This window comes from Synechococcus sp. ATX 2A4 (assembly GCF_024346375.1).
GTDB lineage: Bacteria > Cyanobacteriota > Cyanobacteriia > PCC-6307 > Cyanobiaceae > MW101C3.
In genome coordinates this window covers 1-56,284 of sequence record NZ_JAGQCV010000004.1, presented here as the reverse complement: position 1 = coordinate 56,284, position 56,284 = coordinate 1, and the positions used below count along the sequence as shown (strand labels likewise).

The 56,284-nt window shown below is 65.1% G+C and carries 56 protein-coding genes and 1 pseudogene (1 of these 57 cut by a window edge); 28 read left to right on the top strand and 29 right to left on the bottom strand.

Annotated elements, in window-relative coordinates:
• The 4 genes in view from KBY97_RS04785 to KBY97_RS04770 are tightly spaced (at most 21 nt apart) and all read right to left on the bottom strand, a layout consistent with a single transcriptional unit that may run on beyond the window.
• A protein-coding gene (locus KBY97_RS04785; RefSeq protein WP_255145549.1) for a DUF3370 domain-containing protein crosses the window boundary here: on the bottom strand, nt 1-973 show its 5' portion. Its footprint begins 584 nt before the window's first position; the window shows 973 of its 1,557 coding nt (coding positions 1-973); it begins with the start codon at nt 971-973; its stop codon lies off the left edge, out of view.
• Nucleotides 970-2,061 (bottom strand): serine hydrolase, encoded by a 1,092-nt coding sequence (locus KBY97_RS04780; RefSeq protein ID WP_255145548.1) that lies wholly within the window; start codon nt 2,059-2,061, stop codon nt 970-972. The genes KBY97_RS04785 and KBY97_RS04780 overlap by 4 nt, the downstream gene beginning before the upstream one ends.
• 21 nt (nt 2,062-2,082) lie before the next feature.
• Nucleotides 2,083-2,946, bottom strand: coding sequence for an RNA methyltransferase (locus tag KBY97_RS04775; protein WP_399217291.1), 864 nt, complete (start codon nt 2,944-2,946; stop codon nt 2,083-2,085).
• Nucleotides 2,943-3,350, bottom strand: coding sequence for a c-type cytochrome (locus KBY97_RS04770; RefSeq protein ID WP_399217290.1), 408 nt, complete (start codon nt 3,348-3,350; stop codon nt 2,943-2,945). The genes KBY97_RS04775 and KBY97_RS04770 overlap by 4 nt, the downstream gene beginning before the upstream one ends.
• A gap of 74 nt (nt 3,351-3,424) precedes the next feature.
• On the opposite strand from KBY97_RS04770, the gene petG reads away from it, so the two are divergent.
• Nucleotides 3,425-3,538, top strand: a complete 114-nt coding sequence (gene petG, locus KBY97_RS04765; protein ID WP_006041770.1) for a cytochrome b6-f complex subunit V — start codon at nt 3,425-3,427, stop codon at nt 3,536-3,538.
• Nucleotides 3,539-3,578: 40 nt separating this feature from the next.
• Here petG and rsmD read toward each other — a convergent pair whose 3' ends face one another.
• From rsmD to KBY97_RS04730, 7 genes are all read right to left on the bottom strand, one after another.
• Nucleotides 3,579-4,163 (bottom strand): 16S rRNA (guanine(966)-N(2))-methyltransferase RsmD, encoded by a 585-nt coding sequence (gene rsmD / locus KBY97_RS04760; RefSeq protein ID WP_255145547.1) that lies wholly within the window; start codon nt 4,161-4,163, stop codon nt 3,579-3,581.
• A gap of 10 nt (nt 4,164-4,173) precedes the next feature.
• On the bottom strand, nt 4,174-4,803 hold the full coding sequence (gene hisH, locus KBY97_RS04755; protein ID WP_255145546.1) for an imidazole glycerol phosphate synthase subunit HisH: 630 nt from the start codon (nt 4,801-4,803) through the stop codon (nt 4,174-4,176).
• Nucleotides 4,800-5,867 (bottom strand): LOG family protein, encoded by a 1,068-nt coding sequence (locus tag KBY97_RS04750; RefSeq protein ID WP_255145545.1) that lies wholly within the window; start codon nt 5,865-5,867, stop codon nt 4,800-4,802. The genes hisH and KBY97_RS04750 overlap by 4 nt, the downstream gene beginning before the upstream one ends.
• Nucleotides 5,868-6,013: 146 nt before the next feature.
• Nucleotides 6,014-6,337, bottom strand: coding sequence for a thioredoxin (trxA, locus tag KBY97_RS04745; protein ID WP_094510265.1), 324 nt, complete (start codon nt 6,335-6,337; stop codon nt 6,014-6,016).
• Nucleotides 6,338-6,572: 235 nt separating this feature from the next.
• Nucleotides 6,573-7,736, bottom strand: coding sequence for a GuaB3 family IMP dehydrogenase-related protein (locus tag KBY97_RS04740; protein ID WP_255145544.1), 1,164 nt, complete (start codon nt 7,734-7,736; stop codon nt 6,573-6,575).
• A gap of 85 nt (nt 7,737-7,821) precedes the next feature.
• Nucleotides 7,822-8,691, bottom strand: a complete 870-nt coding sequence (locus KBY97_RS04735; RefSeq protein ID WP_255145543.1) for a CAAD domain-containing protein — start codon at nt 8,689-8,691, stop codon at nt 7,822-7,824.
• Between the two features lie 109 nt (nt 8,692-8,800).
• Nucleotides 8,801-9,955 (bottom strand): homocysteine biosynthesis protein, encoded by a 1,155-nt coding sequence (locus KBY97_RS04730; RefSeq protein WP_255145542.1) that lies wholly within the window; start codon nt 9,953-9,955, stop codon nt 8,801-8,803.
• 97 nt (nt 9,956-10,052) lie between these two features.
• Here KBY97_RS04730 and gyrA point away from each other — a divergent pair, with 97 nt between their 5' ends.
• Both gyrA and crtL read left to right on the top strand, forming a co-directional pair.
• Nucleotides 10,053-12,722: a DNA gyrase subunit A gene (gene gyrA, locus KBY97_RS04725; protein ID WP_255145541.1), complete on the top strand. Its 2,670-nt coding sequence runs from the start codon at nt 10,053-10,055 to the stop codon at nt 12,720-12,722.
• The gene (crtL, locus tag KBY97_RS04720; protein WP_255145714.1) at nt 12,719-13,948 is read left to right on the top strand and encodes a lycopene beta cyclase; all 1,230 of its coding nucleotides are present in this window, start codon (nt 12,719-12,721) and stop codon (nt 13,946-13,948) included. The genes gyrA and crtL overlap by 4 nt, the downstream gene beginning before the upstream one ends.
• 11 nt (nt 13,949-13,959) lie before the next feature.
• Here the strand turns inward: crtL and KBY97_RS04715 are convergent, their stop codons facing one another.
• Entirely contained in the window at nt 13,960-14,406 is a 447-nt protein-coding gene (locus KBY97_RS04715) for a universal stress protein (protein WP_255145540.1), read from the bottom strand.
• 62 nt (nt 14,407-14,468) lie between these two features.
• Nucleotides 14,469-16,040: a 1,4-alpha-glucan branching protein domain-containing protein gene (locus KBY97_RS04710; protein ID WP_255145713.1), complete on the bottom strand. Its 1,572-nt coding sequence runs from the start codon at nt 16,038-16,040 to the stop codon at nt 14,469-14,471.
• A gap of 202 nt (nt 16,041-16,242) precedes the next feature.
• Between KBY97_RS04710 and KBY97_RS04705 the strand changes: the two genes are divergently transcribed.
• From KBY97_RS04705 to KBY97_RS04690, 4 genes are all read left to right on the top strand, one after another.
• Nucleotides 16,243-16,878, top strand: coding sequence for an NYN domain-containing protein (locus KBY97_RS04705; protein WP_315857141.1), 636 nt, complete (start codon nt 16,243-16,245; stop codon nt 16,876-16,878).
• A 39-nt stretch (nt 16,879-16,917) separates the two neighbouring features.
• Entirely contained in the window at nt 16,918-18,540 is a 1,623-nt protein-coding gene (locus KBY97_RS04700; protein WP_255145539.1) for a 2-isopropylmalate synthase, read from the top strand.
• Nucleotides 18,541-18,581: 41 nt separating this feature from the next.
• A complete protein-coding gene (locus tag KBY97_RS04695; protein WP_255145712.1) occupies nt 18,582-19,400 on the top strand; it encodes a carbohydrate ABC transporter permease in 819 nt (272 codons plus the stop codon).
• Between the two features lie 110 nt (nt 19,401-19,510).
• The gene (locus KBY97_RS04690) at nt 19,511-20,518 is read left to right on the top strand and encodes a sodium-dependent bicarbonate transport family permease (RefSeq protein WP_255145538.1); all 1,008 of its coding nucleotides are present in this window, start codon (nt 19,511-19,513) and stop codon (nt 20,516-20,518) included.
• A 34-nt stretch (nt 20,519-20,552) separates the two neighbouring features.
• Here the strand turns inward: KBY97_RS04690 and KBY97_RS04685 are convergent, their stop codons facing one another.
• Both KBY97_RS04685 and KBY97_RS04680 read right to left on the bottom strand, forming a co-directional pair.
• Complete coding sequence (locus KBY97_RS04685; RefSeq protein ID WP_255145711.1) at nt 20,553-20,900, bottom strand: DUF6464 family protein; 348 nt, start codon at nt 20,898-20,900, stop codon at nt 20,553-20,555.
• A gap of 5 nt (nt 20,901-20,905) precedes the next feature.
• Nucleotides 20,906-21,661, bottom strand: a complete 756-nt coding sequence (locus KBY97_RS04680; RefSeq protein WP_255145537.1) for a TerC family protein — start codon at nt 21,659-21,661, stop codon at nt 20,906-20,908.
• A 59-nt stretch (nt 21,662-21,720) separates the two neighbouring features.
• On the opposite strand from KBY97_RS04680, the gene KBY97_RS04675 reads away from it, so the two are divergent.
• Nucleotides 21,721-22,494, top strand: coding sequence for a hypothetical protein (locus KBY97_RS04675; protein WP_255145536.1), 774 nt, complete (start codon nt 21,721-21,723; stop codon nt 22,492-22,494).
• On the opposite strand, the gene KBY97_RS04670 is transcribed toward KBY97_RS04675, so the two are convergent.
• Nucleotides 22,495-23,292 (bottom strand): hypothetical protein, encoded by a 798-nt coding sequence (locus KBY97_RS04670; RefSeq protein WP_255145535.1) that lies wholly within the window; start codon nt 23,290-23,292, stop codon nt 22,495-22,497.
• A 139-nt stretch (nt 23,293-23,431) separates the two neighbouring features.
• Between KBY97_RS04670 and mfd the strand changes: the two genes are divergently transcribed.
• Both mfd and KBY97_RS04660 read left to right on the top strand, forming a co-directional pair.
• Nucleotides 23,432-27,025 carry a transcription-repair coupling factor gene (gene mfd / locus KBY97_RS04665; RefSeq protein ID WP_255145534.1) on the top strand — a complete coding sequence of 1,198 codons (3,594 nt, stop codon included), beginning with the start codon at nt 23,432-23,434 and terminating at the stop codon, nt 27,023-27,025.
• Between the two features lie 97 nt (nt 27,026-27,122).
• Nucleotides 27,123-27,302 (top strand): hypothetical protein, encoded by a 180-nt coding sequence (locus KBY97_RS04660; protein ID WP_255145533.1) that lies wholly within the window; start codon nt 27,123-27,125, stop codon nt 27,300-27,302.
• 145 nt (nt 27,303-27,447) lie between these two features.
• Here KBY97_RS04660 and KBY97_RS04655 read toward each other — a convergent pair whose 3' ends face one another.
• The 3 genes from KBY97_RS04655 to KBY97_RS04645 form a co-directional block, all read right to left on the bottom strand.
• Nucleotides 27,448-28,785 (bottom strand): S41 family peptidase, encoded by a 1,338-nt coding sequence (locus KBY97_RS04655; RefSeq protein WP_255145532.1) that lies wholly within the window; start codon nt 28,783-28,785, stop codon nt 27,448-27,450.
• A 129-nt stretch (nt 28,786-28,914) separates the two neighbouring features.
• Nucleotides 28,915-30,159: a (E)-4-hydroxy-3-methylbut-2-enyl-diphosphate synthase gene (gene ispG / locus KBY97_RS04650; RefSeq protein ID WP_255145531.1), complete on the bottom strand. Its 1,245-nt coding sequence runs from the start codon at nt 30,157-30,159 to the stop codon at nt 28,915-28,917.
• Nucleotides 30,160-30,221: 62 nt separating this feature from the next.
• A complete protein-coding gene (locus tag KBY97_RS04645; protein ID WP_255145530.1) occupies nt 30,222-31,001 on the bottom strand; it encodes a uracil-DNA glycosylase in 780 nt (259 codons plus the stop codon).
• 186 nt (nt 31,002-31,187) lie between these two features.
• Here KBY97_RS04645 and KBY97_RS04640 point away from each other — a divergent pair, with 186 nt between their 5' ends.
• From KBY97_RS04640 to KBY97_RS04630, 3 genes are all read left to right on the top strand, one after another.
• Nucleotides 31,188-32,366, top strand: a complete 1,179-nt coding sequence (locus KBY97_RS04640; protein WP_255145529.1) for a pyridoxal phosphate-dependent aminotransferase — start codon at nt 31,188-31,190, stop codon at nt 32,364-32,366.
• Between the two features lie 50 nt (nt 32,367-32,416).
• Nucleotides 32,417-33,061: a GDSL-type esterase/lipase family protein gene (locus KBY97_RS04635; protein WP_255145528.1), complete on the top strand. Its 645-nt coding sequence runs from the start codon at nt 32,417-32,419 to the stop codon at nt 33,059-33,061.
• 155 nt (nt 33,062-33,216) lie between these two features.
• On the top strand, nt 33,217-34,032 hold the full coding sequence (locus tag KBY97_RS04630) for a sigma-70 family RNA polymerase sigma factor (protein WP_255145527.1): 816 nt from the start codon (nt 33,217-33,219) through the stop codon (nt 34,030-34,032).
• 16 nt (nt 34,033-34,048) lie between these two features.
• Here the strand turns inward: KBY97_RS04630 and KBY97_RS04625 are convergent, their stop codons facing one another.
• Nucleotides 34,049-34,822: a DUF92 domain-containing protein gene (locus tag KBY97_RS04625; RefSeq protein ID WP_255145710.1), complete on the bottom strand. Its 774-nt coding sequence runs from the start codon at nt 34,820-34,822 to the stop codon at nt 34,049-34,051.
• A gap of 202 nt (nt 34,823-35,024) precedes the next feature.
• Here KBY97_RS04625 and KBY97_RS04620 point away from each other — a divergent pair, with 202 nt between their 5' ends.
• Entirely contained in the window at nt 35,025-35,414 is a 390-nt protein-coding gene (locus tag KBY97_RS04620) for a hypothetical protein (RefSeq protein WP_255145526.1), read from the top strand.
• Nucleotides 35,415-35,471: 57 nt separating this feature from the next.
• On the opposite strand, the gene KBY97_RS04615 is transcribed toward KBY97_RS04620, so the two are convergent.
• Both KBY97_RS04615 and KBY97_RS04610 read right to left on the bottom strand, forming a co-directional pair.
• Nucleotides 35,472-36,410 carry a 16S rRNA (uracil(1498)-N(3))-methyltransferase gene (locus tag KBY97_RS04615; RefSeq protein WP_255145525.1) on the bottom strand — a complete coding sequence of 313 codons (939 nt, stop codon included), beginning with the start codon at nt 36,408-36,410 and terminating at the stop codon, nt 35,472-35,474.
• A gap of 7 nt (nt 36,411-36,417) precedes the next feature.
• Nucleotides 36,418-36,870, bottom strand: a complete 453-nt coding sequence (locus tag KBY97_RS04610) for a DUF3531 family protein (RefSeq protein ID WP_255145524.1) — start codon at nt 36,868-36,870, stop codon at nt 36,418-36,420.
• A gap of 67 nt (nt 36,871-36,937) precedes the next feature.
• Between KBY97_RS04610 and KBY97_RS04605 the strand changes: the two genes are divergently transcribed.
• Together KBY97_RS04605 and hslO are read left to right on the top strand one after the other, a co-directional pair.
• The gene (locus KBY97_RS04605) at nt 36,938-37,585 is read left to right on the top strand and encodes an ABC transporter ATP-binding protein (protein WP_255145523.1); all 648 of its coding nucleotides are present in this window, start codon (nt 36,938-36,940) and stop codon (nt 37,583-37,585) included.
• Nucleotides 37,586-37,599: 14 nt separating this feature from the next.
• Nucleotides 37,600-38,514 carry an Hsp33 family molecular chaperone HslO gene (hslO, locus tag KBY97_RS04600; RefSeq protein WP_255145522.1) on the top strand — a complete coding sequence of 305 codons (915 nt, stop codon included), beginning with the start codon at nt 37,600-37,602 and terminating at the stop codon, nt 38,512-38,514.
• A 43-nt stretch (nt 38,515-38,557) separates the two neighbouring features.
• Here hslO and KBY97_RS04595 read toward each other — a convergent pair whose 3' ends face one another.
• The 5 genes from KBY97_RS04595 to KBY97_RS04575 all read right to left on the bottom strand — a co-directional run bounded on the left by KBY97_RS04595 (nt 38,558) and on the right by KBY97_RS04575 (nt 42,985).
• Entirely contained in the window at nt 38,558-39,271 is a 714-nt protein-coding gene (locus tag KBY97_RS04595) for a CPP1-like family protein (RefSeq protein ID WP_255145521.1), read from the bottom strand.
• An 87-nt stretch (nt 39,272-39,358) separates the two neighbouring features.
• Nucleotides 39,359-39,583, bottom strand: a complete 225-nt coding sequence (locus KBY97_RS04590) for a hypothetical protein (RefSeq protein WP_255145520.1) — start codon at nt 39,581-39,583, stop codon at nt 39,359-39,361.
• 71 nt (nt 39,584-39,654) lie between these two features.
• Entirely contained in the window at nt 39,655-41,352 is a 1,698-nt protein-coding gene (locus KBY97_RS04585) for a peptide chain release factor 3 (protein WP_255145519.1), read from the bottom strand.
• Nucleotides 41,353-41,356: 4 nt separating this feature from the next.
• A complete protein-coding gene (locus KBY97_RS04580; RefSeq protein ID WP_255145518.1) occupies nt 41,357-42,199 on the bottom strand; it encodes a hypothetical protein in 843 nt (280 codons plus the stop codon).
• 63 nt (nt 42,200-42,262) lie between these two features.
• Entirely contained in the window at nt 42,263-42,985 is a 723-nt protein-coding gene (locus tag KBY97_RS04575; RefSeq protein WP_315857140.1) for a class I SAM-dependent methyltransferase, read from the bottom strand.
• Nucleotides 42,986-43,095: 110 nt separating this feature from the next.
• Here KBY97_RS04575 and nrdJ point away from each other — a divergent pair, with 110 nt between their 5' ends.
• The 12 genes from nrdJ (at nt 43,096) to KBY97_RS04520 (ending at nt 55,433) form a co-directional block, all read left to right on the top strand.
• Entirely contained in the window at nt 43,096-45,390 is a 2,295-nt protein-coding gene (gene nrdJ / locus KBY97_RS04570) for a ribonucleoside-triphosphate reductase, adenosylcobalamin-dependent (protein ID WP_255145708.1), read from the top strand.
• Nucleotides 45,391-45,548: 158 nt separating this feature from the next.
• The gene (locus KBY97_RS14730) at nt 45,549-45,932 is read left to right on the top strand and encodes an inositol monophosphatase family protein (protein ID WP_315857139.1); all 384 of its coding nucleotides are present in this window, start codon (nt 45,549-45,551) and stop codon (nt 45,930-45,932) included.
• A 74-nt stretch (nt 45,933-46,006) separates the two neighbouring features.
• Nucleotides 46,007-46,330, top strand: coding sequence for an inositol monophosphatase family protein (locus tag KBY97_RS14725; RefSeq protein ID WP_315857138.1), 324 nt, complete (start codon nt 46,007-46,009; stop codon nt 46,328-46,330).
• A gap of 42 nt (nt 46,331-46,372) precedes the next feature.
• On the top strand, nt 46,373-47,023 hold the full coding sequence (gene cysC / locus KBY97_RS04560) for an adenylyl-sulfate kinase (RefSeq protein ID WP_399217273.1): 651 nt from the start codon (nt 46,373-46,375) through the stop codon (nt 47,021-47,023).
• 218 nt (nt 47,024-47,241) lie between these two features.
• On the top strand, nt 47,242-48,174 hold the full coding sequence (gene rfbA, locus KBY97_RS04555) for a glucose-1-phosphate thymidylyltransferase RfbA (protein ID WP_255145515.1): 933 nt from the start codon (nt 47,242-47,244) through the stop codon (nt 48,172-48,174).
• Nucleotides 48,171-48,746 (top strand): dTDP-4-dehydrorhamnose 3,5-epimerase, encoded by a 576-nt coding sequence (gene rfbC, locus KBY97_RS04550; RefSeq protein WP_255145514.1) that lies wholly within the window; start codon nt 48,171-48,173, stop codon nt 48,744-48,746. Before rfbA ends, rfbC begins: the two co-directional genes overlap by 4 nt.
• A gap of 71 nt (nt 48,747-48,817) precedes the next feature.
• A complete protein-coding gene (locus KBY97_RS04545) occupies nt 48,818-49,267 on the top strand; it encodes a hypothetical protein (RefSeq protein ID WP_255145513.1) in 450 nt (149 codons plus the stop codon).
• A complete protein-coding gene (gene rfbD / locus KBY97_RS04540; protein WP_255145512.1) occupies nt 49,264-50,181 on the top strand; it encodes a dTDP-4-dehydrorhamnose reductase in 918 nt (305 codons plus the stop codon). The genes KBY97_RS04545 and rfbD overlap by 4 nt, the downstream gene beginning before the upstream one ends.
• Nucleotides 50,178-50,600: a hypothetical protein gene (locus KBY97_RS04535; RefSeq protein ID WP_255145511.1), complete on the top strand. Its 423-nt coding sequence runs from the start codon at nt 50,178-50,180 to the stop codon at nt 50,598-50,600. Before rfbD ends, KBY97_RS04535 begins: the two co-directional genes overlap by 4 nt.
• A gap of 166 nt (nt 50,601-50,766) precedes the next feature.
• Nucleotides 50,767-51,927 (top strand): dTDP-glucose 4,6-dehydratase, encoded by a 1,161-nt coding sequence (rfbB, locus tag KBY97_RS04530; RefSeq protein WP_255145510.1) that lies wholly within the window; start codon nt 50,767-50,769, stop codon nt 51,925-51,927.
• 93 nt (nt 51,928-52,020) lie between these two features.
• Nucleotides 52,021-53,001, top strand: coding sequence for an NAD(P)-dependent oxidoreductase (locus tag KBY97_RS04525; protein ID WP_255145509.1), 981 nt, complete (start codon nt 52,021-52,023; stop codon nt 52,999-53,001).
• Between the two features lie 17 nt (nt 53,002-53,018).
• Nucleotides 53,019-55,433: a rhamnan synthesis F family protein gene (locus KBY97_RS04520; protein WP_255145508.1), complete on the top strand. Its 2,415-nt coding sequence runs from the start codon at nt 53,019-53,021 to the stop codon at nt 55,431-55,433.
• Between the two features lie 505 nt (nt 55,434-55,938).
• On the opposite strand, the pseudogene KBY97_RS04515 reads toward KBY97_RS04520, so the two are convergent.
• Together KBY97_RS04515 and KBY97_RS04510 are read right to left on the bottom strand one after the other, a co-directional pair.
• Nucleotides 55,939-56,091, bottom strand: a pseudogene (locus KBY97_RS04515) (transposase); the annotation flags it as partial.
• 13 nt (nt 56,092-56,104) lie between these two features.
• On the bottom strand, nt 56,105-56,248 hold the full coding sequence (locus tag KBY97_RS04510) for a transposase (RefSeq protein WP_255145707.1): 144 nt from the start codon (nt 56,246-56,248) through the stop codon (nt 56,105-56,107).
• Between the last annotated feature and the right edge of the window lie 36 nt (nt 56,249-56,284).

Sequence of the window (56,284 nt, the reverse complement as noted above, 5' to 3'; positions counted from 1 at the left end):
CGGTCCAGCGGCTGCCCAGCTGCACGCCGCTGACCCGCGAATAGATCATCCGCCCCTTGGTGCCGCGGGGGGTGGGCTGGTGCTCCTTGGGACTGAGCCCGCCCCGCAACAGTTCCAGCCATGTGGCGTCCGACGGGGCCTGGTCACCGCCAAAGGCGGCCAGGGTGGCGACCTGCACCGGCCCGTCGCTCACCAGCCGCAGCTGCAGGTTGCGGCCATTGAGCAGGGGGTCGAGACCACGCACTGGGATCGGCACCGCCAGCAGGGTGGTGAGCTCTCCGGCAGGCAGCTGCCATTGGGCGGGAATCTCAGGGCTGCGGCGCTGCTGCAGCAATTCAGCGGCCACCCGGCTGCCCGGCCCGGAAAACGCAGAGGTGCCGTCGTGGGGCACCAGCGCCGGCAGGGGCAGGAAGGGGGCGTCCGCCTGCTTTGGGTCGGTGGCCTGCGACAGCGCCGTGGAGCCGCTGATCAACTGCAGGCGCACCGGCCGCGGGCCGCTGGGCGCCGCCACCACAGCCAGCCAGAGGGTGGAATCCACGGTTTCGGGCCGTCCCGCGTACACGTGATGGCTGAACAGGTCGAAGCGTCCCTTCAGCGGGCGGTTGAGATGGGCTGCCGGGACACCGAGGGGTTGCCCGCCCACCGTGGCGGCCCCATCAAAGGTGGAGAGCAGGATGCCGGGCGCCGTGATCAGCTCGGGGTTGTTGTCGTTGATCACCGGCACCTGATCAAGCTTCCCTGGGAGCGGCCTCACCTGCTGGCGCCGCAGCACGGTGGTGGGAGCGGAAGCGGGGGCCTGAGCCGTCGCGGGGGCTGCAGCAGCAGGGTTGGCCACGGGATTTGCCACCGGATTGGTCCCTGGATCGGCTGCGGCTCTGCCGCCGGCGCTTAGCACCAGGGCGACACCGGCAAGAGCTGGCAGCAAAGGGCTCAGCCGCCGAAGGCGGCGGTTGCGGGGAGCTTGCAGAGTCATCTCGGGGTGGGGGCAGGGGAACGGCCGATCAGGGTTTCACTCAGGGCTGCGGCCATCGCCCGGATCAGATCGGTGGAACGGGGATCGTTGAAGGGGCCCTTGACCATGAACGCCGCCACGGCCCGCTGGCCATTGGGCAGCTCGATCAGTCCGGCATCGGCGTAGGCAATGCCGATGTCACCGGTCTTGTTGAGCACGGTGATGCCGCGGGCCAGCAGCTCGCTGTCGGGATCGCTGGAGTCGCCGCCGATGCCCCTGAGCACCCCCGCAGGGAGGAGGGTGTTGGTGCGCGAGGTGCCCATGATCGTGCGGAAGTGATCCCGTGCCCGTGGACTCAGCTTGGCGCCGGTGTCCACCAGGGCGATGGAGCGGGCGAGGTCGTGGGGGCTGGTGGTGTTGGTGCCCTCCAGATCGGGCAGCCAGTTGTTCAACACGGTGGCAGGCAAGCCCAGCGCCTGGAAGCGGGCATTGATGGCCAGCTTGCCGCCCACCCGCTTGATCACCAGGTTGGTGGCGCTGTTATCGCTGACGCGGATCATTTCGGTGGCCGCTTCGTAGAAGGGGAAGCGGGTGCCGACCGGACGGCTGGCCATCCAGCCGGCGCCACCGCCCACCACCTCTTTGGTGAGCGGCAGGGGTTCGCCCCAGCGCAACTTGCCACGATCGAGATCCTCAAGCGCCACCAGCAGGATCGGCGTCTTGATCGAGCTGGCGGCAGGCAGCGGCGTGTCGGAATTCAGCTGGGCGAAGCGGCCGTCATCGAGCACCAGCAGGAAGCCGCCCACCTTGAGGTCTTTCTGGGCCGCCGCCAGGGCCTTCCAGCGGGCGCTGAGGGCCGTGAGCTCTTCGCGGGGCTCGAAGCTGCCCAGCGGGATGCCCTGCTGAAGCGGCGCCACCGGGGTCGTGCCAGCTCCGATGCGCGGCGTGTCCATGGCGCCCTGGGCCATCCGGGGGGCGAGCTGTTTCAGCACCGTGCCGGTGATCACACCCAGACCAACGCCCAACACCAGCAATCGCAGCACCAGGGCCAGGGGCTGGAACCAGCCGGTGGATCCGGATCGGGGGGGACGGCCCGAGCGCACAGACATGCAAGAAGGATTGGCAGGACGTTAAGGGGTCCGGCGATCGGTGGCCCAGCGCAGTTGCCGGACCATGCCACGCACCAGGGCCACTTCATCGGCATCGATCTGGGCCCGTTGCAGCAGGCCGCGCACCTTGACCATGCGGGCATGGGCTGTGTGCGGCAACAGAAAACCCACCTCCAGCAGCAAGGCCTGGGCATCGGCCAGCGCCGCTTCCAGGTCGGCGCGTCGCACCGGTGTGGGCAGCGCCGTGGTGGGACCAGGGCCTGGACCAGGCGAGCGGGCGTGGAACCGGTGCCATTCATGCAACACGATGGCCAACGCGTGGGAAAGGTTTAGCGAGGTGTAGGCGGGATCGGCGGCGATGCGCAGCACCCGTCCAGCCTGCAGCAGTTCGTCGTTGCTCAGCCCCCGGTCTTCCCGGCCGAACACGAGGGCGGCCGCACCCGGCACCGCCACGCCCGGCACCGCCACGGCCGGCGCAGCCGCTGGGCCAGGGCTGTGATCGGGACCATCACCAAGGGCGCGGCCCATCCCAGCGGCCCCCTCCCCATCTCCACCTCCAGCCGCCAGCCAGGCAAAGGCCTCGGGCGGATCCACCACGGCCACCGGTGCTGCCTCCGGCCGGCCACTGGCGGCCACGACGCGGCGGCAATCGGCGATAGCGTCGGCCAGGCCGGGGAACACCAAGGCCCGCTCCAGCAGCGGCTGGGCGTGTACGGCCATACGGCGGGCTTCATCGCCGAGGTGATCGCAGCGGGGCGCCACCAGGCGCAGCTCGCTGATGCCGAAATTGGCGCAGAGCCGGGCAGCACTGCCCACATTGAGCGGGCCGGCAGGTTCTACCAGCACCACCACCAGTGGCAAGAAAACGGGCGCCGGCGCCGTCACGCCAGAGCGTGGAGATGGGCGATCAGATCAGCCATGGCCTGGGGATCAGGCTGGAAACGGGGCATGGGCGGGGTGCGGCCGCTCACAACCTGCTGCACGAGCTGGCGATCGTTCTTGCGCTGGGTGACGCCATGCAGGCTCGGGCCCACGAGCCCCTGCCCGGCGATGCCGTGGCAGCCGGCGCAGTTGATCAGGAACAGTCTGCTGCCGCGATCGGCCGAACCAGACAGATCGAGGGTCTGGCGGGTGTAGGGGTCGCCACCGATGGAGGGCAGCAGCCCCAAGGCCAGCAGCGCACAGGCGGCAGCAGCCATCAGCACCATCGCTGTGATCAGACCCTGACGGCGGAAGGGGGCCTCCGCTCCCCCCCCAGGAGCCGTTGCCGGGATCAGATCACCTGTCAAGGAACGCCACGCTGCTCACTCCAGACTGCCGCAGACGTGAAACAATTGCGTCACTTCTGTGTGGCTGGCTCTCCATGATCGAACCCCTGCTGTGTGGCATCGTGCTGGGTCTGATTCCCGTCACCCTGTTGGGGTTGTTCGTGGCGGCCTGGAACCAATACCGCCGTGGCAGCGCCCTCGGCGGCTGATCCGGCGCTCCTCGCCTTCAGCCTTCACTTCACGCAGCGGCTATGGCGGTTCTTCTGGCGTCTGTAGGGGCGTCAGCAGCACCACTTCCGAGCTGCCGTAGCGGCGCTGCTGACTCAGTTCCCAACCGGCAGGCGGTTCGGGTACCCGGCGGCTGCCGCATTCCCAGACCAACAGCCCACCAGCGGCCACCCAGCCGTGCTGCAACGCCGCTGCGGCGATCGGCTGGTGCAATCCAGCGTCGTAAGGCGGATCCACATAGATGAGATCGAACGGCCCACCAGCGGTGCGGCAGGCGCCGCCACCCTCAAGCCAGCGTGGCAGGGGCCGGCAGAGCACCTCCACGGTCACCGGCCGCCTGAGCCCGGAGCGCACCGTTTCGAGATTGGTCCGCGCCGTGACTGCCATCGCCCGGTCCTGATCCACCGCCACCACGGCCGCCACGCCGCGCTGCAGCGCCTCGCAGCCCATCACCCCACTGCCGCAGCAGAGATCGAGCCAACGCGCTCCCTCCAGATGTGCGCTGAGCAGATTCATCACCGCCAGCCGCACCCGCGAGGTGGTGGGCCTGGCCGCCGAACCCGCTGGGCTGACCAGGCGGCGGCCACCACTGATCCGCAGTGTCATATCAGATACGTCATGCGGCGGCGCTCTCTACCCAGCGCAGCCAGCGGCGCAACATCTGTTGACCCACCGGGCCTGATTTCTCCGGATGGAACTGGCAGGCCGCCACGTTCTGCTGCCAGACCGCAGCCGTGACCCGGGCATCGCCGTAGACCACCTGGGCGGTGACGCAGGCGGAATCGATGGGATCGGCGGCGAAGGAATGCACGAAGTAGACCCAGGCGGGTGGGTGATCCGGCGGCAGCAGCGGCGATGGCGTGCCCGGCAGCAGCGGCGCCCAACCCATGTGAGGGATCGGATGATCAGGCGTGCGCGGCAGGGCCCGCACCCGGCCCGCCAACAGGCTCAGGCCCTCGCGCTGGCCTTCCTCACTGCCCTGGAACAGCAACTGCAGCCCCAGGCAGATCCCCAGCAGACGCCCACCCGAGCCGCACCAGTCGCGCAGGGGTTCAATCAGCTCCGCCTGCTCCAGTCGCTGCATGGCGGGGTCGAAGGCGCCCACGCCAGGGAGGATCAACGCCTTGCAGGCCTGCATTGCAGCGGCTTCCTGCACGGGCACCACCTCTGCTCCGAGGCGCTCAATCGCGCGGCGCACGGAATGGAGATTGCCCATGCCGTAATCGATCAGTCCGATCCGGGTCATGGCAGGCCGTGCTCCGATGAGGGCGGAAAGGCGCAGCGGCGTTGCTCTGGGTGGTGCGGTTCCGGTGCACCTTGAAGATCGAGCCCGTTGAGATGCTCAATCAACTGATAAAGCCGGCCCACCTTGCGGTCGTTGAAATCGAAGCGCAGCGATGGCCGGAGCTGGTCAGAAAGATCGCAGACTTCATCGAGCTCAATCTGGCCGCTGTCCAGTAGGTCGGCGAAGTGCTGGTTCAGCACCTTGAGCTGTGTGGGCGTGAGGGGGGCGTGCAGCAGCAGCTCAAGGCGGTCATTCACCAGCCTGGCGGTATGAAACACGCGGTAGAAGCGGCAGATCTGCGCCATGGCTTCGGCGGCGCTGCTGGCTTTGCAGAAGAGGGCCGCATCCGCCTCACTCACGAGCCCACGATCGATCAAGTCGTGGCGGAGCGTGTGCTGCCAGTTGGTCCAGAAGGGATCACCGGGGGGGGCCAACAGCACCACGGGAATCGGGGCAATGCGGCCGGTCTGGATGAGCGTAAGCGACTCAAACAATTCATCGAGCGTGCCGAAGCCCCCCGGCAGTACCACCAGCGCATCGCATTCGCGCAGGAAGAAAAGTTTGCGGGTGAAGAAATAACGGAAGTCGACCAGGCGGTCGCTGCGACCGGCGATGTAGGGGTTGGGCTGTTGCTCGAACGGCAGCTGCACATTGAGGCCGAAGCCGTGATCGCTACCGGCACCCCGATTCGCCGCCTCCATCACGCCAGCACCCGCGCCGGTGATCACATCAAAGCCTGCCGCGATGGCACAACTGGCCAGCTCTTCGCTGAGCGTGTAGCAGGGGCTGTCCGGGGTGGTGCGGGCCGAGCCGAACACCGTGACCTTGCGGGTGCGGCGGTGCTGCTCGAACATCTGCAGCGCCTGTTGGATGTCTTGAAGGGTGCCGCTGATCAGCCCCCAATCCTCGCCGTCGGCACCGCTTCCGGCGATGCGCATCAAGGTGGCGATCGATCGATCGATCAACAATCGCTGGGGGTGGTTGCTGAGTTCAGGGGCAGGGTGCCCGTTGGCCCCGCCTTCCAAGGACAAAAGTCCCTGAGGCGAATCCGCCTTTGAGGGTGAGGAGGGGCCAGTGCCCGCTTCCGCCCGAGCAGAGAGCGAAGCGAATGGATCCGGCGGGGTGGCGGAGGCTGGCTGCGACAACACGCCGGAAGGGGCGAGAGGAGAACTCAGAGGTATTTGGTGATAGTGCCGGACAGGGTGTTCTTGGGCACGGCGCCAACGACGGTGTCGACTTTTACGCCACCTTTGAACACCATCAGAGTGGGAATGCTGCGAATGCCGTACTGGCTGGCAACGTTGGGGTTTTCGTCGGTGTTGAGCTTGAAGACCTTGATGCGGCCCTCAAATTCCTTGGCGATTTCATCGACGATCGGAGCGACCATGCGGCAGGGACCACACCAGGGAGCCCAGAAATCCACCAGCACGGGCACATCACTCTTGAGCACATCCAGCTCAAAGGAGGCGTCGGTGACGGCAGTGGCGCTGGACATTCGAGGGAGTGACAAGGTTTTGCCAATGTAGCAACGGCATTGGCAACATTCCCGGGACCGCCACCGAACGTTGGAAGAGAAAATGCCCGGACGCGCCGGGCGGGGTGGTGTGAGGAGTGTGCGAGCCGTAGCCCCCACAGCACGAGACTAGCCCCCGTCTCGGCCTGTCCAGTGGCGTCTCATTGCTGGAAAGCCGCCTGAAATGGCGCGCCGATTCAGGGGTTGACCAGGAGCCTCACTTGCCCATGCCCAGTTGCTGAGCCTTCTGGTACACCTTGCCTTCCGTGAGCAGGGAGGGGGCCACCACCACCTCCACCTGCTGCATGTCGCGAAGGGTGCGGGCACCCAAGGTGCCCATCGATGTCTTAAGGGCTCCCAGCAGGTTCTGGGTGCCGTCATCGAGGCTGGCGGGGCCGCGCAGAATCTTCTCGAGGCTGCCGGTGGTGCCGACGCTGATGCGGGTGCCCCGCGGTAGCACCGGGCTTGGCGTGGCCATGCCCCAATGGAAGCCGCGGCCGGGTGCTTCGGCCGCCCGCGCGATCGGCGAGCCGATCATCACGGCATCGGCCCCGCAGGCGATGCATTTGCAGATGTCGCCGCCTGTGACGATGCCGCCATCGGCGATCACCGGCACGCGGCGCCCGGTTTCCCGCTCATGGTCGTCGCGGGCAGCGGCGCAGTCGGCGACTGCGGTGGCCTGGGGGATGCCCACCCCGAGCACCCCGCGGGAGGTGCAGGCGGCGCCAGGGCCGATGCCCACCAGCACCCCGGCGGCACCGGCGCGCATCAGCTCCAGGGCCACGTTGTAGGTGACGCAGTTGCCGATCACCACCGGCACGCCCATCTCGCGGCAGAGGGTGGCCAGATCGAGCCGCTCGCGGCCCTCCGGTCCGATGTGCTCGGTGGACACCACCGTGGCCTGCACGAAGAAGAGATCAGCTCCGGCTTCCGCTACCGCCTTGCCAAAGCGCAACGCGGCGGCGGGGGTGGCACTGACGGCGGCGATGCCGCCCTGCTCACGGATTTCAGCAATGCGCCTGCGGATCAGCACTTCCTGCACAGGCTGGCTGTACAGCTCCTGCATCAAGGGGACGAAATCGTGCTTGCCCACCGCGGCGATGCGGTCGAGTGCCGGGTTGGGGTCCTCGTAGCGGGTCTGGACACCCTCAAGATTGAGAACCCCGAGCGCGCCGAGGCGGCAGAGCTCGACGGCCATCGACACATCCACCACCCCATCCATCGCGCTGGCGATGATTGGAATTTCGCGGTCGATGCCTCCGATGCTCCAGCGGGTGTCGGTGACATCCGGATCGACCGTGCGGCCTCCAGGAACCAGAGCGATTTCATCAATTCCGTAGGCACGACGGACGGTGCGCTTTCCTCCTAACTGAATGGTCACCGGTGGATGGACGTCGCAGTCGGGCCAAGCTATCAACAGGCCTGTCTGCCTTCCGGTCGATCACCGCCCAGCCCAACGGGCGGCCTCAGTCGTTGCCGCGAAACGCCCGCCAACGCTGCTCCAGCGAAGCGATCAACTGCTGGCGATCACTGCTGCGCACCAGGCGAGAAGCAGCAAAGCGGCTGAGCCAGATCACCCCGGCCAGCTCCAGCAGCCCCGGCAGCAGGGGCAAGCTGTCAATGGCGCCGATCACGGCGCCGTAAAGGCGCAGCACCAGCACCAGAGCAAGCAACAGGGCGACCGCGCGCAGTGGTGCCTGGTACTGCACAAGCATGTCCTGCAGGCGGCCGCTGCCGATCCACTCGCGCAGTTTGGTCACGAGCAAATCCCATTCGCCACCGCCCTCGGCGGTGGCCGGGGCGGCCGGCACGTGGACGGTGGCCGCCACAGCAGGTTCAGCGGTGGGCTGAGCGGTGGGCTTGGGAGCGGCGGGAGGCTCTTCAGCTGGGGCTTCGCTGCCTGAAGCAGCGGCAGCGACAGGGGCAGCGGCCGATGCCGCGACCGTGGCGGCAACCGGCGTGGAGAGCGGCGCCTCACCTGGAGCAGCCTGGGACCCAGCCTCCGAATTCGCGGGCGCGCTCATGAGCGGAAGGGGGAAGCGCTCCGAGTCCCCAATCGACTCAGGCTGCACCACCGGCTCCAGCTGCACCGTCGGTTCCGGCACCGACTGCCAGGTCGGTGCCGGACCAGCGTCGGCAGCAAGCGCGGCGGGGGCTTCAGCAGGCGGTTCATCAGCGGTCGGCTGATCGGCCGCGGCCGCAGCAGAGAAGACGTCAGCAGCGCCCTGCTCCCCGCCGGAGATTTCGGGAGCAGCGACCTCTCCGGCGGGCTCAGGCGCCGGCGGTTGCTCCCCGGGAAGGAACGGCGAGTTGGAGGAAGCGGAAGGCTCGGTCATCGACTGCCACAAAAACCGCAACGGGAGCCTACGGCGCATCCGGCAACCGGGAGCCTCCCTTCGGCAGACCGTTGCAGCAGGCCAGCACAGCTGCCTCTGACAGGGCCGATCAACCCTCCAGGGGGATCAGGCCCTGGCGCGCTGACAGGGGCTCCAGCGGCCCACGCAGCGGGAAGCGGCCCTTTTGCAGCTGCTCGATCAGGCAGGCGCCGATCTCCCGGGCCAGGCGGGGGCTGTGGGCCGGCGCGCAGGGGATGCGGCGGCCGTCCACCTGGATCACTCCGGCCAGCAGCTGGCTGTAGGGCACGAAACCGAACCCAGGGCGGATCCGGCGCGGGATCGAGAAATCGAGCACGGGCGCTTCCAACTGGTCGTCGCCGATCGAGGCCTGACGGGCCACTGCGAGATCGAGCAGGGGCACGGGAACGGCGATCGGCACCATCAGGGCACTGCCATGTCCTTCGAAGAAACAGGCGCGTATCCAGTCGGGCCGCAGCCCGTGCAGATCGACGCTCACGGCCACGACCGCCCCGGGGGTGCGCGCGTGGCCGCTGGGCAGCCGCCGCGTGCGGGGCTGGTGCCCATGGCCTGCCCCGATCACCCAGCCCAACGCCCCCGCCACCAGCACGGGCGATCCCGGACCGAGCCAGGCCAGCGAGGGCATGGTGAGACCGATGCTGCTGCTGCCGGCTCCGCTGTAAAGGGCGTTGCCGTAGGGACCGAGCAGGGGGCCGTAAGGGCTGCGCACCACTCCCTCTGCGCTGCTCACCGCCACCACCCCGTTTTCAGCGATGGCGCGGTGCAGCAGCAGGCGAGCACCACCCAGGCGCTCCAGCGACAGCCGGCCCCGGTACTCCCGGCGCGGGTGGGAGGCGGTGGCCTCGCCCGTGAGCGTGAGTTCCACCTCCTGGCTGGCCAGCAGGGTTTCCAGCACCTGGGCGCCCCCCCGGCGCAGCGGTTCGCCCAGCCCACCACCGATCGAGAGACACAGGCCCGCGGTGCCGCCCGCCCCCTGGGCCAGAACCCCGTCGAGCCGAGCCCCACGGATGCGCAGGGGCGGGTCCACCGGCCCGAGACTGAGCTGCAGCGTGGCCTGGTCGGTGAACTCCGCATTGGCGGCCACCACCACGTCGGTGGCGGCGTAGGCCGCTTCCAGCCCGCCGGCCGCCACCAACGCCCGAAAATCAGCGGCAGCGAGCACGCGCAGAGTGCCGCTGCGCTGGCGCTGCTGGAGTTCGGCTTCGCTGCGGGGGGCCAGGGACATCGGCGGCCGGATCAAGGCTGAGGAGGGCGTCGGGGACCTGGACCGAACGGGGCGGCTGAGCCTCGATTAAAGTGGCTCACGGATAAAGTGGTGAGAGATGGCGGACCCAACAGGACCCGGCGAGTCCGACGGGCGGATCATCCAAACCGACCTGCGAAACGAAATGTCGCGCTCCTACCTGGAGTATGCGATGAGCGTGATCGTGGGCCGGGCGTTGCCCGACGCCCGCGATGGCCTCAAGCCGGTGCATCGGCGCATCCTCTATGCGATGTACGAGCTCGGCCTCACCAGCGACAGGCCTTACCGGAAATGCGCCCGTGTGGTGGGCGAAGTGCTCGGCAAATACCACCCCCACGGCGACACCGCCGTGTACGACGCCCTGGTCCGCATGGCCCAGGACTTCTCCATGCGCATGCCCCTGATTGATGGGCACGGCAATTTCGGTTCGGTCGACAACGACCCGCCGGCGGCCATGCGGTACACGGAATCGCGGCTGCAGGCCCTCACCACCGACAGCCTGCTGGAAGACATCGAGGCAGAAACGGTCGATTTCATCGACAACTTCGATGGATCGCAGCAGGAACCCACCGTGATGCCGGCGCGGGTGCCACACCTGCTCCTGAATGGGTCTTCAGGGATCGCGGTGGGCATGGCCACCAACATTCCGCCCCACAACCTCACCGAATTGATCGACGGTCTACTGACCCTGATCGACAATCCTGAGGTGGATGATCGAGCGCTGATGGCGATCATTCCCGGCCCGGATTTCCCCACCGGCGGCCAGATTCTCGGCCGCAGCGGCATCCGTGAAACCTATCTCACGGGCAGAGGATCGATCACCATGCGTGGTGTGGCATCGATCGAAACGCTCGAAGTGACCGGTCGGCCAGATCGGGATGCGGTGATCATCACCGAGCTTCCTTATCAAACCAACAAGGCGGCGATGATCGAGCGCATCGCCGAGATGGTGAACGACAAAAAGCTGGAGGGAATTTCCGACATCCGCGACGAAAGCGACCGCGATGGCATGCGCATCGTGATTGAACTTCGGCGCGATGCCTACCCGCAGGTGGTGCTGAACAACCTGTTCAAGCTCACGCCATTGCAGTGCAATTTCTCTGCCCACATGCTGGCGTTGGTGAATGGGGAGCCGATCCTGCTCACCCTGCGCCGGATGTTGCAGGTGTTCCTCGATTTCCGCATCGTAACGATCGAGCGGCGCACCCGTTATCTGCTGCGCAAGGCTGAAGAGCGCGACCACATCCTGCTGGGCCTGCTGCTGGCGCTTGAGCAGCTCGATCCCATCATCGCCTTGATCCGCGCCGCCGCCGACACCGCCACGGCCCGGCACCAGCTGCAGGAGCGCCACGGCCTCAGCGAGATCCAGGCCGACGCCATCCTGCAGATGCAGCTGCGCCGCCTCACCGCCCTGGAGGCCGACAAGATCCGGCTCGAGCATGAGGATCTGGTGGCCAAGATCGCCGACTACAAAGACATCCTCGGCCGGCGTGAGCGGGTGCTGGGCCTGATCCGCGAGGAAATTGCCAAAATCCGCGCCCGCTACGACTCCCCCCGCCGCACCGAGATCCTTGATCTGGAAGGCGGCCTTGAAGACATCGACCTGATCGCCAATGAGCGCTCGGTGGTGTTGCTCACTGAAAACGGCTATCTCAAGCGCATGCCGGTGAGCGAATTCGAGGCCACCAGCCGCGGCACCCGCGGCAAGGCCGGCACCCGCAGCCAGGGGGAAGAAGCGGTGCGGCTGTTCATCAGCTGCAACGACCACGACACCCTGCTGCTGTTCAGCGACCGGGGCGTGGTGTATGCCGTGCCCGCCTATCGCATCCCGGTGGGCAGCCGCACCGCCAAGGGAACCCCGGTGGTGCAGTTGCTGCCGATTCCGCGGGAGGAGCAGATCACCACGTTGCTGGCTGTCAGCGCGTTCGAAGACAACGTGCAGCTGCTGATGCTCACCAGTGGTGGCTACATCAAGCGCACCCGTCTCTCGGCCTTCGCCAACATCCGCTCGAACGGCCTGATCGCGATCGGGCTGGAGGAAGGCGATGCCCTGCGCTGGGTCCGGTTGGCCCTGCCGGGCGACAGCGTGCTGATCGGTTCGCTCAAGGGCATGACCATCCACTTCCGCCTCACCGATGGGGAGTTGCGCCCCCTGGGCCGCACCGCCCGCGGCGTGCGGGCGATGGCACTGCGCGCCGGCGACCAACTGGTGAGCATGGACGTGCTTCCTGCCGAACTGGCCGATCGCATCGCCAGCAGCACCGAGGAGGACGGCGACGAACCCGATGGGGATGCCGACATCGAGGTGGCGGTGAGTGAGGGCCCCTGGGTGCTGGTGGCTTCCGCCAGTGGCCTGGGCAAACGGGTGCCGGTGAACCAGTTCCGCCTGCAGCGCCGCGCCGGTCTGGGCCTGCGCGCGATCAAGTTCCGCCGCGCTGGGGACGTGCTGGTGGGCCTCAAGGTGCTCGGCTCCGGCGAGGAGCTGATGCTGGTCAGCGAGAAAGGGGTGATCGTGCGGATGCCTTCCGACGCCATTCCCCAGCAATCGCGGGCGGCCACGGGGGTGAAGCTGCAGCGGCTCGATACCGGCGACCGGCTCACCGAAGTGGTGCTGATTCCGCCGGCCGCCGCCGAAGATGAGGACGGCACTGAAACGCCGGAGCTCGACAGCGAAACCATGGCGCTCCCGGCCGCAACAGCGGAACCTGCCAGCGAAGCGGCTGACCTCACCAGCGAGGAAGACAGCTGAGCGCCGATGTCCTGCTGATCGGCGCCGGACCGGCCGCTCTGGCCATCGGTTCTGAACTGTGCCGCCAGGGTCTGCAGGTGGAGGCCTTGGCCGCCACCGATCCCCTCAGCCCCTGGCAGAACACCTTCGGCATCTGGGGCGGTGAACTCGACGCGCTCGGCCTCGGCGATCTGCTCGGCCATCGCTGGTCGGATTGTGTGGCCGATTTCGGCGCTGGCCCGCTGGCCCTGAACCACGACTACGGCCTGTTCGATCGCCAGCGGCTGCAGCAGCACTGGCTCGATGGCTGCGCCGGGGAGCTCCGCTGGCATCGCGGCCAGGCGACGGCCATCCGCCACAACTCCCACGACTCGGTGGTCACCACCGGCGAAGGCACCAGCCTGACGGCGCGACTGGTGGTGGATGCCAGTGGCCATGCCCCGGTGTTCATCCGCCGCCCCGAGCACGGCCCGATCGCCCAGCAGGCCGCCTTCGGCCTCGTGGGCCGCTTCTCCGCCGCGCCCGTGGCGGAAGGTCAGTTTGTGCTGATGGACTACAGCAACGACCACCTCAGCGCCGACGAACGGTTGGAGCCCCCCACCTTCCTCTACGCGATGGATCTGGGGCAGGGGGAATTCTTCGTGGAGGAAACCTCCCTCGCCCTCGCCCCGCCGCTCTCGTTCGGCCTGCTGGAGAGGCGTCTGCACCAACGGCTGGCCCACCGGGGCATCCGCGTCGAGCAGGTGCGGGAAACGGAGCATTGCCTGTTCCCGATGACCCTGCCGCTGCCGGATCTGACCCAGCAGGTGGTGGGCTTCGGTGGCGCCGCCAGCATGGTGCACCCCGCCTCGGGCTACATGGTGGGCGGGTTGCTGCGCCGCGCCCCGGGCCTGGCGGCGGCGATTGCCGCCGGCCTGGCCAGCGCGAACACCACTTCACCGGAAGTGGCACAGCAGGCCTGGCAGACGCTCTGGTCTGCCGAGCTGGTTCGCAAGCAGGCGATCTACCGCTTCGGCCTGGAAAAACTGATGCGCTTCTCGCACGCGGAGCTCTGCCACTTCTTCGACAGCTTCTTCCATCTGCCCCCGCCGCAGTGGACCGGCTTTCTGGCCAACACTCTCACCGTGCCGCAGCTGGTGCAGGCGATGCTGGGCCTGTTCGGCCAGGCCCCCAGCGATGTGCGGCTCGGCCTGATGCTGCCGCAGGGCAAGGAGCTGGCCCTGGCCTGGCGAGCCCTGGCGGGCTGACCCTGCCGGGATCAGCGGAACACCAGCACCGGTTGCTTGGACTGGGCGAGCACGCGCTGCGTCTGGCTGCCGAGCAGCAGGCCGGTGAGGCCACGTCGCCCGTGGGAGGCCATGAAGATCAGGTCGCAGCCATGGCGGTCCGCCGCCGCCAGGATGGCCTCCGACGGCGAATCGTTGACCACGCTCTCGCTCGCCGCCTCCACACCGGCCTCTGCGGCGAGGCTCACCACCTCCGCCAAGGCCCGCAGGGAAACGTCCTTGCCCACCTCTTCGATTTCCTGGAGGGTGCTGGGCTGGATCCACTCACCTGAGCCGTAATAGAGCCCCAGCGGTGCATGGGCCCGCACATTGAGAACAGTGATCCTGGCGCCGGCCTCACGGGCAAAGCGGCAGGCGGCGGCAGCGGCGGCCAGCGAAAGCTGGGAGCCGTCGGTAGGAACGAGCAGGTGCTGAAACATGGCCAAACTCCACGCAGATCGAGACGGCTCCCTTCTGATTCGAGCACGGGAGTGCGGCCCGGCTAAGCCGGCGGCCGCGTGGCCCAGTCAGCGGCATTGATGAGCGGAAACAGCGGATCTTCCCGTTCCACCGCCGCCAGCCAGCCGCCAGGGGGGTCGTTGCCGCTGTCGATCGCCGCCAGCAGGCGCCAGAAGCGATCGAGGTGCGTGCGGATCCGTTCCTTGGCCAGTTCGGTGGTGGTGCCGGCCCTGAGGATGAAGCTCCAGTCAGAGGATTGCGCCAGCAGTAGTTCCCGGCCCGCCTGGTTGAGGCGCTGGAGCTGGGAGGCACTGCCCACCCCCCGGTTCACCCGCTCCACCATGGCGGCCGAGGCCCGGTTCCACTCCGGCACCACCCAGGCATTGCTCTCGTTGAGCCAGTAGTGGTGGTAGCCCCCCTGTCCCCAGCTGGAGGGAGAGGGCCGGCAGATCTGCAGCGTTTCGCCGCGGCGCAGCACATCGCGCAGGGTGGTGAACCCGACGCCAACGGCAGGCGCCTGCTGGAACAGCTGGGCCAGGAAGTGGGGGCCCTCGTACCACCAATGGCCGAACAGCTCCGCATCGAATGGGGCTACCAGCAGCGGCGGCCGGTCCATGGCCTGACCCAGACCTTCCAGCTCAACGGCGCGTCCGCGCAGGTAGGTGGAGGCGTGCTCAGCGGCCCGCTGCTCGGCCGGCCCCGGCAGGTAGGGCAGCTTCCGCTCCAATGGCGTGCCCCGGGCTGACACCCGGTGCAGCTTGAGGCCGAGCGGCCGGGGACTCTCGATCCCCACCGCCGTGAGGGCTTCGCTGGAGAGATCCCAGCCCAGATCCCGATGGAATTCCCGGTAGGCGCCATCGCCCGGGTAGCCCTCTGAGGCCGACCACACCGGCAGGGTGGAGGCCCCATCACGGGCGAAGAAGGCCACGCCGGCGGGCGAGCAGATCGGCGCATAGACGCCGTAGCGCGGACGGGGCAGGGCGTGCAGCAGCCCGTGGGCATCCAACACCGCGTAGCGCAGGCCGCAGGCCACCAGCTGCTGGTCGAGGCCTTCGAAATAGGCGCATTCCGGTAGCCAGATCCCCTGCGGACGCGCGCCCAGCAGGCGCTCATGTTCCCGGATCGCGGTGAGCAGCTGGGCCCGCACCGCCTCGGGGGTGGCCCGCAGCAGCGGCAGGTAGCCGTGGGTGGCGGCGCAGGTGAGCAGGTCGACCACGCCGAGCTGCCACAGCCGCTGGAAACGGGCCAGCAGATCGCCGCCGCAGCCATGCCACTGCTGGCGGATGTGGGTGAGCCGGGCCTCCAGTGCCTCAGCCGCCTCAAGGTGTGGCGGCGGCGCCAGGGGCAGCAACTCAAGGCGCTGATTGAGCCAGGCCGGGAAGCGGGCCTGCAGATCAGGCGCGCTCAGCAGCGACAGCAGGGTGGGGGAAAGGCCGAGGGTGAGGCGCGGGGCCTGGGCGGGATCGGCTGCAGCGGCTTCGAGCAACTCGAGCAGCGGCAGGTAGCTCTCCAGCAGCGCCTGGAAGAACCAGTCCTCCTCCAGCGAGCCGGGCTGGCTGCTGCGGACGTAGGGGAGATGGGCATGGAGGACCAGGGCCAGTTCGCCTGTGGCCATTGCCATTCCAGCCGTTCACGGGAGTGTACGGGGACGGTTCCACCGCCACGCTCTCCGCCGTGAGCTTCGCCATGAAATCGATCAGCAGCCCAGGAGGGCCGCGGGCTGCAGACGGCCGATCTGACGGGCTCCGCAGGCAAGGCTTAGGGGGACAACGGAAGCAGAGTGTGGTCTCTACAGTTTTTGTTTAACGAAACGAGAGATGCGTCGCTGTCTGGCGGTTGACGGGCACGGCATGTTCTACGCCCAGCAGAAGCTCGGCTGGTTCTTCGATCCACGCCGCCTGCTGGAGCTGGCGTCGGAAGGGGTGAGTGATCTGGGCAGTGCCTTCTGGTACACAGGGCTGAAGGATCCCACCGATCAGCGCCCGTTCCGGGACGCGCTCACCAGCCTGGGCTTCACTGTGCGCACCAAACCGCTGCGGGAGTTCGGCACCGACCCCGACCAGCGGCAGTTCGCCCGCGCCAATCTTGATGTGGAGCTCTGCCTCGACCTGATGGCCGTGGCCCACCGCACCGATGAACTGTGGCTGATGAGCGGCAGCCGCGACCTTGAACGGCTGGTGGAGATGCTCCGGGCTCAGGGCCTGAAGATCACCTTGATCAACGCCGACGGCATGGTGCCGCGCGAGCTGCGCAATGCAGTGGATCGCTTCATCGACCTGGGCAAGCTCAAGGCCCAGCTCGAGAAGATGGAAGCCGTCCAGGCGCCGGTGTTCCAGCGCAGCGCGCCGGAGGCTCTGCCGCGGCCAGAACCAGTGCGGCACCAGGTGATCCGCCCGGAAGCGGCCTCCTTCGAGCACTCACCCCGAGAAGTGGTGATCGGACCCTCGGTCTAGGATCGCCCTAACACGTACTCACTTCGACCTGCAGCGGCCATGGCCAAGGATCCCGGCCGGGTTCTGATTTTTGACACCACCCTGCGGGATGGTGAGCAGTCGCCAGGGGCCAGCCTCAACCTCGAGGAAAAGGTGGCGATCGCCCAGCAGCTGGCGCGCCTGCGGGTCGACATCATTGAGGCGGGCTTTCCCTTCGCCAGCACCGGCGATTTCAACGCCGTGCACCGCATCGCCGAAACCGTGGGCACCGTCGATGGCCCGGTGATCTGCGGGCTGGCCCGGGCCACCCGAGGCGACATCAAGGCCTGCGCCGATGCCGTGGCCCCGGCGGCGCGGCGGCGGATTCACACCTTCATCGCCACCAGCGACATCCATCTGGAGCACAAGCTGCGCAAAAGCCGGCCCGAGGTGGTGCAGATCGCCGCCGAGATGGTGGCCTATGCCCGCTCCCTGGTGGAGGACGTGGAATTTTCCTGCGAAGACGCCGGCCGCAGCGACCCGGAGTTTCTCTACGAAGTGATCGAGGCCGCCATCGCCGCCGGGGCCACCACGATCAACATCCCCGACACCGTGGGCTATGCCACCCCGGCTGAATTCGGCGCCCTGATCGCCGGCATCGATCGCCATGTGCCCAACATCGATCAGGCGGTGATCTCCGTACACGGCCACAACGATCTGGGCCTGGCCGTGGCCAACTTTCTCGAAGCGGTCAAGAGCGGCGCCCGCCAGCTCGAATGCACGATCAATGGCATCGGTGAGCGGGCCGGCAACGCCTCACTGGAGGAACTGGTGATGGCGCTGCATGTGCGCCGCGCCTACTTCAACCCCTTCCTCGGCCGCGACGCCGCCAGCACCGAGCCCCTCAGCGGCGTGCGCACCGAGGAGATCGCCAAGACCTCCCGGCTGGTGTCGAACCTCACCGGCATGGCGGTGCAACCCAACAAGGCGATCGTGGGCGCCAATGCCTTCGCGCACGAATCCGGCATCCACCAGGACGGCGTGCTCAAGAACCGCCTCACCTACGAAATCATCGACGCCCGCACGATCGGCCTGACCACCACCCGGTTGTCGCTGGGAAAGCTGAGCGGCCGCAGCGCCTTTCGCGCCCGGCTCGAGGAGCTCGGCTATGGCCTCGAACGCGAAGATCTCGACGACGCCTTCGCCCGCTTCAAGGAGCTGGCGGATCGCAAGCGTGAAATCACCGACCGGGATCTTGAGGCGATTGTCAGCGAGCAGGCCCAGCAACCCGACGCCCAGTACACCTTGAAGCTGGTGCAGGTGAGCACCGGCACCCACCTGCAGCCCACCGCCACCGTCACCCTGGTGACGGCCGATGGCGCCGAACTCACCGGCGCCGCCATCGGCACCGGCCCGGTCGATGCGGTCTGCCAGGCGCTCAATGCACTGGCCCGCGTCCCCAACGAGCTGGTGGAGTTCAGCGTCAAGTCGGTCACCGAGGGCATCGATGCGATGGGGGAGGTCACGATCCGGTTGCGTCACCAAGGGGTGCTCTACTCCGGCCACGCCGCCGACACCGACATCGTGGTGGCCGCCGCCCAGGCCTTCATCCATGCGCTCAACCGGCTGGTGCAGGGCACCGAACGGCTGCCCCTGCACCCCCAGCGCGCGCCGCTGCCGGTGGCGGAACGCCCCCGCCTGTGAGCCGCTCCCCCCGCAGGCAAGAGTTCCAGCAAAGCGCGGGGCTGCCGTGGCTGCCCGCCCTGCAGCTGGGACTGCTGCTACTGGTGGCCCTGATGGTGCTGGTGCCCCTGCTTTGGCTGGTCAGCACGTCCTTGAAGGGCCCGGCCGAAGACATCTTCGCCTCGCCGCCGTCGTTGGTTCCAGCGCAGCCCAGCCTGGCGGCCTATGGGCGCCTGTTCGCCGATCATCCGCTCGGCCTTTATCTGTTCAACAGCACGGTGGTGAGCCTGCTGGCCGTGGTGGGCAACCTGCTGTTCTGTTCCCTGGCGGCTTACCCGCTGGCGCGAATGCGCTTCGCCGGCCGTGGCCTGGTGCTGGCGCTGGTGGTGGCCACGATCCTGATTCCGTTCCAGGTGGTGATGATTCCGCTCTACCTGTTGATGGTGCAGCTGGGCCTGCGCAACACCCTGCTGGCGCTGATCATTCCCCAGGCGGCCACCGCCTTCGGCATCTTTCTGCTGCGGCAGAGCTTCATCGGGGTGCCCGTGGAGCTGGAGGAAGCCGCCCGCATCGACGGCTGCACGCCGCTGGGCGAATGGTGGAACGTGATGATTCCCGCGGCGCGGGCCGATCTGATCACCCTGGCGATGTTCGTGTTCATCGGCACCTGGAGTGATTTTCTCTGGCCCCTGATCATTCTGGACGATCCAGATCTCTATACTCTTCCGCTCGGATTGCAACAGCTCGCCAGCAGCTTCTCCCTTGACTGGCGGCTGGTGGCGGCCGGTTCGGTCGTGTCAATCCTGCCGGTCCTGGTGCTGTTCATCGCCCTTCAGCGTTACATCCTGCCCAGCTCCAGCGGCGATGGCGTGAAAGGCTGAAATCCCGCGCTCGCTGTTTTGATGCTCACCATCGAAGTCGCAACCATCCCGGCGTCCAGGTCCAGCCCTGTAGCCTACCGGTGCGCCATTGATCAATCACGGGAGCCTCAATGCAGACCGGTCTGATTCTGCAGAATCTGCTCTCTCCGCCGGTTCTTTTCTTCGCTCTCGGTGTGATTGCGGTGCTGGTGCGATCGGATCTGGAGATCCCCGCTCCGCTGCCCAAGCTTTTTTCGCTGTATCTGCTGTTAGCGATCGGTTTCAAAGGCGGCGTGGAGTTGCAACACAGCGGCCTGGGCGTGCAGGTGATCGCCACGATCGCCGCCGCTGTGGTGATGTCGGCCCTGGTGCCCCTCTATAGCTTCCTTGTGCTCAGGCGGCAGTTCGACAACTCCAATGCCGCCGCCGTGGCCGCCACCTACGGCTCGATCAGCGCCGTCACCTTCATCACCGCCGAAACCTTTCTGGTGGTATCAGACATCCCCCACGACGGCTTCATGGTGGCGGCCTTGGCCCTGATGGAATCACCGGCCATCATCGTGGGGTTGCTGTTGGTGAAACTCACCAGCCACCAACGCCACGCCGGCGGCATTGGCGGTGGCGTGGCCTGGGGCAGCCTGTTGCATGAGGCCTTCTTGAACAGTTCGGTGCTGCTGCTGATCGGCAGCCTGGTGATCGGCCTGCTGGTGGCGACCTTCAGCCCCTTGGGGGTGGAAACGATGGAGCCCTTCACCGGCAAGCTGTTTTACGGCGCCCTCAGCTTCTTTCTGCTTGACATGGGCATCGTGGCGGCGCAGCGCCTCGGCGATCTGCGGAGCGCCGGCAGCTATCTGATCGGCTTCGCCGTGCTGATGCCGCTGTTTAATGCCGCGGTGGGCCTGCTGCTCTCCCGTTGGCTGGGCCTGCCGCAGGGAAATGCGCTGCTGTTCATGGTGCTGTGCGCCAGCGCATCTTACATCGCCGTTCCCGCCGCCATGCGGATGACAGTGCCGGAAGCGAACCCGAGCCTCTACATCTCCAGCGCCCTGGGCGTCACCTTCCCCTTCAACATCGTCGTGGGGATTCCCCTGTACATGGCGATGGTGCAGCGCTTCATCCCGCTGGCGGTGCTGCCGTGAAGCGGCTCAGGCGGCCGCACTGCCGTGAATCGGCTCAGACGCACGCATAGTGAAGGCAGCGCTCGCAGGGCCCTTCCGGCAGCACGGCGCAGCGCAGCAGCGGCGAGCGGGCATTGAAGCGGCAGCTCGGGTCACCGATCACCCAATGGTTGTTCCACCAGGTGGCATCTGCCGGTTGCCGTTGCGGCTTGACCTGCAGGGCCACCTCCGTGAGCTCGTAGCGGCCGTTGCGCAGCTGGTAGCGGTGAAGGCATTGCAGCACCAGGAACGAACGCTCCCCGCGCTCGATCCAACGGCCCGGCTGGGGCACCTCGCCCAGGTGGGCCACCTCAAAGCGTTCAAGCAACCGCTCGGTGCCGGCCTGGCGCAAATCCACGTGCAGGGGCGTCAGGGGCTGACCTCCCCGGTCTGGGGCTGGCTGCGCTGGGAGAAGCCCCAGACGAACAGGCAAGCCACCACAAGCAACAGCGCCCATTCGGGCGGAACGATCTGGGGCAGGGCCAGGCGCAGCAGCAGACGCACGCCCACCAGCCCCACGGCCAGATAGCCGGCCCGCTCCAGATGCCGGTATTCCTCCAACCAACGGATGAACAGCCCGGCCGTGAGGCGCAGGGCGACCACACCGATCACCCCACCGGTCATCACCAGCCAGAGCCGATCACTGACCGCCACCGCCGCCGCGACGCTGTCGAGCGAGAAGGCCAGATCGGTGACCGCCAGCGTGGCCACCACGGAGCCCAGGGTCTGGCCGGGAAGCCGCTGGGCCACTGGGGCGGCGGCGTTGCTGGCAGCAGTGGTCGCCGCTTCAACGCCGGCTTCGCTGGATCCGGCCAGGTTGGTGACGCACAGCCACAGCAGATAGCCCGCCGCCAGCAGCTGCAGGGGCCAGAAGTCGAGCACCCAGCGGGCGGCCACGATCAGGACCATCCGGAACACCAGGGCCAGCAGCAGGCCGAGGTTGAGGGCGCGGCGCTGGCGGGCTGGATCGTCGAGGTGGCGCGCGATGGCCGCCAGGGCGATGGCGTTGTCCGCGGAGAGCACCGCCTCCATCGCCACCAGCAGGGGAAGCAGCAACAGGATCTCGCCCCACTGGTCTGCCGATTGCAGCAGCGGTGTGAGTGACTCGATCGACTCCGCTTCCATAGGTAGAGGTGGGGAGCGAATCAGCCACTCTAGGAAAGCCCAACCAAGCCCGAGCCGGGATGCAGCTGCAGGCAGAACTGGTGCATGCCGAACCCGGACAGCGGGTGGTGAAGGTGAGCGCCTGGGAGCAGGGCGCCCTGCTCGGCAGCGCTCTGGGTGAGGCCGCCACGGCGGAGCTGGCGGAAGACCGTGCCATCGAGCGCCTGCGGCAACGATGGGGCACCACCGGCGCGGCGGCGGCCGCCAGGCCGGTGCCGGTGGCTGCCGCCGCCGCGCCACCGAAGAAGCGACCAACAGACGCTGTTGAGGCAGCGCAACCGCTGTTGGCGGTGAACAACGAGGGCCTGCCGGCTCAGGCTCCCGGGGTTCCGCAGGCTCCTGAGCCCCCGCCGGCTCTCCCCGCCCAACCATCTGAACCGCCGCCACCAGCCGCCGGCGCCGATCCCGAAGACTGGAGCGATGAGCTGGCCCAGGTGGAGCTGGAACTGAAGCGGCTGGACTGGGGCCGGGAGGAGGAAGCGGCCTACCTGGGGCGGGCCTTCAACCATCCAAGCCGGAGCCGCCTGGTGCGCTACGTGGATCTGGTGGGCTACCTCAATGCGCTGCAGCAGCTGGCCCCCGGCAGCCGGCCGGAGCAGGCCGCCACGCCCCTGCGCCGCCGTGACCTGCTGGATCAATCCGACCAGCTGCTCGGCCAGCTCCGCTGGGGAGCTGCGGAGGGACGCGCGTTCCTGGAGCAGCACTTTCAGCTCAGCAGCCGCCAGCAGCTCAATGATCAGCAGCTGCTGCAGTTCAACATGCTGCTGGAGGACCAGCTGGCGCCACGGGCGTGATCAGGGGCGCGCAGCCGTTCGCCCCCCCAGCAGCCCGGCCGGCGGGCGGCACTCCTGGCTGATCAGCGCGGCCCCCTTCTCCAGCTGATCCTGGTGGGCGTAGGCCTCCTGCTCCAGCTGACGCTCCAGGGGCGAGAGGTTGGCGTAGATCGGGTCGTTGAGCTGCCCCTGGGCCTGGGGCGTGGCGGAAATGGAGAGCCCAAGCTGCTTGGGCGGGGCCGACACCCCCCCGCGCCGGCAGCTCTGCGCCACATGGATGGCCTCATGGTTCAGCACCAGGGCAAAGGTGGCGCTGCCCTGGTCCACCACCTCAGGCTTGATGCGGATCGTGCGGGCGGCAGGGTCCCATTCGCCGGCGGCACCGGCCTTGCGGGGCGGCCCCAGCACCACCTGCACCCCCACCCGCTGCAGCTGATCGAGCAGGTGGCTGATCGCCTGCCGTTCCTGCTCAAAGCGCGGCGGATCAACCAGGAGCGCGCGGATCTGCTCGATCGAGAGCTTGGGGTCTCCCTCACGGCGGCGGTAGCGGTAACGCACACCGCCATCGGGCAGGACCTCGGCCTGGGGCTGCCAGTCGACGTCAGCCAGCTCCAGCCGCGCCATCAGATCGCCGGCGCTGATGGCATCGAGCGCCACATCGCCTGGCCTCAGGGGGGCTGGGGGGCGGGTGAACAGGGTGTCGGACACCTGGAACGGCAGCGCTTCCAGCGCGCCGAGGGTTTCTCCCCTGCGCTCAGGCGGTGCCAGCGCCAGACCCGCCAGCAACAGGCCACCGGAAAGAAACGCCAGCGGCAGCACGGAAGAGCCCGATCCCCGCGGCGGATGGTGCCGGCCCACTCCGAGACATCAGCGCCTCTTCATCATGGTCGATCTGCGCCGGCGAAGCAGCGGCAGGAGTGCAACTGCCAGGATCGGGGGCCCTGAGCATCACGAGCCCATGCCCCTCACCGCCCTGGTGCGCCAGCTCGAGCAGGTGCCCCTCACCGGTGAGGTGCTGCAACGGATCGAGCGCCCGGAGCGGCTGAGCCTGCGGGGCGCCTCCCGGGCCGGCCGCGCCCTGATCGCCAGTGCCCTGGCCCGGCAGCGGCAGGCGCCCCTGCTGGTGATCGTGCCCACGCTGGAGGAGGCGGGCCGCTGGGCGGCGCTGCTGGAACTGATGGGCTGGCCCACGGCCCAGCTCTATCCCACCAGTGAGGGCTCCCCCTACGAACCCTTCGATCCCACCACCGAAATCACCTGGGGCCAGCTGCAGGTGCTCGCCGAGCTGGTGGATGCGGGCAGCGCCGAGGGCAACGGCCGGCCCTGGCAGGGCGCCGTGGTGGCCACCGAACGGGCCCTGCAACCGCACCTGCCGCCGCCTCCGGCCCTGGCCGCCCGCTGCCTGTGCCTGCGCAAGGGCGACACGGTGGACCTGGACGTGCTGGCCGACACCCTCAGCCGCCTCGGCTATGAGCGGGTGCCCACGATCGAGCAGGAGGGCAGCTGGAGCCGCCGCGGCGACATCGTGGATGTGTTTCCGGTGAGCGCCGAGCTGCCGGTGCGGCTGGAGTTCTTCGGCGAGGAGCTGGAGAAGCTCAAGGAATTCGACCCCGCCACCCAGCGTTCGCTCGATGCCACCGAGGCGGTGCGGCTCACCCCCAGTGGCTACGGGCCGCTGGTGGCCGATGCCCTGCGGGACACGATGCCGGCCGGGCTTGAGGGGCTGTTGCAGCCGGAAGCGCTCGATCAGCTGCTGGAGGGCGGCACGCCCGAGGGGATGCGGCGGCTGATGGGCCTGGCTTGGGCGCGGCCCGCCTCCCTGCTCGATTACCTGCCCGCCAGCACCTTGATTGCCGTGGATGAGCGGCGCCATTGCCGCGCCCACGGCCAGCAGTGGTTTGATCACGCCGACAGCCACCACGGCGAGGTGCAGGCGGAGCTGGCGGCAGCCAGCGGCCAGCCGGTGGTGTTGCCTGCCCTGCTGCACCGGCCGCCCGAGCAGGCCCTTGAGGATGCCGAAGCGTTCGCCGGCTTCGATCTGGCCGAACTGGCCGAAACCGACCGCCACCCCAACGCCTTTGATCTGTCCAGCCGTCCGGTGCCGGCCCATCCGAACGCCTTCGGCCGCCTGGCGGCGCTGGTGAAGGGGTACCAGCAGGAGAAGGCGAAGGTGTGGCTGCTGTCGGCCCAGCCGTCGCGGGCGGTGGCGCTGCTGGAGGAGCACGACTGCATCGCCCGCTTCGTGCCCAACCCGCACGACTTCCCGGCGATCGAGCGGCTGGTGGAGCAGAACACGCCGGTCGCGCTCAAGCTCAAGGGCACCGCCGAGCTGGAGGGGCTGCAGTTGCCGGCCTGGAAGCTGGTGCTGCTGACGGACCGGGAGTTCTTCGGCCAGCACAGCCTGGCCGCTACGGGCTACGTGCGCCGGCGCCGCAAGGCGGCCAGCCGCACGGTGGATCCGGGCAAGATGCAACCCGGCGATTTCGTGGTGCACCGCAACCACGGCATCGGCCGCTTCCTGAAGCTGGAGAAGCTGGCGATCAGCGGCGAAAGCCGCGATTACCTGGTGGTGCAATACGCCGACGGCACCTTGAGGGTGGCCGCCGACCAGCTGGGCAGCCTGGGCCGCTACCGCGCCAGCACCGACACGCCGCCGGAGCTCAACCGCATGGGCGGGGTGGCCTGGGCGCGGGCCAAGGAACGGGCGCTCAAGGCGGTGCGCAAGGTGGCGCTTGATCTGGTGAAGCTCTACGCGGAGCGCCATCAGGCCCCCGGCATCGTGTTTCCGCCCGATGGCCCCTGGCAAAGCGAGCTGGAGGATTCCTTCCCCTATGAGCCCACGCCCGATCAGGTGAAGGCGATCGCGGAAGTGAAACGCGACATGGAGACCGCCAAGCCGATGGACCGGCTGGTGTGCGGCGATGTGGGCTTCGGCAAGACCGAGGTGGCGATCCGGGCGTTGTTCAAGGCGGTGACGGCCGGACGCCAGGCGGCCCTGCTGGCCCCCACCACGGTGCTGGCCCAACAGCACTGGCGCACATTGAGCGAACGCTTCGCGCCCTACCCGCTCAAGGTGGCGCTGCTCAACCGCTTCCGCACGGCACAGGAACGCAAGGCGATTCAGGAAGGGCTGGCCGCCGGCACGATCGACATCGTGGTGGGCACCCACCAGCTGCTGGGCAAGGGCACCAGCTTCAAGCAACTGGGGCTGCTGGTGGTGGATGAGGAGCAGCGCTTCGGAGTGAACCAGAAAGAGAAGATCAAGGCGCTGCGCAAAGACGTCGACGTGCTGACGCTTTCGGCCACGCCGATTCCGCGCACGCTCTACATGAGCCTGTCGGGGGTGCGGGAAATGAGCCTGATCACCACGCCGCCACCGCTGCGCCGCCCGATCAAGACCCACCTGGCCGCCCGCGACGATGAGGCGGTGCGCAGCGCCATCCGCCAGGAACTGGATCGCGGCGGCCAGGTGTTCTATGTGGTGCCGAGGGTGGAGGGGATCGAGGAGGTGGCGGGCCAGCTGCGCGAAATGCTGCCGGGCCTGAAGTTGCTCGTGGCCCATGGCCAGATGGCCGAAGGGGAACTGGAGATCGCGATGGTGGCCTTCAATGCCGGCGAAGCCGACGTGATGCTCTGCACCACGATCATCGAAAGCGGCCTCGATATCCCGCGGGTGAACACGATTCTGGTGGAAGACGCCCACCGCTTCGGCCTCGCCCAGCTGTATCAACTGCGCGGCCGGGTGGGCCGCAGCGGCATCCAGGCCCATGCCTGGTTGTTCTATCCGGGCGATGGCGCCTTGAGTGAGGCAGCGCGGCAGCGGCTGCGGGCGATCCAGGAGTTTGCGCAACTGGGCAGCGGCTACCAGCTGGCCATGCGCGACATGGAGATCCGCGGCGTGGGCAACCTGCTGGGGGTGGAGCAGAGCGGCCAGCTCGAAGCGATCGGCTTCGACCTCTACATGGAGATGCTGCAGGAAAGCCTGGCGGAGATCCAGGGCCAGGACATTCCGGTGGTGGAAGAAACCCAGATCGATCTGCCGATCACCGCCTTCATCCCCGCCGACTGGATCACCGAAGCGGACGAAAAGATGGCCGCCTACCGGGCCGCCGCCGCCTGCACCGCCAAGGGCGAACTGCTTCAGCTGGCTGCCGACTGGGTGGACCGCTACGGCGCCCTGCCGGCGCCGGTGCAGAGCCTGCTGCAGTTGATGGAACTCAAACTGCTGGCCAAACGCTGCGGCTTCTCACGCCTCAAACCCGAAAAGCCCAACATCGTGCTGGAAACCCCCATGGAAGAGCCCGCCTTCCGGCTGCTGCGCCAGGGCCTGCCCCAGCACCTGCATGGCCGGTTGGTGTATCAGGGCGGCGCCGGCAGCACCGCCAAGGTGCTGGCCCGCGGCCTCAGCGTGCTCCCCGCCGACAAACAACTCGACACCCTGATGGGGTGGCTCACCGCCATGGCCGGCCAGATCCCCGCCGCCGATGGCCTCACCGACGCGCAACGCCAGGAGCAGACCACCGTCAGAAATGCGGCGGTGTTGGTGGTGTGAGGGGCTTGGTCACCCGACAACCCCTCAGCAAGCTTCCGATTCTCTTCCCCTTCATCCCCGCAAAACTTCGTTACACTTCCCCAAACGGCAGGCTGAGATGGGCGAATTCGTTGCTTCCGGTGGGGTTTCAGCAGGGCTGCAGAGTGGCGTGGGTGTTGTTTCGGCCTTGATCAGCGTGATCGCGCTCGGCCTGTTCGCCCTGTTCCAGGACGAAAACCAGAACAACGACGACGACGACTCCAACCCCGGCGGCGGCCTCATGCAGCCGGTGGCCTGACGCTGAAAGAGCCTTGCACTGCTAGCGAGGTCATACAAAAAGCCCTGTTGCGAGATTCCGCAGCAGGGCTTTTTCTGGTGTGCAGCTGTTGGCGCGCACCACGTGGACGCGCTCAAGTTAGCGCGTCTACGGGCTGGCTCTCCGCTCAGTTGGTGCTTCCCAGGGCAGCCGGCAGGTTGGCGCTTGAGGGGTTGTAGGGCTTGGCAGGTGTCTTGCCGATCGTGCGCAGTTGCTTCACCAGGGTGTTTTCGGCCACCCGGTACTGCGGATCGTTGCGGGTGCCAATTTCTTCAAGCTTGAGCGACTTGGCTTCCTGTTCGCTCAGTTTCACCACCACGTCGGGTTTGATGCCGTGCTTGTGGATGTCGCGGCCACTGGGAGTGAGGTATTTGGCGATGGTTACGGTCATGCCGGAGCCATCGGAGAGCCCCCGCACCGACTGCACCAATCCCTTGCCGAAGGTCTTCTGACCCACCAGCACCCCTCGCTTGTTGTCCTGCAGGGCACCGGAGAGGATCTCGCTGGCACTGGCAGAACCTTCATTCACCAGGATCACCACGGGAGCCTTGGTGAGTGCTCGGCCGTTGGCGCGGCGCACGTCCCGGATGCCGTCTCGCGTTTTGGTGGAAACAATGATGCCTTCATCGAGCCACTGGCGGGCGATCTCGATGCTGGCCACCAGCAGGCCGCCGGGGTTGCTGCGCAGATCGAGCACATAGCCCTGCACCCCCTTGCTCTCCAGGTCGCGCAGGGCGGCGCGCATGTCCTTGGAGGCATTGGCGTTGAACTGCTTGAGGCGGATGTAGCCCACCTTCATGCCTTCAGGGGTGGTGTTCACCTGATGTTCCACCGCGTGCAACTCGATGCGGTCGCGGGTGAGTGGCATGTCGAGCACCTGATTCTTGCGCCGCACCTGCAGGGTCACCTTGGTGCCGGCCTGACCGCGGATCAGCTTCACCGCGTCTTCGGTGGTCATCCCCTTGGTGCTTTTGCCGTCGATCGTGATGATCACGTCTTTCGGCAGTACGCCGGCCCGGGAGGCAGGTGAGCCGTCGATCGGGGACACCACCACCAGTTCCTTGGTGTCCTTGTCGAGGCTCAGTTGGATGCCGACACCGGAGAGTTCCCCCGAGGTGTCGATCTGCATCTCCTTGAACTCCCGCGGATCCATGAAGCGGGTGTATGGATCATTGAGGGTGCCGAGCATGCCCCGGATCGCCTCATAGCTCTCCTTGGTGTTGCCGTAGGTTTTGGCGAGCAGATCGCGGCGCAGTTTGCGCCATTGCTCGGGGGTGTAATTGCCGGTGGTGTCGAGGTAGTCACGGAAGACGATCTGCCAGGCCTGATCCATCACCTCCTTGGGGCTGTCGGTGATCAGGGAGGCGGCACTGGGGGCCATCAACCATTCACCGCCCACCACGGCTGCAGCCGCGCAGGCACCGAGCCCGGCCAGGACGAGAATGCTGGTGCTACCCCTGGACATGCTCTCGGCCTCGTGAGCGTTTTTACTTGTCAACAAACTAGCCCGTGTCAGGCGGCGCAGGACAGGGTGGGTCAGGGATGCAGGCGCTTCCGGATGTGACTGGAGGTGGGCCCCCAGGCGGCAACGGCCTCAGGGATCGACCCAGCGGCCGTCTTCCTTGATCAAGGCGATCAACGCCTCCACTCCTTCGGCCTCCGGCACCCGGCGGATTTCCTCGCGGCCGCGGTAAAGGGAGATGGTGCCAGGGGTTTTACCCACGTAGCCGTAGTCGGCATCGGCCATTTCGCCCGGGCCATTGACGATGCAACCCATCACGGCGATGTCGAGGCCGGTGAGGTGGGCGGTGGCATTGCGCACCACGTGCAGCACCTCCTCCAGGTTGAACAGGGTGCGGCCGCAGCTGGGGCAGGCCACGTACTCCACCATCGTTTTGCGCAGGCCCAGCGCCTGCAGAATCGAGTAGCAGACCGGGATCTCTTTCTCCGGTGCCTCGGTGAGCGACACCCGGATCGTGTCACCCAGGCCCTCGGCCAGCAGGGTGGCGATGCCGGCGGTGCTCTTGATGCGGCCGTAATCGCCGTCACCTGCCTCGGTGACGCCCAGGTGCAGCGGGTAGTGGAAGCCTTCGGCGTCCATTCTGTCGGCCATCATCCGGTAGGCGGCCAGCATCACCGGCGCCCGCGAGGCCTTCATCGACACCACGATGTTGTGGAAATCGAGGCGATCGCAGATGTGGATGAACTCCATGGCGCTCTCCACCATCCCCAGTGGCGTGTCGCCGTAGGTGAACAGCATCCGCTCGGCCAACGAGCCGTGGTTCACGCCGATGCGCAGGCCCTTGTCCTGCTCCTTCAGCAGGGTCACCAGCGGTTCGAGCGTGGCCTGGATGCGCTCACCGATCGCCGCCACTTCCTCGGGCGTGAATTCGCTGCGGTTGGGGTCGGGTTTGTCGAACACATACAGCCCCGGGTTGATGCGCACCTTGTCGACGTGCTGGGCCACCTCCAGGGCGATCTTCATGCCGTTGTGGTGCACGTCGGCCACCAGCGGCACCGGTTGATAGCTGTCTTCGAGGCGCTTGCGGATCTCCCCCACCGCCCGGGCATGGCCCAGGCTCGGCACCGTGAGCCGCACGATCTCGCAGCCGGCTTCGTGGAGCCGGCGGATGCCGGCGGTGGCACCCGCGATGTCAAGGGTGTCCTCGTTGATCATCGACTGCACCACCACCGGGTGGTCGCTGCCCACCCAGACATCGCCCACCCGCACGCTGCGGGTCTTGCGGCGGGTGATCACCGTGTCGTAGCGCGGATTGCTGGCCCAGTCGGCGGGCAGACCTGCCGGGGCGGTCTGGGGACGGGCCACGGTGCCGGTCATCGGAGCTGGAGGCCGGGGAACTGGCCCCAACACTGCCACAGACAGGCCTGCAACCGGCGTGCTCAGTCGGCGGAAGCATCCATAGCCCGACCGGCCGCTGGGGTGGTCGCTGGGGCCGCTCCAGCTGATGCCCCGCCTGCGTCCAGCTGGGCTGAGCCTGCCTCCAGCTGATGAAGGCGGCGGCGCACGTCCTGGAGGTCCTGCCAGGTGAGCCATTTGGGGGTGCCGCGCTCCCGCGATGGATTGCGCAGCAGATAAGAAGGGTGAAAGATCGGCAGGCACCACAGCCCCCGCCATTGCCGCCACTGGCCGCGCAGCTTGGTGATCCCCCCCTTCAGGCCCAACACCCCCTCCATCGCCGTGGCGCCGGCCAGCACCAGCACCTTGGGCTGCACCAGCTCGATCTGTTGCAGCAGCCAGGGCAGGCAAGCCGCCATTTCCTCCGGCGTGGGCTTGCGGTTGTCCGGCGGACGGCACTTCACCACATTGCAGACGTAGGCGTCCTGCCGGGTGTCGATCGCCACGCTGGCGAACATCTGATCAAGCAACTGGCCGGCGCGGCCCACAAACGGCGAGCCACTGGCATCTTCCTGGGCGCCTGGGCCCTCGCCGATCACCATCAGCGAGGCGGCCGGATTGCCGCGGCTCACCACCACCTGCTGCCGCCCCAGCGCGAGCCCGCAGCGGCGGCAGGCCCCACAGGCGCCGTGCAGGGCCGCCAGGGCCGCCGTTGGATCGCGGGTGGCAGCGCTTGCGCTCCCGTCTGCGATCGCGTCCGACGCCGCGCCACCGAAGAGGCTGGGTTGCACCATGGCGCCGGCCAGGGGTTCGGTCGGGTCCATCTCCGCATCGCCCCGGCGTGATCGGGATCCTATGGAAAGGATCCAGGGGCCGCTGATGACAACCTGCCCAGGCACAGGGCAAAGCGGCCGCAGCGTCAGGCAGGATGTTTGATCCCCTTATCAAAGGCATTCCAACACTGGAGTGCCCCGGCGCCCATGTCGCGGCCGATTGCACCTCCTCCGCTGATGACCAGCCCGTTGGCACTTTCGGCCCGGGCCCGGGCCCTCCAGCCGTCCCTCACCCTGGCGATCACGGCCCGGGCGCGCCAGTTGCGAGCCGACGGCCAGGACATCTGCGGCCTCAGCGCGGGGGAGCCGGATTTCGAAACGCCCGCCTTCATCCGCCTGGCCGCCAGCCGGGCCCTTGAGGAGGGCGCCACGCGCTATGGGCCCGCTGCCGGCGAACCGCTGCTGCGGCAAGCCCTGGCCCAGAAGCTGAGCGAGGAAAACGGGGTGCCCACCACGGCCGATCAGGTGCTGGTCACCAATGGCGGCAAACAGGCGCTCTACAACCTCTTCCAGGTGCTGCTCGACCCCGGCGACGAGGTGCTGCTGCCGGCCCCCTACTGGCTCAGCTATCCGGAGATGGCGCACCTGGCAGGCGCCACGGTGCGCGTGCTGCCCACCGCACCCGATCAGGGCTTCCGGCTCCAACCCGACCAACTTGAGGCCGCCATCACGGCCAACAGCAAGCTGCTGGTGATCAACAGCCCCTCCAACCCCTCGGGCCTGGTGCTCGGCCGGCAGGAGCTGGAGCAGCTGGCCGCCGTGCTGCGCCGCCATCCCCAGGTGGCAGTGGTGAGCGATGAGATCTACGAATTCCTGCTGGCGCCCGGCCTGGAGCACCACAGCCTGGCGGCCCTGGCTCCCGACCTCGCCGACCGCATTTTCATCGTCAACGGCTTTGCCAAGGGCTGGGCCATGACCGGCTGGCGGGTGGGTTATCTCGCCGGCCGCAAGGATGTGATCGCCGCCGCCAGCGCCCTGCAAAGCCAGAGCACCAGCAACGTCTGCACCTTCGCCCAGTACGGCGCCCTGGCGGCGATCACCGCCCCGCGTGATTGCGTCCATGCCATGGCCCAGGAGTTCAACCAGCGCCGGGCGCTGTTGAGCGCCGGGCTGATGGCGCTGCCCGGCCTCACCCTGCAGCAACCGGAAGGGGCCTTCTACGCCTTCCCGGACATCAGCGGCCATGGCCTGGATTCCATGACCTTCTCCAACCGGCTGCTGGAGGAGCAGGGGCTGGCGGTGGTTCCCGGGGTGGCCTTTGGCGACGACCGCTGCATCCGCCTCTCCTGTGCGGCCTCTCCCGCCACCATCGACGACGGCCTCCAGCGCCTCGGCCGTTTCCTGAACGGGCTCTGACTCTCCCGACGCCTGGCACGGCGGCCCCACCCCCGCCCCGCAAGCTGATCGTGCTGGGCGACAGCGGCGTGTACGGCTGGGGAGACCCCGATGGGGGCGGTTGGTGCGAGCAACTGCGGCGCCACTGGATGGAGATCCCGGATGGGCCCGTGCTCTACAACCTCGGCGTGCGCGGCGATGGCCTCGAGCGGCTGGCGGCGCGGCTGGAGGCGGAAGTGCGCTGCCGCGGTGAGCTGCGGCGCCAAAGCCCCCAGGGGATCCTGCTGGGCATCGGGCTGAACGACACGGCCCGGGTGGGACGGCCGGACGGGCGCCACCAACTGGCCCCGGAGGCGTTCCTGTTCGGCCTGCAGCAACTGCTGCACCAGGCCCGGCGGCTGGCGCCGGTGATGGTGATCGGTCTCACCCCGGTGGATGAGGCGGTGATGCCTTTCGCCGGCTGCCTCTGGTACAACCTGGCCACCGTGCGCCACTACGAGGGCCTGCTGGAGGAGGCCTGCCTCGAAGCGGATGTGCCGTTCCTGCCGTTGCTCGATGGCCTGCTGGAGGATCCCCACTGGCTGCGGCTGCTCGGCAGCGACGGGCTGCACCTCAACGGCGCCGGCCACCGTCATCTCTATGAGCGGCTGAAGCAGTGGCCGGCCCTGTTGCGCTGGGCTTCGCTGGAGCCGCAACACAGCCGCACCCCGGCCTGACCTGCTGGTTCATTCCCTGCCTGAGCGCGCGGGAACCTCCGTGATCTCACCCATAAGGGGGAGGCGAAATCACCGGGAATGGGGATGGTGGGGCAGGGGCCACCGGCGAGAAGGTGATTCCACGGACATCCCGTTGTCACCACCGGTTTCCCACCATGACGCTCACCGTCTTTCAACGTCGCAATCCCGAGCTGCTGGCGCAGTACCAGCGCAGCGGCCATCTGCGCGACCGCAACAAGATCGTGGAATTCAACCTGCCCCTGGTGCGCCAGGTGGCCAACCGCCTCCGGCCCCGCACCGCCGTGCCGTTCGACGATCTGGTGCAACAGGGCTCGATCGGTCTGATCCGCGCGGTGGAAGCCTTCGATCCGGCCCAGGGCGCCTCGCTCAGCAGCTTCGCCGTGCCCTTCATCCGCGGCGCCATGCAGCATCACCTGCGCGACAACGAACAGCCCCTGAAGGGCTCACGCCTGCTGCGCGATCTGCACCAACGCGGCCAGACCCTGCAACAGCAACGCCTTCACCAACAACAGCCCGCGCTCCGTGAAGCGGAGCTGGCGATCGCCCTGGGCTGCTCCGTGGCCCAGTGGCAGGAAGCCTGCGGCCTGCACCGGGCCCTGCAGTGCTCCAGCCTCGATGCGGCGGTGGGCACAGCTGAGGCCTGCGCCACCACCCTGGTGGAGAAGCTCACCGCCCGGGAAGCTCCCCATCCCTGCCGGCCTGATCACCTGAGCGAGTCCGCCTGCTCCGAACCGGAACCGCAGAACTGGATCCACCAACGCCTGCAAGGCCTGGAGGTCAACGAGCGGCGACTGCTGGAAGGGCGGGTGCTGGAGGGGGCCTCCTGGCGAGAGCTGGGCGAGGAGCTGGGCATCCGGGCGCGGGTGGCCCAACGCCGCTTCGAGCGGCTGGCGGCGCTGCTGCGCCAGGAACTCAGCGGCGAATGGAGCGATCTGTTTGCTCAAGCGTGAATCGGCCGGCCCTGAATCAGGCCGTCAGGCCCAGCGCCACGGCGCCCCAGGCCAGCCCCATGGCGATCAACGCCGCCAGCAGTGTCTGGATCCCGTTCACGAGTTCGTTGGTCAGCCAGGCCACCCGCCCCTGCAGGGTGGCGCCGATCCAGCTCTCCAGCAGGGTGGCCAACACCCCCACCCACAGGGCCAGCAGCAGCGCGGGGACCGTTCCCAGCAGCCCCAGCAGCTTGAGCACCAGCACCATCACGGCGCTGCCCACCAGGCTGGCAACGCTCCCCTCCAGGCTGATCGCCCCTTCCGTGCCGGCGGGCACCGGCCGCAGGGAGGTGATCAACACGGTGTGACGCCCCCAGCGCTTGCCGATCTCACTGCCGCAGGTGTCGGCGAGCTTGGCGGCGAAACTGGCCCCAAAGCCCAGCAGCAGCAGTGGCACCGGCGCTCCCGGCACGGTGGTGAGCAGGGCCAGCACGGCTCCGGTGGCCGCGGAGCCCCACACGTTCTCCGGCCCCCGGCGGCCACCCCGCGCTTCGGCCAGCCCCTGCCGCTGCTTCTGGCGCAAGCCCAGCCGGGTCACCAGGGAGCCCAGCGCCAGATAGGCCACCACCGCAAGCCAGCCGCGCCAGCCGAGCGCACCCCACAGCAGCGTGCCGAGCACGCCCGCATGCACCCAGCCGGCGCGGGTCAGCAAGGGAAACCGCTGGGCGGCGCTGATCAGCAGGCCATGCAGCACCAGCGCCAGGATCCAGTGCTGGAGGGTCTGGGTGGGCAGCGGCGGTGGCGCCCCCAGCAACCCCTCGAGGCCCGTGAACGGGAACACCGGCACCGGCACGGCCGACAGCAGCAAAAACCTCAAGAGGGCAGACCGCACAGGCCCCAGTCTCTCCAGCGGCGGCGTGGCGTGCCGCTCTCTGTTGCACTCCCCTAAGCGGCGCCTGCCCGCTGCAGGCGCCGGCGGATAATCACTGGCAACGTCCCGTGTCCGGATCACCATGCTGTTCAAGCGCAAGGGCTCGTTCTTCATCGACTTCGACAAGAACGCCACCGCTGAGCCAGCGGCCGTGGCCCCCGTGACCATCGCTCCGGTGACCGCGGCCCCAGTGACCGTGGCCCCGGTGGCTCCACCGGCCAGCGCTGGCAGCGCCGCGGCGGCGGCGCCAGCAGCAGAAACTCCTGCCGGTGCTGCTGGCAGCGCGCTCACCACTGCGGAAGCCATGGCGGCCGAGCTGCGGCGCGAACAGGAGAACCTGCCGCCCCCATCGCTGGTCACCTTCTCGCCCGAGTGCCTCACCCCCGCAGGTGCCCTCTCCCGCCGCCGCCGCCTGGCCGGAGCCAACATCGGGCCGTTCAAGGCGATGGCCGCCAGCCTGATGAAGAGCTGAACTCGGCAACCAGCCGCCCCAGGATGAAGGGGCCCCAGGATTCAGCGGCCGAAGCATTCAGCGGTCGATTTCGCCGCCGCATGACCCCGCTCGCCAGGCGCTCAGCAGGCTGAGGCCTGCCACAGCCGCCGTTGAGGTGCGCAGGATCGTGGGCCCCAGGCTCACCGGTTGCCAGCCCGCCTCCGCCGCCACCTGCTCCTCCGCCGGCGTCCAGCCCCCCTCGGGCCCGATCGCCAACCGGGCGAGGGCTCCCCAGCGCGCAGCAACGGGAGCGGCAGCTTGGCAGCCGCGCAGTTCTGCCCCGGCGCCCGGCGCTCCTGCCCCCAGCAGTTCGCCCAGCAGCGGCAGGCCGGCTGCCCGGGTGGTGGCCAGCCAGCGGCTCTGGCCGTGCTCCGAGTTCGCTGCATCACTGGCCAGCGCGGTCGGGTTCTGAAGCCAGGCGGCGGCAGCCATGGGTTCGAGCAGCTGCGGCAGCCACAGACGCTCGCACTGCTCGCAGGCCTCCCGCACGATCGCCTGCCAACGTTCCCGCCGTCCCTGTGCGCCTGTTTCCACTCCCTGCACGGTGCGCTCGGCCAGCAGCGGCTGCAGACGATCAACCCCCAGTTCGCAGCCCATGCGCAGCACAGTGTCGAAATCGCGGCGCGGCACCGCCACCGCCAGCTCCAGAACAGGCGAGGGCAGGGGCGCGATCAAAAGGGGTGCCGAAAGGGGCTGCTCCAGCCGGGCGCTGCTGCGGTCAAGCAGCTCCGCGCTCCACAGCTGGCCGCCCCCATCGACCACCGCAAACCGGTCGCCGGGGCCGTAGCGGAGCACCCGGCTGAGGTAGCGGCTTTCGCCATCTTCCAGCTGCAGAACGGGCAGAGCACCCTCGCCGACGGGAGGTGCAGCTTGCCCTCCTGCGGCGGCTTTCGCAGCCAGCGAATCGGGCGGCTCAGCCGCTGCCTGGGCGAGGCGCCCTGGCGCGATCAGCAGACGACGCAGCTCCCGGGTCACGCCGCGCTCAATTGACCCCGGGAGCGAACATCGCCTCGGGCTGGTCTTCCACCGGCCAGTCGTCGTTGAGACCGCCGATCACCAGTTCCTCAATCTCCACCACGTCGTTGTTGAGCTGTCGCAACGCATTGATCAGCACATCAAGGGCGACGCCATCGCTGGTGCCGAGATCGACCCAGCAGCGGGCCCATTCCTCCTGGTATTCCAGCTCGCCCATGTTGTGCATCAACGCCGGCAGGGCCCGTTCGGCGTCGTCACCCTCGTAGGTCATCCAGCTGAGATCCACGCCCTCCTCATGCACCTGAAGGTTCTCGGCGTTGAAACCACCCAGCTTGCCGAGAAAAAACCAGCTCTCGAAGGCTGTATCGATGTAGCCACGCTCCCCCTGCCCGGGCGGAGCGGCAAAACGCACCCAGATCCAGCAGTTGAAGGGATCCACATCCCGAAATCGAACGTCCATGGGAGCAGACAGCGTGGTTGCCCCCATCAAACACGCATCCAGCAAGCTGGGGGGAGCGAAACCCGCCATGCTCGAGCTTCGATCCCTGCGCTATCACCCGTCCACCACCCCTGCCGCCCTGCTCGATGGGGTGGAGCTGCGCCTGGAGCCGGGCCGGCCCGCCCTGGTGGCCGGACAGAGCGGCTCGGGCAAGACCACCCTGCTGGAGCTGATCTGCGGCCTGGCTGATCCCGATGGCGGCTCAATCCTGTGGGAGGGGCAGGCGCTCAACGCCAGGCAACGGCGCGGGCTCTGCGGCCTGGTGTTTCAGTTTCCCGAACGTCATTTTCTCGGCCTCACGGTGGGGCAGGAGCTGAAGCTGGGACAGCGGCGGCTGCCGGCGGAACGGGTCGAGCAGGTGCTCACCCGGGTGGGGCTGCAGGGGCTGTCGCTGCAGCAGCAGCCGGAGCGGCTCAGCGGTGGCCAGCAGCGGCGGCTGGCACTGGCTGTGCAGTTGCTGCGCGATCCGCCCGTGCTGCTGCTCGATGAACCCACCGCCGGCCTCGACTGGTCGGTGCGGGAGGAGGTGCTGCAACTGCTGCAACAGCTGGCGCGGGACCGGGTGCTGCTGGTGGTGACCCACGAACCGGAGTTGTTCAAGGGCTGGGTGGAAGAGGGCTGGCGGCTGCAGGGCGGGGCGCTTCAGCCCCTGCCGAGGCTCCGTACGATGCCCTGAGTTGGGGCGGGGCGATGCCCGATCGATTGGTACGGGCCACGGCCGCTGGTGGCGGCATCCGCATGGTGGCGGCCCTCACCACTGTGACCACCCGTTATGCCCGTCGTCGCCACGGCCTCTCGTACCTCACCACCGCTGTGCTGGGCCGGGCGATGACCGCCGGCCTGCTGCTGGCCAGTTCGATGAAGGTGGCCCACGGGCGGGTGAACCTGCGCATCCAGTCGGACGGACCGCTGCGCGGCCTGATGGTGGACGCGGGCCGGGACGGCACCGTGCGCGGCTACGTGGGGGCGCCCGGCCTCGAGCTCGATCTGGTGGAAACGCCCGAGGGCCTGCACCGCTTCGATTTCCGCAAAGCCACGGGCACCGGCTACCTGCACGTGGTGCGCGACCAGGGCAAGGGGGAGCCGTTCAGCAGCACGGTGGAGCTGGTGAGCGGCGGCATCGGCGATGACGTGGCCTCTTACCTGCTCCATTCCGAGCAGACCCCGTCGGCGCTGTTCGTCGGTGAGCAGATCGACAGCAGCGGTGTGCGCTGCGCCGGTGGGGTGCTGGTGCAGGTGCTCCCCAAGGCCGCCCGGGAACCGGCGCTGGTGGCCCTGCTGGAAGAACGCTGCCGCGAGATCCAGGGGTTCAGCCAGCGCCTCGCTGACTGCAGCAGCGATCTGCAACGCCTGCTGGAAGACATCTTCCCGGATCTTGATCCCCAGCTTCTGGAGGATGCGGAGGCGAGCCAGAACGTCACCTTCCACTGCCCCTGCACCCGCAGCCGCAGCGTCAATGCCTTACGGCTGCTGGGGCGCGACGAGCTCGATGCAATCCTGCGCGAAGACGGCCGTGCCGAGCTCACCTGCCACTTCTGCAACGAGGTGTACGGCGTGGAGGCGCCCGAGCTGCGGGAACTGATCGAGGAACTGGCGGCGGTGTGACCCGCGCCAAGGCCAGCCAGCAAGCTGGGCTGATGGCCAGCCTTCAGGCAAGCAGCAGGGCGCCCAGCAGCAGCAGGATCAGAGCCGGCAGGCTCTGGAGCTGTTCGCCAGCCAACGGCAGCCCGAGTGGCAGGGCGGGATCGACGAGTTGGGCGAGCACGCCGCCCAGCAGCAGGCCGAGGCCCAGCAGGCCGAAGCTCCAGCCCACCGCCGCCAGGAAACGGCCATTGCGCCGCTGCAGGTTCACCACCGTGAGCAGGGTGGAGAGGGCCAGCAGCACCGTGTCGGAGGAGGGGGGGGCAACCAGCAGCAGCAGCAGGACCACCCCCTGACCGGCCAGGGGCACCCAGCGCTCGCGGCCCTCAGCCAGCACCAGGCGGGGCATCGAGAAGCGCGGCCGCGTGAGCTTGCCGCCGGAGAGCTGGGGCAGTGATGGCATGGCCGGGAGGGCGGGCCTGGAAGGGGCACGGGCGATGACCGCCGGTTTCACCTCTTCGCGCTTTGAGGCGCTCAGGGCGGCGCTGCTGACACGCCCCTGTTGCCGTTCCCGCAGCCGTTCCATCAACACGGCGTCGTAGGCGGCTTCGACGCGAGCCCGGGCCTGGGGATCGTCGCCCACGGCCTCGAGGCAGTGCTGGCGAGCTCCCTGCACCTCATCGAAGCTGGCGTCGGAGGCGATGCCAAGCCGCTCATAGGGGCTGAAGCCATCGCTGGAGCCGCCGGTCGCGCCGGGGGGTAGGGCAGAACCGTTGGTCATGGCCTCCGGTGCGGTGAGCAGGGTCGTGGTACGAGCGTATCGAGGCGCGCCCCAACCGGAGGCCTCCGCTGCAACCGAACCAGTGGTTCAGAACAAAGGTTCGCTGGAACGGAATCCCCCTTCCTGCTGCAGATGCCGGCGGCAATCCTCAGCTTCTTTGAGCGGCAACCACTGGCGCCGCTTCAGGAGCGGCATCTGGGGCGGCAGATGGCTGCCTTCGCGCACCTCCACGGCTTCCTGGCTGGGAAGGAAGCGCACGTAATCGGAGCCTCCGTCATGGCGGGGGCGAACCAGCCAGAAGGGCTCGGCCATGGCTGTGATCTTTCGTTGCAAAGATTCTGGCGGGCCGGGAGCAGCGCTGTGGGCACCGGCATCAGAAATGCTCAGAGGGCGATTGGCTCCACGCCGCTCACCACCGGCGCCACAGCGCTGAGCACAAAGTCGGGGTGGTCTTCCCGCAGCTGGTTGAGGTTCCACTCGTTCTTGAACAGCAACACGGGCCGGTCCCAGGCGTCGCGCACGGTCTTGCAGTTGAAGATCCGCCCCACCGCCTCCAACGCCGCCCAGCCACCCACCACCCAGCGCGCCACGCTGAAGCCGAGGGGCTCAAGGCGTGTCTCCACGCCGTATTCGTGCTGAAGCCGGTATTGCACCACCTCCATCTGCAGCTGGCCCACGGCCGCCAGGATCGGGTCGCGCTTGCTGGCATCGGTGTCATAGAGGATCTGCACGGCTCCCTCCTCCCGCAGCTCGTTCACCCCCTTGCGGAAGCTTTTGAACGCCGAGGGGTTGGGGTTCCGCAGCCAGGCGAACAGTTCGGGGCTGAAGCAGGGGATGCCTTCGTACTCCACCTTGCTGCCGGCGTAGAGGGTGTCGCCGATGGCGAACATGCCGGGATTGTTCAGGCCGATCACATCGCCGGGGTAGGCGTCCTCCACCACCTCACGGTCCTGGCCGAACAGCTTCTGGGGGCGTGAGAGGCGGATCGTGCGGCCGCTGCGGGCGTGCCGCACGCTCATGTCCTTCTCGAAGTGGCCGCTGCAGACCCGCACAAAGGCGATGCGGTCGCGGTGGCGCGGGTCCATGTTGGCCTGCAGTTTGAACACGAAGCCGCTGAACTCCGGCCGCAGCGGATCCACCGGGCCATCGCTGCTCAGCCGCGCCACCGGCCGCTGGGCCAGCTCCAGAAAGGCATCCAGGAAAGGACGCACGCCGAAGTTGGTCATCGCCGAACCGAAGAACACCGGGCTCAGTTCGCCGGCATGCACCAGCTCCAGATCGAGCTCGGCGCCGGCGCCATCGAGCAGCTCCAGCTCATCGAGCGCCGCTGCCAGAAGCTCAGGTTCCACCAGGTGGGCCAGCTCGGCGCTGCCGGCCGGTAGCCGCTTCTCCGCCGCCTGCCGGCCCCGTTCCGCCCGCTCGAACAGGATCACATCTTTGCTGCGGCGGTCGATCACACCACGGAAGCGGTCACCGCTGCCGATCGGCCAGTTGACCGGCCAGCAGGTCAGGCCCAGCTCGCTTTCGATCTCATCGATCAACTCCAGCGGCTCCCGCCCCGGCCGGTCCATCTTGTTGATGAAGGTGAAGATCGGCACCTTGCGCAGGCGGCAGACCTCAAACAGCTTGCGCGTCTGGGGTTCGAGGCCCTTGGCGGCGTCTTCCAGCATCACCGCGTTGTCGGCGGCAGCCAAGGTGCGGTAGGTGTCTTCCGAAAAATCCTGGTGGCCCGGGGTGTCGAGCAGGTTCACCGTGCTGCCGGCGTAGTCGAACTGCAGCACGGTGGAAGTGATCGAGATGCCGCGCTGTTTTTCGATCTCCATCCAGTCGGAGGTGACCTTGCGCTGCTCCCCCTTGGCCTTCACCGCACCGGCCTGCTGGATCGCCCCCCCGTACAGCAACAGCTTCTCGGTGAGGGTGGTCTTGCCCGCGTCCGGGTGGGAAATGATCGCGAAGTTGCGCCGCTTCGCCACAGCTTCAGCAAGGGCCAAGCCGGCAGCGTCATCGCTGGAGCTGGAGCCAGAGGCAGAGCCAGCGGAAGCCGGGCCGGAGGACTCGTGATGGGGGGAAACGCTGGTCATGGTCTCAGCCTGCCAGGCCGGGGCGGTTGTCCGGCCGGCAGAGGGTGCGCAGCAGCTGGGCGCCGAGGGCCAGGTCCTGCTGATGGCTGAAGGCCTCCTGCTCCAGCTGGCGCACCCGCGGTGGGATGCGGGCGTAAAGGGGCTGGGCGAGCAGCTCCCGCGCTTCCGCGGATAAACGCACCGGCAGGCCCAGGGGGATGGGCGGCCGCCGCAGACCGCCGGCCCGGCAGCTCTGGGCCACATGGATCGCCTCGTGGTTGAGCACGGCGGCGAAATCAAGCGTGCCGCGGTCGGGCACGTCAGGCCGGATCCGGATCACCGCTTCTCGGGGCACCCATTCGCCGGCTGCTGCCGCCACCCGCGGGGTGGTCAGTTCCACCCGCACCCCCAGGCCCCAGAGCTGAGCCAGCAGGGCGGTGATGGCGGCCCGTTCAGCTGTGAAGCGGGGCGGATGGCGCAAGAGGTCGTGGATCTGGGCCATGGTGAGGTCCCGCTCGCCGCGACGCTGCCGGTAGACATAACGGATACGGCCATCGGGCAACCGCTGCGGGCGGGGCAACCAGGCCTGATCGCCCGCGTCGAGCCGGGCGAACAGCAGCGCCTCCCAGGTGGGCCGGATTGGCCCGACGCTGGCCGGAGGCTCCTGCAACCAGGCGGGAGGGCGCAGGGCCTGGGCCGCCGCCGGCGCACTCGCCAGTGGGCCGAACCCCGTGGCCGCTGCCACAACGGCAATGGCAAGAGCGGCTGCAGCAGCAGCGGTGGCAGCAGCGGTGGCAGCAGCGGTGGGTAGGGCCAGCGCAAGGGCAAGTCCCCGGGGCCAGCGCCAGCGGCGGGCGTGGGGCGGCACGGAAGGAGGTGCAGCAGCAATGAAGCCCCTTTGGTTTAGCGGCAGCGAGCAGGTGAGCGCCGTTCAGCCCAACCGTCCCCAGATTTCCAGGTAGCGGTCGTCGAGCTCCCGCACCGCCAACCCCTCGATCCCCGCCCGCTGGAGCTGGGCCTCCACCTCCGTGCGGCGAAAGGCCGCCCGCAGCGACAGGGCGTAGTCGCGCCGCAGCACGGGCGGAGCAGCGGCGGCATGGCGCTGCACCAGCGTGTCGAGGGCCGCCGCATCCTCCGGACGGCGCAGGTCTTTGATGCAGATGGCCGCTCCGGGGGCCGCCAGCCGGCGCACCGCCTGCCACAGCACCAGCGGATCATGCAGATGGTGCAGCAGGCTGTTGCTGACCACCGCCGTCCAGCGGCCTTCGTCGGGCAGGGCACCCCCCGGCGTCAGCAGCAGGTGCTGAAAGCTCAATCCAGGCCAGCGGGCCGGCGTGGCCGGCAGGCGTGCGGCGGCGATCGCCAGCATGGCGGGGGCGCCATCGAGGCCCAGCACCCGGGCCGTGGGGTAACGCTCCGCCAGCAGAAAGCTGATGTTGCCGGGTCCGCAACCCAGATCGATGATCCGCGGCCCCAGCTGGGGCCCGAACAACGCTTCAAGGCGGTCCAGCAGGGCGCGGTCACCGGCGGCGAAGTCGGCGTCGGCATAGGCGCGCGCCTGCTCGGCGTCGTCCATCAGCTCGGGCTCGCAGATCCGCTCCATGGCCATCGCCGCAGCACCGCCAGCCTGGCGCAGACACTGCCACTGGTGCACGATGAACCTTGCGCACCCCACAGGTGGGGTTATGGTTTTTCCACGCGCCCCGTGCCCCTGTTTCCGTGACCCTCTCCGCCACGCCTGCCACTGCGGCCGAGCTCTCCCGGCTGGCCGGCCTGCCAGACGCCGACGCTGCAGATTTCCCCGTCACGGCCCCGGCGGCGAACCCGGTCTTCTACCGCACGTACAGCCGCAAAACCCCGAACGGGCGCGAGAGCTGGCAGGAGGTGAGCGAACGCAACCTCGAGGGCCTGCGCAAGCTCGGCAACCTCAACGCCGAGGAAGTGGCCCTGCTGCGCCGGATGCAGAAGGGGCAGAAGGCGCTGCCCTCTGGGCGGTGGCTGTGGATCGGCGGCACCGACTGGATCGAGCAGCCCCAGAACTTCTCCGGCGCCTACAACTGCACGTCCACCAACCTGATCGACTGGGAAGCCTTCGGTCTGATGATGGACCTGGCGATGATGGGCTGCGGCACGGGCGCCATCATCGAGCCGCGGCTGATCGAGCGCTTGCCTGCGGTGCGCAACCGCCTGCGGATCGCCTCCGTCACCGACATCGGCGCCACTCCCGCCGGCCAGCGCCAGGAGCACACCAGCCACACGATCACGGGCCACGAGGTGGCGATCAAGGTGGGCGACACCCGTCGGGGCTGGGTCGACAGCTACCAGCTCCTCCTCGAGCTCAGCAGCGATGCCCGCTTCGACGGCGAGGTGACGGTCAGCGTTGACCTCTCCGATGTGCGGCCGGTGGGCGAAACACTCAAGGGGTTCGGCGGCATGGCCAACCCCGTAAAGCTCAAAGACCTCTACGGACGCGTCGCCGAGATTCTCAACAAGGCCAATGGCCGCCAGCTCAGCTCGGTGGAATGCTGCCTGTTGATCGATGAGGCGGCCGTCACGATTGTGGCCGGCAACATCCGCCGCAGTGCCGGCATGCGGCAGTTCTGCGCCGACGACTCCTCCGCCGCTGGCGCCAAGGAGAACCTCTGGCAGCAGGACGCCGAAGGCAACTGGCGCATCGACCCCGAGCGCGATGCCCTGCGCATGGCCAACCACACCCGCGTGTTCCACACGCGCCCCAGCCGCGAGGTGGTGCGGGAAGCGGTGCTCAAGCAGTTCCAGAGCGGCGAAGGAGCGATCCAGTTCGCCCCCGAAGCGATCGCCCGCTCGAACGCCGACCTGCTCACCACGCCTGAGTTGCGCAGCGAATTCATCACCATCTACTGCGATCAGGGCCGTGAGGAGGCGGGCCGCTGGCTGCAGCTCAACCATCCGCAGATCACCGGCGCAGAACTGGAGCACCGCCTCAGCCGCTATGGCCTCAACCCCTGCGGCGAAATCCTCGGCGCTGATTTCCACTGCAACCTGGCGGAGATTCACCTCAACCAGATCGATCCCGCCGACCACGAGGGCCAGGCCGATGCCTTCCGCGCCGCCGGCCTGGCGGTGGCCTGCCTGCTGAACCACCGCTTCGAGGTGGAGCGTTACCGCCAGAGCCGTGCCTGGGATCCGATCGTGGGCGTCAGCTTCACCGGCCTGTTCGATTTCTTCGTGCATGCCTTCGGCACCCCCTGGCTCACCTGGTGGGAGGCGGGCCGTCCCGACACCGAGGCCGGGCTGGCGTTCAAGCAACAGGAAGCCGCCTACCTGAGCCGCTGGAAGACGGCCGTGAACGAAGCCGTGTGGGACTACTGCGACCGCCACGGCCTGCGCCGCCCCAACCGCTGCACCACGGTGCAGCCCGCCGGTACCAAGAGCCTGCTCACCGGCGCCAGCCCCGGCTGGCATCCGCCCAAGGCCCAACGCTTCATCCGCCGCATCACCTTCCGCAAAAACGATCCGGTGGCGCTGGCCTGCATGGATTACGGCTACACGATCGTGCCGAGCCAATCGGACAAGGACGAGCAGGGCCGCCTGCTGGATGATCCGTTCGATTCCCGCTGCACCGAGTGGTTGGTGGAAATCCCCACCGAAGTGAGCTGGGCCAACCTGCCGGGCGCCGATGCGGTGGAGATCAACAACTTCTCGGCCCTGGCCCAGTTCGATTTCTACATGCAGGTGCAGCAGCACTACACCGCCCACAACACCTCCGCCACGGTCGAGTTCCGCGAAAACGAGATCGAACCCCTCGCGGAAGCCATTCACGCGGCGATCGATCAAGGCAAGGGTTACATCTCGGCGGCGCTGCTGGCGCGCTTTGATGCCAACGCCACCTTCCCGCGACTGCCATTCGAGCCGATCGACCAGGCCACCTATCAGCGCCTGCAAGAGGAGGTGGCGTCGCGCCGCCGCGAGCTGGATTTCTTCGTCTCGCTGCAGCGCTACGACAACGGCGAACTGGTGGAGGCGGGCCCCGCGGGCTGCGACTCTGACAAGTGCCTGCTGCCGCTGGCCAAGCCCTGACCCCATGAACGAGCTGTTTTCGCCAGTGGCACCCTCGCCGGCCACAACGCCGCACCGGGGCTCCCTGCCGTGCGACGGCTTTGCTGGGAGCCGGCAGCCACCCTGCAGGCCTATGCCCACGCGGAAACCCTCTGTTTTGCTATCCGCCCATCCTTTCGGTGGGTGAGGAACCCAAAGGGCTAGTCAGGGCCACCGATCTGGCCGTCAATGAGCATTTGATCAAGGGGCTGCAAAACGCCTTTCCCGCCGCCAGCAGGGCCATCCTCAGCGAGGAAACCACGGGCCAGTGGCCGGCCAATCAGGCCATCGCCAACCATTGGCTCTGGATCCTCGCCCCCCTCGATGGCACCAAGGACGTCCTAGAAGTCAACGGCGAATACGCCGTGCATCTCGCCCTGGTGCACCAGCAGTTGCCTTCCCTCGGCGTGGTGTTGCTGCCGGAGCTTGATGAACTCTGGTTCGGTTGGATCGACCCCAGCGGCATCGAGCTCCCCGTGGCTGTAAGGAAACACCGGATGGGGAATGGCAACTTCCTTCCCTGAGCGGGCGCACGGCACTGTCGAGCCTGATTCCCGTCAGCAGCCACAGCCACCGCGACGATCGGTTGGAACAACTGATGGCCTCCCTGCCGATCGCCAGCGGCATCGCGCGCGGGAGTGTGGGGGGCAAGGTGGCGTCGATCCTGCGGGGCGAAACCGACCTCTACATCTCCCTCTCCGGCAAAACAGCGCCGAAAGACTGGGACATGGCGGCCCCCGAAGCGGTGCTGCTGGCAGCAGGGGGCGCCTTCACCCATGCCGATGGGCAGCCCCTGCTGTACAACACTGGGAACTTCCGCCAGGCCGGTTGCCTGATTGCCAGCCACGGACCCGCCCATAAAGTTCTATGCGATGCCGCGGCAGCAGCCATGGCCCGCATCGATCCAGAGGCGGTGCTCTGAGCCAGGCGGTGTTCCCCACTCCTGTACCCAGCCGATCCTTCCATGCCAGTGAATGCAAGCGGTGAAGCCAACGACGTGATCAAATCCAGCAACATCGTGTGGCATCAGGCCTCGGTGGATCGCACCCGGCAAGCGGAGAGGCAGGGCCACAACAGCGCCATCCTCTGGTTCACCGGCCTTTCGGGCAGCGGCAAGAGCACCCTGGCCAATGCGGTGAATGCGGAACTGTTCGCCCGCGGGCTCAGCAGCTATGTGCTCGACGGCGACAATATCCGCCACGGCCTCTGCAAGGACCTGGGCTTCTCAGATCACGACCGGGAGGAGAACATCCGCCGGATCGGAGAAGTCGCCAAGCTGTTCCTCGATGCGGGCGTAATCGTGCTAACGGCGTTCGTCTCCCCCTTCCGCGCCGACCGCGACAAGGCGCGTGCCCTAGTGAACGCGGGGGATTTCATTGAGATTCACTGCGCAGCTGATCTTGAAGCTTGCGAAAGTAGAGATCCGAAGGGACTTTATGCCAAGGCGCGAGCTGGCCAGATCAAGGAGTTCACAGGAATTTCAAGCCCCTATGAAGCTCCCATGGCTCCTGAATTGCGCGTGGAATCAGGAAAGCGAAACCTACAGGATTGCGTGGAACAAGTGATCTGCGAGCTTGAAGGGAGAGGAATCCTCAGAGCCAAAGCCGCTGGCTGATCGGCGGAAACTGTGACGCAACCAAGCCGAAGCGGGTAGCGGACAGGGACAAGGAACTAGTTCCACCAAACCATACCCCTACTTTTGCAGGCAAGCAGGAGGGACACAAGCGATTGTCCACCCCGAACAAGCCGGATTGAGCCGTACATGGTCTAATGGTAAGGTAGATACAAGCGAAGCTCAGCCAAGCTCCGTCAACGATGTCGGAAGATCATCAAATGACCAAAGACCTCAGCCGAAAGGGAATCATCCTTGCCGGCGGAAGCGGCACCCGCCTGGCACCCCTTACCACAGCCGTCAGCAAACAACTGATGCCTGTCTACGATAAGCCAATGATCTACTACCCCCTCAGCACCCTGATGCTGGGAGGGATTTCAGAGGTTCTTATCATCACAACCCCCAATGACCTTTCCTCTTTTCAAAGGTTGCTCGGCAGCGGCCAGCAGTGGGGTATGAGCATTGAATACGCCATCCAACCCAGCCCAGACGGACTGGCTCAGGCCTTTTTGATCGGTGAATCATTCCTGAGTAATTGTCCGGGCGCCCTGGTTCTTGGCGACAATCTGTTCCATGGACATGACTTGGTGCCGCAGCTAGTATCGGCCGGCGAATCCAGCAAAGGGGCAAGTGTCTTCGCCTATCCCGTCAGCGACCCAGAGCGCTATGGAGTCGTTGAATTCGAAGCCGATGGCCGGGTACGTAGCATCGAGGAAAAACCAGCAAAGCCCAAATCCCGCTACGCACTCACAGGCCTGTACTATTATGACAACACTGTAAGTGAACGCGCCAAGTCACTGAAACCTTCTCTACGAGGTGAGCTTGAGATAACAGACTTGAATCAACTGTATCTTGACGACGGACAGCTTCGGGTAGAACTCATGGGCAGAGGAATGGCATGGCTGGATACGGGAACTCCTGATTCACTCCACGAAGCAGCCAGCTACATCCGAACACTTGAGCACAGACAAGGATTGAAAGTCGGATGCCCAGAAGAGGTGGCTTGGAGACAGGGCTGGATCAGTGATGAGCAACTGGAAAAACTCGCACAACCGCTAAAAAAGAGTGGCTATGGAAATTACTTGATGACAATGTTAGCCGAACGAATGCAAACGCCACCAGCCACGGGAGCCGCCGAGAGAGTCCGGCCATGAAGGTAGAAACATTTACAATTGAAGGTCCAGTCTTGATTACGCCAAAGCTCATCAAAGACGACCGGGGATATTTCTACGAAAGCTGGAATTCTAACAGCTTTGCCGATGCCTTAGGGCTGGCTCCCGAAGATGCTCCAGTTTTCAAGCAGGACAACCACTCCCAGTCACAGAAAGGAGTCCTGAGAGGACTGCATTACCAACTCCCTCCGGTCACGCAGGGTAAACTGGTGCGGTGCACATATGGAGCCATCTTTGATGTGGCGGTGGATCTGCGCATTGGATCAAGCACCTTCGGACAATGGGTTGCAGCCGAGTTGAGTGCTGACAATCATCAGCAGCTTTGGGTTCCGGCAGGGTTTGCTCACGGCTTTTTGGTGTTAAGTGAAATGGCGGATGTATTGTACAAAGCAAGCGGGTTCTGGAACAAAGCATGCGAGCGGTCGCTGCTCTGGAACGATTCCCAATTGGCGATCGCTTGGCCACTAGAAACCATGAAACCCATACTGGCGGAGAAGGACGCCGGGGCCCCAGACCTGGACGAGGCAGTGGCGGCTGGAGACGTGTTCTCATGAACATCCAGGGTCTGCACACGCCAATAAGGGTCGCAGACTGCAACAGGAGGCGGTCAGAGGCTTTGGAGCTGTTGGCAGGTCATTTCTCTGGAATCGTGTGGCATCACAAACGCAAGCGAACTCAACAACTAACCACAAGGACAAGACAGACACCAACCAACCAGTCCCGCCAGGCGCACCCAACTACAGATTACGATCAGTTTCTTTATTTACTACGCCAGCTTTCCTTCTCAAAACTTGAAAGACACACCCTCGCAGGTGATCTCTTTGGGGCCTACCTGAGCAAGGTTGACTGGGGACATTGCCAAAACTATCTCGGGGAGAGCAATCGCCAGATCACTACAATTGCTGGTTTTGACGAAGAAATAACAAGCGTGCCATCGAATCTTTCCGAGGAAACACATCATCATGATGCTATCGTGCAGCATGGCGCCAAACAAGTCACCAAACATTACCGTATCGAGGAGGAAATCAATGAAGTCAAGACTTCACCAATAACCTGCAATGAAGGGGAGTCATGAAAATCCTACTCACTGGAACGACAGGCCAACTTGGGCAAGCGCTGAACACATTCAAGCCTGAGGGTGTTGAACTGATCGCCACGTGCCGCATGGGTGGCGATGGTCTGCACACCTTGGACTTGTCAGATGGGGAAGCCTGCCGCGCCATGGTGCTGAAGCACCAGCCGGATTGGGTGCTCAATGCTGGCGCCTACACAGCTGTTGACAAAGCAGAAAGCGAGCCTGAACTGGCGTTGGCTGTAAACGGGAACGCGCCCCGGGCCTTCGCCAAGGCACTACGAGAGACCGGTGGCAGGTTGTTGCAGGTGAGCACGGATTTTGTGTTCAACGGCCGTCAAGGCAGCCCCTATCTGCCTGAGCAGGCTAGGGATCCACTGGGTGTCTACGGATCGACGAAGGCGGCAGGGGAGGAAGCGGTTGAACAGGTGTTGGGTGGCAGTGATCGCTATGTGATCCTCCGTACAAGCTGGGTAATGGGCCCAGTGGGCGCAAATTTTGCAAGAACAATGCTCCGCCTGCACCGTGAACGGGGAGCCCACGGACAATCACTGGGAGTAGTCGCGGATCAGGTGGGCTGCCCAACCAGTACCCAGACCTTAGCGGCGGCCTGCTGGCGGATAGTGGAAACATCTGCAAGCCCGAGGAAGGAAAGTCTGCCCCCTGTTCTCCATTGGAGTGATGCGGGAGCCGCCAGCTGGTACGACGTTGCTGTGGCTATTGGCGAACTCGCGGCAGAGCTTGGGCTTTTGGTGCAACCAGCCCTCGTTAATCCAATCACCACAGCGGAATACCCAGTGCCTGCGAAGCGGCCAAGCTATTCTCTGATGAATTGCACAGAAGCACGGCGTATTCTTGATCTGCAACCCACCCATTGGAGGCAGGCTCTACGGCAATTGATGGAGGCGATGGAATGAGCAAGCTGTTTCCTTCATCACGGCATCTGGCGGCTGAAGCCAGGTATCTCCCAACAGTTGAAGGGCAACAGAAACCGCGTGAGTTGATGGCTCTTGTTCGCGGAAAAGTCGGACCCAAAGCCAGGTTGACCAACAGCAAGCCACTCTCAGCATCAGCTGAAACGACTCAAACGACTGATTCATTAGGCTGCTCAGGATCGTTGTTCTATTGTTCAGAGTTCGTCCTTCTCCTTTGCTCCAAGCTTGCTCCAAGTCCATTGATTACGTCCATTATGCCCCAGCAAAAGATTGGTGCACTCATTTATGGATGGGAAACAAGTATCAGCCAAGAAGGCGAATCTTTCTTCTTTGAGGATGACCCGTATACCTGGAGTGTTGACCAGAGGGCCGAATCAAAGGAAGGCAGTGATTCCACTTAGAGAGGCATCAAATGAAATCCATTGAACATCAACGCACCGCCAAGGAAAAGGGCCTGAAACGGCGAACGAGATCTCCGGTGTTCATTGCTCAGATACTTAATCCACCGTAGGGTATTTTCAGATCCCAAACCGCATTCATTTCGACACTGCTGCTTCCCCCCAAATAATGTCCAATTCCACCACCGCGTCGATGCCTTCAGTTTCTGCGCTGCTTGGTCAGCGTCGCCGTATCCTCGTGACAGGGGGCGCTGGCTTCATCGGTGGGGCGGTGGTACGACGCCTTTTGCGCGACAGTGAAGCTTTGGTGTTCAACCTGGACAAGTGTGGTTATGCCAGCGACCTCACAAGCATTGAGCAGGTGCTCAAAGAACTGAAAACCAGTGGGGAAAGCCGCCACCAATTGCTCCGGGTGGATCTGACCAACGCTGAGGCCACAGCAGAAGCTATTCAACAGGCCGACCCCGATCTGGTGATGCACCTGGCTGCAGAGAGCCACGTAGACCGCTCGATCGAGGGGCCGGGTGCCTTTATCGAGAGCAATGTGACAGGAACATTTAACCTGCTTCAGGCGGTGCGTGCCCACTGGGACAGGCTGAGCGAAGATCGTCGTGCCAGCTTCCGATTCCATCACATCAGCACTGACGAGGTGTTCGGGTCACTTGGCGCGGAAGGACGTTTCTGTGAAACGACCCCGTACGACCCACGTAGCCCGTACTCAGCGAGCAAAGCCGCCAGCGACCACTTTGTGAATGCCTGGCACCACACCTACGGACTGCCGGTGGTGCTCACCAACTGCAGTAACAACTACGGCCCTTGGCAATTCCCTGAGAAGCTGATCCCGGTAGTGATACTCAAAGCTGCTGCTGGTGCATCAATCCCCCTCTACGGAGATGGTCAGAACATTCGCGACTGGCTTTACGTAGAAGACCACGTGGATGCCCTGCTCTTAGCCGCCACGCAGGGAAGAGTTGGCGAGAGCTACTGTGTTGGGGGGCACGGTGAACGCACAAACAAGCAAGTGGTTGAAGCCATCTGCTTTGAGCTTGACCGGTTACTCCCTGCAGACTCAACACACAGCAAGTTGATCACCCCTGTTGCTGATCGACCCGGCCATGACCGGCGCTACGCCATTGACCCAAGCCGCATCAGCAATGAACTGGGTTGGTACCCCAGGCACAGCTTTGAAGATGGCTTAGCATCTACAGTACGCTGGTACCTCCAAGAGCGTGGCTGGTGTGATCGCGTTTCCCAACAGGGAGGGCTCAGCGGAAGAAGGCTAGGGGTACTCAACCCCGATAGTCAGTCCAGCCAACAGGATGCCGTGTAGAATACGCATCAAACCAATAGTCGCCTTCAGCACTGCAAAACAGAAACCACAGGGCTCAAGCGCTAGCAGAAAGAACTAGCCCAATTGCTCAAGATGACCAACAGTTTCGCCAACATGCAGAGCCCATCAAAATCACTATCCAATAGACACAAACCAATCATAGGTGTCCTTGGCTGCTCTGGTTTTATTGGCTATGCGATGCTGAAGACTGCCAAAGAGCTGAGTATACCCGCTCGAGGGCTAACCAGGCAGTCACGAAGTATGTGGAGGAATGATCAACTCACTTCGCTTATGGAGGAAGGAGACGCAAACAACCATGGGATTCTAGATGACCTCTTTTCATCTGTAGATACGGTAATCGACTGCGCATCGTCACTAAAGCCTTCTAGCACGGATGACAGCGATTATCTCATAGAAGCAATCCGACTTGACCAAAGGATACGAATAGCAGCACGCAAAGGCATTTTCAAGTATATTTACATTTCATCAGGGGGAGCGCTATACACAGACGCAATGTCAACCTCTTCCGAAAAAACCGAGCCAAGGCCAACATCTAAGTATGGACTAGGTAAGCAGATGTGCGAAGATGTGATTGCGTTTCACTCCCGAAAGGGAGATCTTGAAGTTATCAGCGCGAGAACAAGCAATCCATATGGAGAGTACCATACGTCACCACGTCACGGCTTCATTAACGTTTTCATCAGAAATATGCTCCACCACCGACATACAACGATCTACGGAGATCCTGACATTATCCAAAAAGACTACATATACATAAGAGACACAACTCGAGCAATCATCGACCTGACAGTTTACGACACTGTTGGGCATTGCGCCGTAAACGTCGGATCTGGCTCAACACATTCACTAACAGAAATTATTGAGTCATCCAGCACTCAGCTTGGCTCCGAAGCACTGATTCAGATCGTTCCTTCCAAGAGTCACGATAACTTGAAATTCGCACTGGATATATCACTGCTTCAAAGCTTGACCGGCTTCCTCCCAAAGTATACATTAACAGAAGGGATTTGTGCAACAATCAAGTGGGAACGCGCGAAAGCAGGAGCAATTTAATGCAGAATCCTAACTCGTTGCACAAAGAAGAATTTGAGTTTGCTCTGCTAAATCCTCAGTTTCGAGAGCTGCCAACGCACGAAATTAAACGTAAGCTTTCAGCAATCGTTAACTCCAGTGAGGCATCAAAATACGCTCTTTCGATTTGGTCGGCAGTTGTTGACCACGGTGGAATCGACTACATATCATCAGTTGCCGATCAGCTGCTGAATACAACGATCAAGAATATCATTATCTCGCATGAAGGCAGCAAGTCAGGAGCTCCTGTCGTTTGCAAGAATCTAGCGCAGAGTCTTGCGCAAAACGATACTGTTATTTTAATCAGTTTTGGGACTAACTATATCTTCAGCAACCTAGAAGGTGTCATCGTCATTAACTTCAGCAGCCCACTCTCACGTTCAGGCTACTGGGGATTTCTTCTTGGCAAATGGTTAACAGAACTGGGTTGCATCGACAATGCTACCGGCATAATTGGAAGCACGTTGGAAACATCGGAATTTATCATTGGCCTATGCGATGCTCTCGAGAAAGGTTCATGCACTCTATTACATGAACATCCATACTACTATGGGTACGAAAAGCTAGATCGACTACTAGCAGCGTCTCAATCAGTCATTTACTCCAGCGAGTATGTGAAGAATGGGTGGCTACTTGCACTTCAGGCAGATGCTGACAAATACTTGTCATACCAAAAGCTGAAAAGACTACCACAACCACTACAGTCCACCCTAACAAAGGAATACACTTTACCTACAGACTATCCTGTATTTGGAGTGGATTTTTTTCAACTTAACATTACAGGGGCAGGACATATTCAACCCCGCAAGGGTGTCCATTTGTTCATCGAAATAATCGCTGAGCTGGCCCGACTAGTGAAGGCGAACCAGTCGTTACCCAACTTAATGATAAGTGCTACTTGGATTGGCCTGCCTGAACACGAGACTGAATATTCTCTCTATATCAAAAGCAAAGCGAAATGGCTGCAAAGAGAATTAGACAATCTGCAGATCGAGATCTTACCTCTCTGCGATAACTATTTGGACTACATTGTAGACTCTCATATCTTTCTATCCACTTCGACTGTTGATCCCCTTCCGAATGTTGTGCTGGATTCATTATGCAGTCACACACCTGCTTTTGTTCTTTCAGGGCACAACGGACACGAAGAGTATTTTCTTCAGAATGGTCTAGATTGTCTAGTTCTCGATCCAAAGAGTATCCACACTAGCGCAGTCAGACTCATGGATTTCATATCAAAACCGAAGCCAGAGATGCAGAGAGTCCATCAAAGTATTGCGAGTCTGATCAATACTTTTCTTACAAAAGAACAGTATGCTTCCGCCATACGAAACGAAGCAGAGTACGCAAACTCTATCTATGATTCCGTTAGCAGCAAGGCACGCTTGCTGAATAGGCAAGGATGGAATGATGTGCTTCAAGAGTATGGATCACATTTTGTATCTTATCAATTTCGAGAACGGCAATCACAATATGGGGCTATCGTTGCTGGGCTTCATGCATACTGGGGCTATTTCACTAAAGTTCAAACACCACTAGTTGCGAAGTACACTTACCGAGCATTTCTCCGTGATGCATTCTCTCCAGCAATATCGAACTTCTTGAGCAGTAGTCACCCCCATATTGTTTCTATACTCGACCCTAATCAAGTACGCCAAGCATCAGAGGTTACGTATGACGTTCATATCCATGCCTTTTATCCTGATGTCGCTTTACGCTTAATTAAGCGCCTCGAATCCCTAGGGAATCCACCTTCAAATATTTTTATCACTTTCCCCGGTGAGTTGGATCCTTCTCTGCGCCTTGCTGAATTTAACTCAAGCCTCAATCTTGTGTTTATTGAAGTTCCAAATGTCGGACGCAATATTCTACCCATCAGCCATGTGATAAATCACTTGAAGTCACAATATTTTATTCATCTCCACACCAAGAAGAGTACTCACACTGACTCCCTGATCATTGAGAAATGGAACGAATACTTACTCCGAACAATATTCGGAAAAGAAGAGAATGATCACCACATAATGAAGACACTATCGATGATGAATGAGCAAGATATTGCATTTGCCTATCCGCTAGAGCCATCCTTTCAACAACTTGGAAGAAACACTGCTGGAATAATTGAATTGCTCAATCGCTTGAGCAACGCATCAATCGTTCACCTTCCTATTGGCGCCATCGAAAAGGAGATGGTGTTTTCTTACCCTTGTGGCTGCATATTCATATCTGAAACTCAGTTTGCAAAGAAATACATCGCAAGGTTGATTGGACTGGTACATCCTTCTGAAGTGAAAGAACCACTCCCGTATGACGGGACACTGCTTCATGCAATGGAAAGATGTTTTCCATTGCTTGCTTCACTCACTGGTCAGAACATAGGACTAATTCTTCCACCACCGGGAACCGTCAGATAGCCATTCAGCCTTTCTTGGTCTGAGTTCTGCAGGGAAACCCGATCAAAGGATCAAGAGAAATTTGCAAAGTCGACAGGAGCAGCTTCGGTAACTGACAAGAATGATGCATGCCATGCTGCTGTTCAGGCGGCCATGCTCAACGTACCTGATTTGACCTCAATTTCTGGCTGTGGCGAGTTGTTCCGTTCCACCCCCTCTGACGCCAGCAGTAAGTGCCCCGGCTCCAGCAGCGGGAGTGTCGCTGGCGGAAATGCTCGGAAACACGGGCAAGGTGACGGCAAGTCGCAACAACCTGACCGCTTGGCACTGATCATGCGTCACAACCCGTATGGCGCTGTGGTAGTGCCGAAGGTTGGACCAGTCAAAATGCGAAGGCCCAACAGCACGCCTCGTCCTGGCTGCGCAAGGGACGCTAGGAATTTGTTGCCCATAGAGCTCCAGCTCCCTGAGCCATGGCGATGTTGATCTGATTCAACCCTGGCCGATGCTGCCAGGGTTGATGCCTTCATCCCGCCACTGCCGCCAGCGCCTGCTGCGATCGCGTGAGCCGGAACAACTTCAGTAGGTTATGCGTGGCGGCGATCAGGTGCCACTCGCCAGTCACCTTCTCCAGGCCCCGCAGCAGGAAACGCCGCAGGCCCCGTGCTTCCTTGACCTGAGGTGGGTGCCTTTTACTGGACAGATTCGGCCCCTGACATCGTTAACCCAGGACGGGAGGAACAGTGTTTGGTCTCAGTGTAGACCTCTTGGGGAGTTTTGCCTCCCAGTGCGCTGTGTGGTCTTACATGGCCATACCTCCAGAAGAAGCGGGCCAGGCTGATCTCTGCTTCCCAGCCATCGCTATAGGCACG

Excerpts from the sequence above, each read along its gene's own strand:
- trxA (WP_094510265.1), bottom strand. The coding sequence starts at position 6,337 with ATGTCCAGCGCCACTGCCGTCACCGACGCCTCCTTTGAGCTGGATGTG.
- KBY97_RS14725 (WP_315857138.1), top strand. The coding sequence starts at position 46,007 with ATGGCCTCCCTGCCGATCGCCAGCGGCATCGCGCGCGGGAGTGTGGGG.
- petG (WP_006041770.1), top strand. The coding sequence starts at position 3,425 with ATGATCGAACCCCTGCTGTGTGGCATCGTGCTGGGTCTGATTCCCGTC.
- KBY97_RS04675 (WP_255145536.1), top strand. The coding sequence starts at position 21,721 with ATGCAGCTGCAGGCAGAACTGGTGCATGCCGAACCCGGACAGCGGGTG.
- KBY97_RS04590 (WP_255145520.1), bottom strand. The coding sequence starts at position 39,583 with ATGGCCGAGCCCTTCTGGCTGGTTCGCCCCCGCCATGACGGAGGCTCC.
- KBY97_RS04700 (WP_255145539.1), top strand. The coding sequence starts at position 16,918 with ATGGCCAAGGATCCCGGCCGGGTTCTGATTTTTGACACCACCCTGCGG.
- cysC (WP_399217273.1), top strand. The coding sequence starts at position 46,373 with ATGCCAGTGAATGCAAGCGGTGAAGCCAACGACGTGATCAAATCCAGC.
- rsmD (WP_255145547.1), bottom strand. The coding sequence starts at position 4,163 with ATGACACTGCGGATCAGTGGTGGCCGCCGCCTGGTCAGCCCAGCGGGT.
- mfd (WP_255145534.1), top strand. The coding sequence starts at position 23,432 with ATGCCCCTCACCGCCCTGGTGCGCCAGCTCGAGCAGGTGCCCCTCACC.
- KBY97_RS04610 (WP_255145524.1), bottom strand. The coding sequence starts at position 36,870 with ATGGACGTTCGATTTCGGGATGTGGATCCCTTCAACTGCTGGATCTGG.
- KBY97_RS04645 (WP_255145530.1), bottom strand. The coding sequence starts at position 31,001 with ATGGACCCGACCGAACCCCTGGCCGGCGCCATGGTGCAACCCAGCCTC.
- KBY97_RS04690 (WP_255145538.1), top strand. The coding sequence starts at position 19,511 with ATGCAGACCGGTCTGATTCTGCAGAATCTGCTCTCTCCGCCGGTTCTT.
- hisH (WP_255145546.1), bottom strand. The coding sequence starts at position 4,803 with ATGACCCGGATCGGACTGATCGATTACGGCATGGGCAATCTCCATTCC.
- KBY97_RS04585 (WP_255145519.1), bottom strand. The coding sequence starts at position 41,352 with ATGACCAGCGTTTCCCCCCATCACGAGTCCTCCGGCCCGGCTTCCGCT.
- KBY97_RS04660 (WP_255145533.1), top strand. The coding sequence starts at position 27,123 with ATGGGCGAATTCGTTGCTTCCGGTGGGGTTTCAGCAGGGCTGCAGAGT.
- KBY97_RS04605 (WP_255145523.1), top strand. The coding sequence starts at position 36,938 with ATGCTCGAGCTTCGATCCCTGCGCTATCACCCGTCCACCACCCCTGCC.
- KBY97_RS04680 (WP_255145537.1), bottom strand. The coding sequence starts at position 21,661 with ATGGAAGCGGAGTCGATCGAGTCACTCACACCGCTGCTGCAATCGGCA.
- KBY97_RS04705 (WP_315857141.1), top strand. The coding sequence starts at position 16,243 with ATGCGTCGCTGTCTGGCGGTTGACGGGCACGGCATGTTCTACGCCCAG.
- KBY97_RS04525 (WP_255145509.1), top strand. The coding sequence starts at position 52,021 with ATGACCAACAGTTTCGCCAACATGCAGAGCCCATCAAAATCACTATCC.
- rfbB (WP_255145510.1), top strand. The coding sequence starts at position 50,767 with ATGTCCAATTCCACCACCGCGTCGATGCCTTCAGTTTCTGCGCTGCTT.
- KBY97_RS04630 (WP_255145527.1), top strand. The coding sequence starts at position 33,217 with ATGACGCTCACCGTCTTTCAACGTCGCAATCCCGAGCTGCTGGCGCAG.
- KBY97_RS04780 (WP_255145548.1), bottom strand. The coding sequence starts at position 2,061 with ATGTCTGTGCGCTCGGGCCGTCCCCCCCGATCCGGATCCACCGGCTGG.
- KBY97_RS04535 (WP_255145511.1), top strand. The coding sequence starts at position 50,178 with ATGAGCAAGCTGTTTCCTTCATCACGGCATCTGGCGGCTGAAGCCAGG.
- KBY97_RS04710 (WP_255145713.1), bottom strand. The coding sequence starts at position 16,040 with ATGGCCACAGGCGAACTGGCCCTGGTCCTCCATGCCCATCTCCCCTAC.
- KBY97_RS04595 (WP_255145521.1), bottom strand. The coding sequence starts at position 39,271 with ATGACCAACGGTTCTGCCCTACCCCCCGGCGCGACCGGCGGCTCCAGC.
- KBY97_RS04640 (WP_255145529.1), top strand. The coding sequence starts at position 31,188 with ATGACCAGCCCGTTGGCACTTTCGGCCCGGGCCCGGGCCCTCCAGCCG.
- ispG (WP_255145531.1), bottom strand. The coding sequence starts at position 30,159 with ATGACCGGCACCGTGGCCCGTCCCCAGACCGCCCCGGCAGGTCTGCCC.
- rfbA (WP_255145515.1), top strand. The coding sequence starts at position 47,242 with ATGACCAAAGACCTCAGCCGAAAGGGAATCATCCTTGCCGGCGGAAGC.
- KBY97_RS04730 (WP_255145542.1), bottom strand. The coding sequence starts at position 9,955 with ATGTCCCTGGCCCCCCGCAGCGAAGCCGAACTCCAGCAGCGCCAGCGC.
- rfbC (WP_255145514.1), top strand. The coding sequence starts at position 48,171 with ATGAAGGTAGAAACATTTACAATTGAAGGTCCAGTCTTGATTACGCCA.
- rfbD (WP_255145512.1), top strand. The coding sequence starts at position 49,264 with ATGAAAATCCTACTCACTGGAACGACAGGCCAACTTGGGCAAGCGCTG.
- hslO (WP_255145522.1), top strand. The coding sequence starts at position 37,600 with ATGCCCGATCGATTGGTACGGGCCACGGCCGCTGGTGGCGGCATCCGC.
- KBY97_RS04715 (WP_255145540.1), bottom strand. The coding sequence starts at position 14,406 with ATGTTTCAGCACCTGCTCGTTCCTACCGACGGCTCCCAGCTTTCGCTG.
- KBY97_RS04620 (WP_255145526.1), top strand. The coding sequence starts at position 35,025 with ATGCTGTTCAAGCGCAAGGGCTCGTTCTTCATCGACTTCGACAAGAAC.
- KBY97_RS04735 (WP_255145543.1), bottom strand. The coding sequence starts at position 8,691 with ATGACCGAGCCTTCCGCTTCCTCCAACTCGCCGTTCCTTCCCGGGGAG.
- gyrA (WP_255145541.1), top strand. The coding sequence starts at position 10,053 with ATGGCGGACCCAACAGGACCCGGCGAGTCCGACGGGCGGATCATCCAA.
- KBY97_RS04655 (WP_255145532.1), bottom strand. The coding sequence starts at position 28,785 with ATGTCCAGGGGTAGCACCAGCATTCTCGTCCTGGCCGGGCTCGGTGCC.